The organism is Saccharopolyspora sp. 7B, assembly GCF_020177435.1.
GTDB lineage: Bacteria > Actinomycetota > Actinomycetes > Mycobacteriales > Pseudonocardiaceae > Saccharopolyspora_C > Saccharopolyspora_C gregorii.
Genome location: NZ_JAIUKC010000002.1, coordinates 125,639 through 182,197 on the forward strand (window position 1 = coordinate 125,639; position 56,559 = coordinate 182,197).

Genomic DNA, 56,559 nt, shown 5'->3' on the forward strand with positions numbered 1-56,559 from the left:
CCCGCCCCCCCGCCCGCCCCCGCCCCCCCCGGCCCCCCCCCCGCGGGGGGGGGGCGCCGCCCCCCCCCCCCCCCCCCCCCGCGGCGCCGCGGCCCCGCCCCCCCCCCCCCCCCCCCCCCCCCCGGCCGGCGCACGTCCGCGCGCGACCCGCTCGGCGGTGTCGAGCACGTCGCGCGCTCGGCGGCGGGCTCCTTCGTCGTCCCGCGGGGTGACCTCGTCCGGCAGCACCGCGAGCAGCCGCACCGGAAGCCCCCGCAGCTCGGCTTCCCGGGCGGCCCACTCCACCGCGCCGAAGGCGGGGGCGGATCCGTCCACACCGACCACGATTCCTGCCTTCCGCTGTCCGGTCACGATCGCGCACCTCCCGGCATCGGCCCCGCAGCGAAGGTACGACCGAGCCGCGCGGGACGCGATGCGGCGGCGGTCGTTCAGCCCGCGGAGCGGTTCCGCCGATCCGCCGTGGCGGTGCCCGGTCCCGTCCTGTCGTGGCGGACCCGCACCCGAGCGGCCTCCCCCCGCTCCCAGCGGAACGTCGCGACGTCACCGGGGGCCAGCTCCACCTCGCAGTCCCCGCAGGCGCACCTGATCGAGCCGCCGGTGGGGCCGCCTCGGCCGACCCGCACCACCGCGGTGCGGCCGGTGACCGACAGGGACACCGGGTGCTCCCGGTAGCGCAGGTCGAGCTCCAGCTCGCCCAGCTCCGGTGGCCAGCACGGGTCGAGCCGCAGCGCCTCCTGTCTGGCCTCGACCCCGGCGAAGCAGCGCTGGAGCAGGTCGATGGTCCCGGCCATCGCGGCGAGGTGGACACCTTCGCGGGTGCTGCCGCCGCGGGTGTCGTGCACGTCGGCCTCCAGCACCCGGTGGAAGTGCTCCCACGCCCGCTGCCGGTCGGACCTGGCCAGCACCCAGGCGTGCACCACGGAGCTGAGGGTCGAGCCGTGACTGGTGCGCCGCAGGTAGTGCTCGATCGTCTCCGGGATCCGGTGGGCCGGGAACGGATAGCCCAGTCCCGCGAGGACGTCGCGCAGCTCTTCCGCGGACAGCAGGTAGAACAGCATGAGCACATCGGCCTGCTTGGAGGCCTGGTAGCGGTTCGGGTCGTCGCCCTCGGCCTCCAGGATGCGGTCCAGGCGCCGGATGTCGCCGTAGCGCCGCCGGTAGCCGTGCCAGTCGAGCTCGGCCAGCTCGTGGTAGCCCTCGAACTGGCTCGGGATGCCGTCGTGGAAGGGCACGAACAGCTTGCGGGACAACCGCTTCCAACGAGCGATCTCGGCTTCGCGCAGTCCCAGCTCGGCCATGAGCTCCCGTCGGCGCTCCGGCGCGAGAACGGTGAGCACCCGGGCGGCCGTCCGGCACAGCCACGCGAGCATGACGTTGGTGTAGGCGTTGTTGTCGATCCCGGCGGTGGCGGCGCCCGGGTAGGCGGTGTGGTATTCGTCCGGGCCGACCACTCCTTCGACGACGTAGTGGTCCCGGCTCGGGTCGTAGCGGGCGAGGCCGGCGGCGAACCGGGTGATGTCCAGGATCAGCTCCGCGCCGAAGTCGCGGAGGAACGCCGTGTCCGCGGTCGACTGGTAGTAGTGCCACGTGTTGTACGCGATCGCGATGCCGATGTGCCGCTGCAAGTGGGTGTCGTCGGTCAGCCACCGCCGCGATCGCGGGTTGAGGTGCAGGCGTTGGCTCTCCTCCCGGCCATTGCTGCCGCTCTGCCACGGGAACATCGCGCCGACCCGCCCGGTGCGGCGTGCGGCGCTGCGCGCCTGGTGCAGCCGCCGGTACCGGTACAGCAGCAACGCGCGAGCCTCGTCGGCGGCGCGCAACGCCAGAACCGGCAGCACGAACAGCTCGTCCCAGAACACGTGGCCCCGGTACGCCTCGCCGTGCAGACCCCGAGCGGGGACGCCCACGTCCAGGTCGGCGCTGTTCGGCGAGATCGTCTGGAGGAGGTGGAACAGGTGCAGGCGTACCGCGCGGCGGATGTCCCCGGCGCCGCGGATCCCGCAGCGGAAGGCCCGCCACGACTTGAGCCAGGCCGCACGGTGCGTCTCCAGCAGCGATTCGAACCCGCCGGCCTCGGCGACCAGCTCCGCGGACTCCGCCGCCGGCTCCGAGATCGCACGGTCGCGCGAGGTGTGCAGCGCCACGACCTTCTCGATCACGACGCGCTCGCCGGGCCGCGCGGCCACCACGAGCTCGTGCGCGATGCGGTCGGCTTCCACCACGGTCGTTCGCGGAGGGCTCGGCTCCCGGCGGTCGGTCCTGACGCGGGTGCGTGCCGCTTCGGCGACTTCGATGCGCGACCAGGCGGTGCGAGCCCGCAGGCCGAGGGTTTCGGGCGAGTGCTCGTGCACCTCGAATCCGGTGAGGTGAGCACCCTCCAGCGCTTCGTACCGGGCGACTCCGGTGTTGCGCACCCGGCCGTCGAGGCCGCTGCGGAAGGTGATGGTGCTGCTGTGGTCCTCGGGAACGAGCGTGGTCTCCAGCGCCGCCAGGTGCGGGAGACCCATGTGGACGATGCGGCGCTGCGTCAAGGTCGTGGTGCGCCCGGCCCGGTCGCGGAACCGGCACCGCCTGCTCAGCAGCCCCCGTTCGAGGTCCAGTTCGATCTCGTGCTCCAGCAGCGTGCACCGGCTCAGGTCGAACCAGTCGCCGTCGTCGAAGCGGAACGTCAGCGGCAACCAGTTCGGCAGGTTCACCATCGACTCCGTGGTGATCTCCTGCCCGGCGACCTCGGCGGTCCGGCGGTCGTAGCACCCCGCCGCGTACGTGCCCGGGTAGTGCACCCCGTCGTCCTCCGCCTCCGGAGCCGCCCCGCGGGTGGCGAAGTAGCCGTTGCCCAGCACGCACAGCGCCTCCCGCCGCCCCTCGTCGGCGGGGTCGAAGCCGCTGAACGTCCACGCGCGATCATCGGTCATCAGGCCCGGCCTCCGCTCAGCCGCTCCGGCCGGGGCGCGCACCTTCCAGCGGCACCACGGCGACCGGGCAGGCAGCCCGGTGCAGCACGCCGCGCGAGACCGATCCCAGCAGCGCCTCGGAGAACCCACCGGATCCGCGACGCCCCACGACCAGCAGGCGGGCACCGCTCGCGGCCTCGGTCAAGGCGGAGATCGGGTCCATCGAGCTGGTGAGGCGGCGCACGGTGACGTCGGGGTGGTCCGGGGCGAACCCGGCCACCGCTTCAGCGAGTGCGCGCTCCGCGCGCTCGACCAGTTCCTCGCGGTCCGGGTGCTCGAACGGGCCGGGGATGAACGCCGAATCCGGCGCCGCCTGCACCGCGACCACGTCGCAGCGCAGCGCTTCCGCCGTTTCGCAGGCGAATTCCAGGGCGCGGTCCCCGTGGACCGACCCGTCGACACCGGCCACGACGGTTTCCCGCCGCACCTGCTCGGCCGCCCCGCGCACCACCACCGCCGGGCACGTGGAGCGCGTCGCGACTTCCAGGGCCACCGAGCCGAGCACGGCGTCGTGCAGCGCCCGGTGTCCACGCGATCCGAGCACCAGCAGCGATGCGTGGCGCGCCACCTCCAGGAGCCGGGGAACGGCCCGGCCGGTCCGCGCCTCGACGCGCACTCGTCGAGGCGCGCCGTTGCGTTCACGGATCTGCGCGGCGAGGTCGGTCAGCCAGCCGGGACGGGTCCCGCCCGGATGCGGCCCGGTGCCGATGGTGAGCAACAGCAGCTCGTCGCCGCAGAGCGCCGCGTTCGCGCAGGCCCACTCGACCGCGCGCTCGGATTCGGGCGTGCCGTCCACCGCGATCGCGCACCCCGGCATCGCATCCCCCTTTCCTCGTTCCCAGGCTGGCAAAGGCACCTGCCCGGGGCATCTCGGCGTCCGGTCTCCTTCGGCGGTGGCGAGCGGGCGCGGGTGGAACCGCTCGGCGCGCCGCTCCGCGATCGCGGCGGGAGCGGGCGGCGGCCATCGCGGGACCCCGGCACCTGCGGCGGCGCGCAGGCATGGACGAAAGCCCGTTCCGGGCGCCCTTCGGCGGTGCGACCGTGAGGTGGTTCCTCGTGGAGGAGGTGGCATGAGCAGTGCCCGGCCCGGTCCGGTCGTCGCGGGGTTCAGCGGAACGCCCGGATCCCGGCAAGCGCTGCGGTGGGCGTGCCGCGAAGCCGCGGTGCGGCGGCGAGAACTGCACCTCGTGCGCGCGTTCTCCACGCCGCTGGAGGAGCTGACGCGGATCCACTTCCCCGCCGAGCCCGTCGACTTCGGACTGCTGCACGCGGACGTGGAGCACGAGGTGAGCGGGACGGTCGCGGAGTGCGCGCGGGACTGGCCGGAGTTGACCATCACGGGCGAGAGCCGGCTCGGGCACCCCGCGCTGGTGTTGCGGGAAGCCGCGGAGGACGGCGACCTGCTCGTGCTCGGACCCGCACAGCACGGGCGGCTGCACCACTGCCTGCTCGGATCCACGTCCGACGAGCTGCTGCGGGGCTCCGCGGTGCCCGTCGTCTTCGTCCGCGGGACGGAGTGGGTGGAACGCCACCGAGTCGTGGTCGGCGTCGACGGCTCCCGGATCAGCGCCCGGGCCGTGGGATTCGCCTTCGACCACGCGGCGCGGCACGGTGCCGAACTCGTCGCGGCTCTCGCCTGGGACGAGTTGCCGCGGGACGCGATCGCCCCGGCCAGGTGGAGCCTCGATTGGACCGACGTCACCCGCGGCTGCGAACGGCAGCTCGCCGAGTCCCTCGCCGGGTGGCAGGAGCAGTACCCCGACGTCCCGGTGCGGCACGAGGTCACGACGACGGAACTCCCGGCGGAGCTGCTGCTGCGCCACGCACGGGAAGCGGGGCTCGTGGTCGTGGGACGGCACGGCCGGTTCCTGATGCACGCGGCGATGGTGGGCTCCACCGGCCGTGCGGTCGCCCACCGGGCACCGTGCCCCGTCGCCGTCGTGCCCTGACGCACGCGGCCCGGTTCCGGTGCCGGCGGCTCGCCGGTTCGGACTCAGGTGCCCAGGGGCTCGCCGGTTCGGACTCAGGTGCCCAGGGGCTCGCCGGTTCGGACTCAGCCGCCTGGCAGCAGGACGGCGGCCCCGTGCACGCGATCGTCGGCCAGGTCCCGCAGCGCCGCGTCGGCCCGGTCCAGCCGGTACGGCGTGGTCGTCACCCGCAGGCGGTGCTGGTCGGCGAAGCGCAGGAAGTCCACCCCGTCGCCCCGGGTGTTCGCGGTGACGCTGCACAGCGCGCGTTCGTGGAACAGGTGCCGCTGGTAGTCGAGCTCCGGGATCGTCGTCAGGTGGATGCCGGCGATCGCCAGCGTCCCGCCGCGCCGCAAGGCGGCCAGCGCCACGGGAACCAGCTCGCCGACGGGGGCGAACAGCACCGCCGAGTCCAGCGGTTCCGGTGGTTCGTCCGCCAAGCCACCGGCGGTGGCCGCCCCCAAGTCGAGCGCGAGCGCCCGGGCGCGCGCGGACCGGGTGAGCACGTGCACGCGTGCGCCGCCGGCCACGGCGACTTGGGCGGTCAGGTGGGCACTCGCGCCGAACCCGTACAGGCCCAGCACTCCGCCCGCCGGGACCTGAGCTCGGCGCCACGCCCGGTAGCCGATCACCCCGGCGCACAGCAGCGGTGCCACCTCGGCGTCGGTGTACCCGGCAGGCAACCGGTAGGCGTAGGCGGCGGGCACCGTGGTGAACTCGGCATAGCCCCCGTCGGCGTCCCAGCCGGTGAAGCGCGAGCGGGGGCAGAGGTTCTCCCTTCCCCGCAAGCAGAACCCGCATCGCCCGCACGTGCCCCGCAACCACGGGATGCCGACCCGTTCGCCCAAGTCGAAACCGGTGGCGGCCGGGTCGCAGGCCACTACTTCTCCGACGACTTCGTGGCCCGGCACGACGGGCCGGCGGTGGGCGGGCAGGTCGCCCTCGGCGAGGTGCAGGTCGGTGCGGCACACCCCGCAGGCCAGCACCCGCACCAGCAGCTCGCCGGAGTCCCGGGACGGGACGGGGCGCAGCACCCAGCGCAACGGCTGCTCCGCGAGCGGGCCGGGCTCGCGCACGATCCACGCGTTCATGGTGTCGGCGATGGATGCCATCCCGTCCTCCCGGGGCGGCCCGCCGTCCCCGTCCGGGCCGCCGGCCTCGACCGATGTCCTGCGGGTACCAACCTGGCACGCGCCGAACCGCTGGTACCAGAGAACATCGGCCCGCTCCCCGCGGCGGATTCCGATCGGCGGGAGCGTCGTTTCCCGGAACGCGGGCGGCGGGCATCCCGGAGCGGCAGTCGATGCGGCGGCCGGGTGCCGGCGGCGATCGACCCGACGCGACGGGGGAGCGGTGGTAGTGGTCCGCATCGATCCGCACGAGCACGGCGCGGCGTTGTTCGACCTCGACGGGGTGCTGACCGACACGGCCTCGGTGCACCGCGCGGCGTGGAAGCGGCTGTTCGACCAGTACCTGGCGGGTCGAGCGGAGCGTCCCGGCCCGTTCACCGAGGAGGACTACCTGCGCCACGTCGACGGCAGACCTCGGGACGACGGTGTGCGCGCATTCCTGGGATCCAGGGGGATCGACCTCCCGGCCGGTTCCCCATCCGACCCTCCGGGGCACGAAACGCTGGTAGGGCTGGGAAAGCTCAAGGACCGGTACTTCCGCGACGCGGTCGGCGCCCACGGCGCGCGTGTGCTGGACGGTGCGGTGGAGCTGGTCACGTCGTTGCGCGCGCGGCGCGTGCGGACGGCGGTCGTGTCTGCCAGCCGCAACTGCGCGCTGGTGCTGGACGGTGCGGGCATCGCCGGGTTGTTCGACGTCTCGGTCGACGGCGTCGTGGCGGCGGAGCTGGGTCTGCGCGGCAAACCGGATCCGGCGACGTACCTGGAAGCCGCCCGCAGGCTCGGGTGCGCTCCCCGGCGATCAGCGGTCCTCGAGGACGCGGCGGTGGGTGTCCGAGCCGGTCGTGCCGGTGGGTTCGGCCTCGTCATCGGCGTGGCCACCGCCGCGGACCCCGGATCCCTGCGAGATTCCGGCGCGGACGTGGTGGTGCGTTCGCTGCGCGAGGTAGCGGTGGACGGCGCATCGCCTTGCGAGCGCTGAGGATGCCGCCGTCCTCACCGGACCAGGGCGCCCGGGCACGCGCGTGGTGCAGCACTCCGGTGCCACCGAGCCCACCAGGGGCCGCTGAAGCCGGCGTTGCCGCGATGGCCCCGTCGCCCGCCTCCCCGTCACCCGCGCCTGGGGTGAGGAGGCCCTGACCGCCCACCGGGCGTTCCACCGCGCCCTCTACGCCGCCTCGCACAACGACGTGCTGATCAAGATGCTCGACGACGTCTGGGACAAGTCCGACCGCTACCGGCGGATCGGGCTGGAACTCCCGCCCGGCGACGAACCCCGCACCCGCGACCACCGCGAACACCACGAGCTGTGCGACCTCATCGCCGCCGCCGATGCGCCTGGAGCGCGCGAGCTCGTGCGCGCGCACATCGAACGCAGCCTCACCGGCTCCGCCATCGACGCCCGCGAACACCGGGAACGCCGCGGCTTCCCGGAAGCGGGCTCCGAAGCCAGCTGACGCCGGCGCCGAATCCCGGTATCACGCACCTTTGTCGTTGCAGGTCAACGATCTCGGTGGCCTGATCGCGGCCGGATACGTGCGCATGTGGCCTTCGGGCCTGCTGGAATCAGGCTGGTGCCCGGCTGTCCGCTCACCGCGTGCTCCGGCCGAATTGCGTTGCCAGGAAGGCGGTCTGGTCGCGCACCGCGCGCTCGAACAGGTCGCCCACGTAGATGTCGAAGTGGTCGCCCTCGTAGCGGCCGACCTGCACGTGGTCCTGCCCGGCGGCGAGCCGGGTTTTGGTGTCGGCGGGTGCGGCCCGGTCGTCCTCGCACACGCACAGCAGGGTGGGCGCGGTGATCTTCGGCAGGTCCTTTCCCGGCCGGTACGGCGGTAGCCGCAGCGCTAACCGGGCCGCGACCCCGTTGGCGCTGTCGGCCCCGCCGCCGGGTCCTTTGAGGACGCCCCAGAGGGTGTCGCGGCCGACCCCGGCGTCAACAGGCCGGACGGGATCGCCACCGGTCTCGACGTTCTTCGACAGTCCCCTCCCCAGCGACGACATCTTGGTCACGGCCGCGGAGGTCCGGGGGGAGAGCCGGGTTCCCGGGGGCAGCAGCCGCGACGCTTCGGCGATCGCGCTCGGCGACACGAGGTAGGCGGGCATCCACCACACACCCACCACCGGAGCGAGCACCGGCTTCGCGCCGAACAAGGACCCCACGGTGTCGAGCACCCCGGCGGCGATGAGCCACAGCATGCTCAACGGTGAGCTGCGGAAACGTGAGAACAGCGAAGGCCGTCGGTGAACGGCACTGGGCCACCACAGCGGCCAGCTGGTGGTCCTCACTCGCGATCCGCAGCGCATGGCCTCCGCCGAACGAGGTTCCCCACACCGCGATCCGATCGGTGTCGACTCCTGGCAGCGACCGGCCGTAGGCCAGTGCGGCTCGCCGATCGTCGAGCTGATCGTTGATGTCGAGCAGCTGTCGAGGCGAGCCCTCGCTGGCCCCCAGGTACCGGTAGTCGAACACCAGCACCATCCAGTCCTGCTCGGCGAACCGCTCCGCGAACGTGTTCAGCCGCCACTCCCGCATGGCGCCGAGTCCGTGCGCCATGACCACCAGGGCGACAAGGACGAGTTGCTCGTGGCCGTCGCCGACCGCTATTTCCAAGCGCTGCTGCACGAGCACGCCTCGCTGGCGGACCGTCCGCTCGCCGAGCAGTTCCGCTGGTTGATCGAGAGGCTGCGGCCGGTCGAGCACCTGGTCGCCACGGTGCACAACCGGGTCGCCGTCTCGGAGTCGGTCCGCGAGTGGCACACCGGCTTCCACCGGCGCTTCGAGAACCTCTTCGAGCAGACAACTCGCCGACTCCCTGACCGCCGAACACCGCACCGCGGAATTCGCTGCCGCGACCTTCGTCCTCGAAAGCGCGATCACCCACAGCATCGACGAGGCCACCACGGAACAACTCTGCAAGATCACCGCCGATCGCCTGCACCGGGTGGCCGAGGCGGAGCGATCTAGGGAGTGACGCGGTAGAGGTCTGCTGCCTGCTGCTGGGAGTGGGAGCGGCATCGCGCGCGGTGGGCCGCGCTGGGCATTCGCTGCCATGCGGGTCGGAATGTCGGCTCCCTGCCGGCTGTTCAGGTGACGATGTCGGCGAGCCGGGTGATCTCGTCGGGATCGTCCGTGGCGGGAACGAAAATGATCTCGTCGACACCGAGGCCGGTGTAGACCGTGATGGTCTGCTCGATCGTCTCCCTGGTGGTGCAGAGCACCGCGTTGGTGGCGATCTCCTTCGGGGCCAGCCGGTAGAAGTCCTGGATGTTCGCCCGTCCGGCCTCGGTGTCGCCCAGTGCGAAGTAGGCGAGCACGACGAGTTTCGGGGCGCCCTGGCGGCCTGCCTCCTGCCAGGCCCGCTTCGCCGCCTCGAAGCGCGGCGCCGTCATGGCCGGCGGCAGCGAACCGCCGATGTAGCCCTCGCCCCAGCGCACCATGCGGTCCAGCGCGCGAGCGGTGTACCCGCCGAACAGCATGGGGACTTGCCGGGTTCCCGATGGCACGGCTGGGTTCGGTCCGTTGCCGACCGGGGCGCCGGCCCAGACCTCGCGGTAGGTCGCCAGGTCGGATTCCAACCGCGCGCCGCGACCGTGCAGCTCGTGCCCGGGCACGGTGAATTCGTCTTCGCGCGAGCCGACGCCGACGCCGAGCGTGAGACGGCCGCCGGAAACACCGTCGATGCCCGCGATCTCCTTGGCCAGCAAGGCCCCAGGCCACGTCGGGGCCAGCAGGACCGCGCTGAGCAGTCCGATCGTGGTGGTCGCCCCCGCCGCGGCCGCGAGCGCGACGGTGTCACTCACACCCGGGTACGCGTAGCGCCCGGTCGTGGCGAGGGTGGAGAACTCCGCTTCCTCAGCCCGCGCGGCCCAGCGCGGAATGGTCGATGCGGTGACATCACGCACCTGATTCGGAAGTCCGATGCCGATCTGCACAGCGATTCCTCTCTGCGGTTGGGGCGATCCGCCGGTCAGGGCGTGCCAGGAAGGGAGCGGAAGAATTCCCGGATGTCGGCGATGAGCACCTCCGGTGCTTGCAGGGCGGGGAAGTGCCCGCCCTGGTCGTGCTCCCGCCAGCGTGTGACCACATTGGACAGTCACGCCAGGTCCTGGATGGCGTTGTCCCCGGGGAAGTTCGCCACCGCCGTCGCAGCGCCCGATGGCGACGGCCTCCCCGCCAGCAGCTCGGCTCCGGCCTCGAAGTATAGGCGTGCCGCCGAGCCCGCGGTCCTGGTCAGCCAGAAGATGGTGACGTTGGTCAGGATCGCGTCCCGGTCGACGGGGGTCTGCTCGGTCTGCGCGGGGTCGTAGTCGACGAACCACTCCAGGTTCCAGGCCAGCTGCCCGACCGGCGAGTCGTTGAGCGCGTAGGCGATCGTCTGCGGGCGGGTGCTCATCTCGTGCATGTAGCCGGAGCGCCCGTACCACCACCGCTCGTGGTCGAGCGCCCGTTCGCGATCGGTTTCGCTGAGCAGTTCACGTTCGTCGGGGGACATGGGCCAGGCGGCGAAGGCCAACGCGTTGACGTGGACCCCGATCACCCGTTCACCGGCCACCCGACCCAGCTCGGGTGCGATGAGACTGCCGAAATCCCCGCCCTGGACCGCGTAGCGCTCATACCCCAGCTTGCTCATCAGCTCAGCCCAAGCGCGGGCGGTGTGGTGGACACCCCAGCCGCGCTCGTGGGTCGGGCCGGAGAAGGCGTACCCGGGCAGCGAGGGCGCGACTACGTGAAAGGCGTCGGCAGGGTCGCCGCCGTGTGCGCGGGGATCGGTCAGCGGTCCGAGGATCGCGTGGAAGTCGGCGACCGTGCTGGGCCACCCGTGGGTGATGATCAGGGGCGTCGCGTCCGGCTCGGGCGAGCGGACGTGCAGGAAGTGGATGTTCTGCCCGTCGAGCTCGACGGTGAACTGCCGGTGCGCGTTCAGCGCGGCCTCGTGCGCTCGCCAGTCGTAGCCCTCGCGCCAGTGATCGGCCAGATCCCTCAGCCACGCTTTGTTGACGCCGTAGGACCAACCGACGCCGGGCAGCTCATCGGGCCAGCGGGTGCGGTCCAGCCGCTCTGCCAGGTCCACGAGGTCTTCTTCAGGGATGTTGATCCGGAATGGGCGAGGTTCGGATGCCATTCGACTCTCCTGGGTTGTGAAGTCCGCACTGCGGCGGCAAGCCGCGGACGGTGGTGTTAGGCGCGCGGCGAAGGTGCGACCCTGCGCGTGGAGAATTCAGCGACATGCGAACAGCGGGGAGAACATGTCGAAGTGGTGAGATGCCGCGGCAATTCGAGTGCCGGGGTGGTCGTGCGGCGATGTGGCCGGCCGTCGGCCGCAGGTCTCGCTGCTGGTGCGTGAGTCGGGTGGGGTCGGCCCGGCTGGTGGGGTTCAGGCGCCGTTCTCGACCAGTGCCTTGAGTCGCGGCAGGGTCTTCTCGATGCCCTCGGCGTTCCAGCGGGGCCACGGTGTGCGCACGAGTAGTCCGCGGACCGGCGAGGTGGTGAGGTCGCAGGTCTCGGTCACCCGCGTGTCGCCGTCGACCTCGTCGAGTTCGTAGCGCCAGCGGTGCTTGCCGGGGTGGCACCACGCGATGCGCCGATCCGCCTCGAACTCTACGACCGTGTTGACGATCCGGTAGTGCACGCCGAACAGCTTCATGGCTGTCTTGAACGTGTCGCCCAGGTTCAGCCGGACCGGGCCCGAGACCGTGTTCTTCACGGTGCCCGAACCGTCGAAATCGGCGTGGCGGTGCGGATTGGCGAGTGCGGAGAACACCGCCGAGGGTGGTGCGGCGATGATGATGTCGCGGGAGATCAGAAGTGGGCGGGGTGCGGAGGGCATTCGGTTCTCCTGGTTCACCTGTTGCGGGCCGAGGCGCTCACATGACAACATATTGTCATGTCCGACAAGCTAGCGAGACGACAACATGTTGTCAAGAGTGGTGATCAAGCATGCGATGCCTACGCCGCACTGGTCGACCAGGTCGGCAGGCTCGCCGACGTCGTCGAGGCGGTCGGCAACGGCATCGCCCGGCCCACCGGTCAGAGCTTGGCGCGTTGGCAGGTCCTGGCTGAGGTCGAGCACGAAGCCGCCCCGGTGGGGGCCATCGCCTGCCGGCTCGGCCACACGCGCCAGGGCGTGCAGCGCGTCGCGGACCTGCTCGTCGAGGACGGCCTCGCTTGCTATCGGCCCAACCCCGCGCACCAGCGGGCCAAGCTGCTCGAAGTCACCCCGACCGGCCGCGCCGCCCTGCACAGGATGCAGGCGGCCTACACCCATCTGGCCCTGCGCACCACCGAAGGCCTCGATCCGGAACGGCTCGACCTCGCACGCGAGACCCTCGGCGAACTACAGCGCCGCCTCGAATCCGAGCTGCCCTGACCTGTCAGCGCCGCGGGCGCGCATGCCGGAGACCGGCGGTTGCGCCGCGTGTACTTCTCAGCCGCCGAATACCACCCCGATGTCCGCCGCCGCGTAGTTGGCGGCGTAGGAGCTCTGCGGGCGGGGCCGGGTGTGGTGCTCCTGGAGCTCGTCGAACATGTCCTCCACCCGAACGGTCAGATAGCGGCCCGTGCTCTCGACGCTGGCCTCCCGCAGGACGGCCTGGACGTCGGGAAGGGCATCTCCGGGGCGTCGGCCATCCGGGTCGACGCCGTGTGCCGCACGTCGTGCAGAGGTTCGTGCCCAGATTTTCGTTGGCCCGCTGGAGAATTCGCCGCATCGCCCGATACGACACCGGCCGCGCCTCGTCCGCCACAACGGCTCGTCAGGGCCGGGTATCCCATCCGCCGTCCAGGTAGCGCGGCAGGTACCGGATCGCCTCCGGTGATACGGGGACTCTTGAGGCAGCGGGTGCCCGTGGGTGCCACGTACACCCGAGCCCCGGCCCAGTCCACGTCGCCGATGGTCACGCCCAGCAGCTCACTGGCCCTGACTCCACTGGACGCACAGCACGACAACAGCGCCCGGTCCCGGTCGCAGGTCATCGCCGGATCGCAGTGCGCGGTCCCAGTCGCGCAGGTATCCGGACCACGTCGGGGACAGTTCCCCGGTGAGCCGATCAAGATCGAGAATGGGCATCGGAAACCTCCGAAGTCAAGTGGTCCAGCAGTTGTGCCACTGATGAAAGTCGGCTGGGGTGTGCTCGGCTTTCGGGGTGTGTACCTGTGGCCGGTCACCGGCCGGGATCGAAGAAGAGCAGCGCGGGCGAGGCTAAAGCCAATCATCCTGATCGGCCGACCAATGATCAATCCGCCCGTGCTGTGAGCCGGTGCTGAGGCCCGGGGTGCCGCCGGGCCGAACCTGCTCATCGTCGGTGGCTTCCCTCCGACGCAATGAGGACCGCTCGGAGAACCGGTGACGGCCCGGCCACGACGGCATCGTGTTCCTCACCGACGGGCCGCAATGAGGACCGGCTCGAAGAGCCGGTGACGGGCTGGGCGGGCGCAGGGTGGTCATCTACAACGCCGCGTTCGCCGCAATGAGGACCGGCTCGGGGAGCCGGTGACGGGGTCCGATCCGAACATGCGCTGGAGCCCGATCACGGGCCGCAATGAGGACCGGCTCGGAGAGCCGGTGACGGACCGAAGACGGCCGCGCCATGCGCGCGAACTACCGCGCGCCGCAATGAGGACCGGCTCGGAGAGCCGGTGACGGCGAGATGCTGAACGACGCGACCGACCGGCTCGCGGAGCCGCAATGAGGACCGGCTCGGAGAGCCGGTGACGGCCGGCACCGGCGCCGAGCAGCCCCGGCGACATCGCCGCGGCCGCAATGAGGACCGGCTCGGAGAGCCGGTGACGGCAGCACCGGTTCCGGTTCCGAGGATCCCTCGGTACCGGCCGCAATGAGGACCGGCTCGGAGAGCCGGTGACGGCGCCGCCGGATCATCAAGCAGGCCATCGGCGCTCGCCGCGCCGCAATGAGGACCGGCTCGGAGAGCCGGTGACGGCTGGTCACCCATACGACTACTCAGCATCCCAACCTCCTGGCCGCAATGAGGACCGGCTCGGAGAGCCGGTGACGGCTGTGCTTCCGCGCTCGCGTCGTAGAGCAACCGGTCGGTGCCGCAATGAGGACCGGCTCGGAGAGCCGGTGACGGGTACCCGGATTTTCGGGCGCGGTGACCTGGGTTTTCAAAGATCGTTGCGAGCGGTGCCGCGTGGAGATCGTCGGGAAAGCGTGTGCTGCATCGTATCGGATCAGTGAGTGCTCCTGACCTGCGGGAACGGGATGCGAGCGGCTACGCCTGGGGAGGGATGAGCCAAGCCGCTCGCGTGGTGTGGAGCGGGATTTCCCTGGTGCAGGTGAGGAGCACGGGGTGGATGCTTCGCGGTGAGCTTGAGCGTTCACCCGCCGTGCGTCACCGGTGGAGTGGGCTGGGCCCGTGAGCCGTGCGGCTGTCGGTGGTGGCGGTGTCGCCGATGAACACAGCGGTGGTGCGGCGTTGGGGGACGAGTTGGAGCATGTCGGTGCGGCCGCGGACGCCGGGGGTTCCGCGGTATTGGCGGACTTCTCGGTCGTGTTCTCCCCAGTTCCGGAATTCGGTGATGTCGGGCCGGGTGTGGAGCGGCGATGAATTCGGCCACAGTGGACTGTCGACGTCATCGTGTTCGGTGAGTTGTGCGGCCCACCATCGTCCGTGGTCGATGCGCACCCGGATCCACCGCCGCTTCGCCCATGCCCACAGGTGGGTGGTGGCGGGTGGTTCGGTGGGGAAGCGTTCTTGGTGGAAGCCGTGGTGGTCGGACCATGAGGTGGTCCAGGTCCCGGCTTGGGCGTGCAGCTGGTGCCAGTCTTCGCGTGCGCGCGGTCCGGAGCCGTGCAGGAACCAGGTGTCGGTCATGGGCTGCTCCTTCACAGCGCGGTGGCGAGGTCGGTCAGCGGTAGGTCGGTGCGGAGTCCGGTGCGTGCGGCGACGGTGCCGTAGCCGGCGGTGGTGCGGGCGCCGATTCCGGTGTAGCCGTCGTGCAGGTCGGCCAGTACCGCGTGCAGGAGGCGTTCGTCGGCTTCGTCGATGGCGTCGAGCGCGCGCACGTGCAGGGTGAAGGTGCCGCTGGCGACGACTTCGTGGGTGTAGAGGGCGGTGTCGCGGGCGCCGCCGGTGAACCGGTCGATGGCGACGTGGTTGCGATGGGCGATCACGGGCTCCCGGATCACCGCGTCGTCGACGGCGATTCGGCCGCGGCGCCCGCCTGCCGCGTTCGCGTGGCCGAACAGCGTGCAGGGACGGCACTCTCCGCAGCTCTGGTCGGTGCAGGCTCCGGCGCCGACGACGCGGCAGATGTATTCGGCGCGGGAGCGCAGGACGCCTTTCAGCGTGGAGCCGGGAATCGCGTAGTCGCCGTCGGTGCGGAGCCGGAAGGTGGGTAGCAGGTTGTCCTGCGCGTCTCCCGTCCCGCAGTGCACGGCGTCCACGATGGACAGTTCGGCGCGCAGGGCGATCTCCGGTTCCGGGGTGTCGACCGGCTTGGTCGGTTCGGGGTAGGACTGGATGTCGGTGTCGCGGATCCAGCTGAGCAGCCCGGGGCCGGTGCTGAGGTCGTATTCCGCCTCTCCCCACCCGATCAGCGAGCAGCGTCCGGCGCCTCGGGTGACGCCGCGGCCGAGCATCGGGTGCCAGCCGGTCAACGCGGCGAGGAATCGGTCGCGCAGTGGTGCGTCCGGGTCGTCCCAGCGCAGGAAGACGTCGAACTCGGTGCCTGCTGGTAGCAGTTCGACTTCGTAGTAGTGGTGCGTTCGAGCGGCGCCGCGTTCCCGGTCGATCGCACTGCGGCGGTGCGTCACGCTCTCGCCCGCGGGCCGCAGTGCCGTGCCGAGCACCTGGATCGCCGAGGGGATGGCGTCCGCGCGACGGTCGCTGGAACGCGTCGGCGGCTTGTTGCCGAACAGTGCGTCCAGTGCACCGTCGTGGCGGGCGCAGTGGGCTCGGAGGCTTCCGGCGACGGTCGTGCCGGGCAGGTGGATCTTCCCGTCGGGGGCCCGGCGCAGGGGAGAGGCGTACCCGTCGCCGGTGCGGGTTTCGGTCGCGGTGACGCCGCCTGCGGTGTCGAACCGCATCCGGGCGGTGATGAGCGTGACCTTCATCGGTGCGCCTCCTGCTGGGCGCAGTTCTCCAGCACGTCGTGGAAGAGCTGCGGTGAGACGATGTCGAGCAGCGTCCGCAACGCGTTCCCGAAGGGATCGCCGACGTTGATCCGGTCGCGGAATGCGGAGTCGTCGACCGGTTCCTGCTGCATCCGCTGCGCGCGGTGTCGCAGTGCCGTCAGGTGTTCGCGCAGTTCTGGGTCGCGCAACGCCGCGGTCTTCTCGCGCAGGCCGTGCAGGGTGGTGCGGTGGGGGTCGAAGGTGTAGAGCGCGCCGAAACCTTCGCGCCGCCGCAGCCCGATGCCGCGGGCCAGCAGTGTGCGGCGTGCCTGTTCGCTGGCCGGTTCCGCGCAGGTGACGTGGTACGTCGAGCCTGCTTGCACGGCGCGCTCCACCGGTTTCGGCAGTCCGCTGGCGATGTGCCAGCCTTCGACCTGGCACCAGCGGGTTCGGCTCGTGATGCCCTGCACCTCGACGCCGAGCGCTTCGGACAGTTCCCGGCGATCCGGCTTGGCGCTGGGGAAACCGAAGTCGTCCACGAACACCCCTGGCCCGAGCAGCCGCAGGACGACCTCGTTTCCGTGCTGCTCCACGGGTTCGGGAACGCAGGAGTGGTCGACCTCGAGCAGTGCGCTGCCCTGGGTTTTCGTGCGGCCGCCGAGCAAGAGCGTGTCGACGGGTTCGTCTCCGATGTGCAGCGCGCGCAATGCGGGCCCGTGCATCCAGCCGGCGAACCGGGCGCCGCTGGCTACGCTGTTCTGGGTGAAGAGGTGGCCTTCGCGGGCGACGCCTTGCGGGGTGAGGGCGGCACGGGTGCGGATGCTGCGGCCGACCGAACCCGCGGCCGTGCCCTTGCTGCGCTCCAACGGCTTGTCGCAGTCCTCGCACTCGTCGGGGACCTTCTCGGTCGCCTCGTCCCACATTTCCTTGGTGCACCGGCCGGGCTCGGGCCGGTACTTGTGCAGGTGCACGCTCAGCGGGACGGGCACGCTCAGCTCGGAGTGCAACGGGCCGAACGCGCCGTCGCCTTCGAAGACGTCGAGGAATTCCGGTGTGGTCGTCACCGGCACGCCGTGCTCGGCGACCCAGCGGGCGGCGAGCGCACCGCGCAGCACCGTGCCGGGAATGTGGTCGTAGGTGTCCTGCACGAAGTCGGTGCGGAGCCGCTTGCCCGCGGCGACCGGTTCGGTGAGGGTGACGGTGATCCGGGCGGTGTCGGTCATGTCCTCAGCTCCAGGAACGTGCGCACGAGCGCCTCGTCCGGTTCGTGCGTGCAGCGGATGCCGACCCAGCCCAGTCCGCGGCGCCGCCACGCCCCGAGCGACCGGGTCGCTTGCGCGGCGATGGTGAGCACCGCCAGGTGCAGGTCGCGGCGTTCGGGCGCGACGTGGCGGAAGCGGCGGATGTGGAACTCGGCCTGTTCGGCGCCGGTCTGTTCGGCGAACACGAGCATGTCCTGCTGCGCCGACCCGGTCTCGGCGTCGATGCGGACGCGCGCGGCGGGTGTCGAGTCCTGCCAGCCGTGGAGGGGACGTGCCGGGCTCCACCGCCACGGGCACGGGATCGCGTCCGAGCCGAACACCTCGTCGAGCACCGGGTTCTGCTCGCCGAGCAGGGTGGTGGCGGTGGCCCGCATGACCCCGGCGAGGCTGGTCGCGGGCAGCCGGTCGGTGTCGTCGATGGTGTCGTGCGCGCCGCGGCCGCCTTCGCCGCGGGCGACGCGGAACGGCGAGTGGAACGTGATCGTGAAATCAAGCCGGTTCATGCCACCACCAGCGGACGGTGCCGAGCGCGTCGGCGAGGCGGATCGGGCCGTGGAACGGTGCGAGTACTTCGGTGCAGCCGACGCGGGCAGCGTGCGCCGTCAGTTCCGCGGATCCCTCGCCGTGGGCCCGGAGCAGGTCGAACAGTCGATGCCGAGCCGATTTGGGCAGTGCGGCCAGCTCCCGCAACGGCTCCAGGTGCGCGTTGAACTCCGCGCGCGTCAGCGCGGAACGGGTGCTGGTCCCGACACCGTCTCGGGTGGTGTCCTGCCAAGCCAGCGAGGCGGCTTCCCCGCGGGTGTGCACTTTCGCCCGGCGCAGCAGGGTTCCCGCGAGTTCGTTGAGCTGGAACAGCGGAAGCTGGTAGTGGTGGAAGACGACCCCGGCCGACAGGGTGGGCAACCAGTCGGCACCTTCGCTGCCGGTTGCCGTGCCGATGCGCCGGGTGAACTCGTCGAGCAACGTGTCCACGAACCGCCACGCCCGGCTCGCCGGGATGCTCACCAGCACGTCGTCACCGCCGACCAGATGCGGCACGATCGGCAGCAGCGCGTCGCCGTCGCGGCGGATCTCGTGGACGGCGGTGACCAGCGCGTTCCAGGTGGCGTCGTCGATGACCCGCGCGAAGTCGAGGGTCATGCCGTTCTGCTGGACGCTCTTGATGAACTGGCCGATGGCGTTGCCGTCCGCGTACACCAGCGCCAGGTGCGTCTCGCCGGAGCCGTCCAGCTCGGCGAGGACGTCGAAGGTGTCGGGCACGCCGACCGTTCCGGGGCCGGTGGGCTTTCCGCCTTCCCCGTCTTGCAGCCGTTCGAGCAGCCGAGCTTCCGGGAACGGCATCAGCTCGCGCCGCTCGGCTCGTCCGGCAGCCTCGTCGCGGGCGGCGCATTCCACGCAGAGCGGTTTGCGCCGTTCTCCGTCGTTCTTGTCGGCATCGGAGGTCTCGACGGTGTCCGGCGAGGCGGGCCAGGTGTCGCACCACCCGCAGGGACGCCCGGCCGGCCAGTCCGCTGCTGCCGCAGGCCATTCTTCGGGGTCGCCGGTGCCATTCGTCCGGGCCAGGGAGTACGTCTCGCCGTGGAACCAGTTCACTGCGAGCGATGCCCCCGGCATGTGCTTGCGGAGGTGGCCGATGACGCGCCGTTCGACGTCGGCCTGCCGGGAGCCGTCGTGCAACCGCAGCGCCACCACTCCGTCGATCCGCCCGGCTTCCTCGTTGATCTCGACTGCCGGCGCGAGATCAGCCAGCAGGGACCGGATGACGTCGGGGTCGGTGGCCTGGCTGATCAACGTGGAGCCACCGCGGCGACCGCGCAGTCTGGGGGTGCGGGCCAGCCAAGACTGGATCTGCACGACCCCGATGTCGAGGTAGTCGTTCACTGGGACCCCTCGGGCTTGGACCTGATCGGCATCGACTGCTCGTCGTCCTCCACTGAGGGAAACGGCCTGAACGGATAGCTTTCGCTCGAGGTCGCGGCGCCGGAGGTCCATTTCCAGAACTCGAAGCCTTCGTCGAACTTGTCGGTCCCCTTCACAGTCCAGCGTTCTCCAGGCGGATACCAGACGCGGTGGTTCTGCACCGAGTCGGGGTGGAGCACCTTCGCCACGGCCTTGCAGTGCCGGTCGCTCAGAGTTTCGCGAAAGTCCTTGAGCAGCACGGGCATCTCGGTGACGAGGTCCCGGTCGGGGAGGGGAAGCCCGTACCTGGCACCGGAGTGGTGGAACTCTGATCGCTGCAGGTCGACCGCGAACCGGCAGCTGCCGAGACCGAGCGGTTTGCCACCACCAAGGTGCGTGCGGAGTTCCGGTTCGCTCAACATGTCCGCGGGACTCAGCGCGGCCAGCAGGGAGCCGAGCTGCTGTTCGTCGATGTCGGTGAAGGTGAGCGTGGCGCGCAGCTTCGTGTTCTTCGGGAACAGCTCGGCGGGGGTGGTGAGATCTGTCTGGTTCGGTTGATCCTTGCGCTGGTGCTTGCGGGCTTCTTCCCGCTTGTTGAGCTCCGGGGTGTGCCAGTAGTGCTTGCGGCCGCGCAACTCTCGTGGCGTCGGCTTGTCCGCGCGTGATCCCCATTCTCGAAGGGCCGGCTCCGCCGAGGTCCCGACGAGTTCGGGGCTGGTGTTGGTCAGGTAGGCCTGTCCCGCGCCGGGATGAGGTGCTCCCATCGGTGGCAGCACGATGCCCTTCGGGTCGACCCGGCGGAGCGCCACCGCATCACCGAAGCGCACGTGTCCGCGGTAAGCACGCTGCGCGGCCCGCTCGGTCGGGGCAGCCTCGTCCGGGTCGATGCTTCCGAACAATCGGCAGCTCGGGCACAGCTCCTCCCAATCGGTGCAGGGCGTGAAGCCGCGGACCCGTTCACCGGAGGTGGACTCGCCCGAGTGCCGCCACAGCATCGCCAGGCTGAGCCTGGTGACGGTCCCGAAGGCGTCCACGTCGACCCACACGGCTTGGCCCTGGCGAAGGTCGGGCGTGGCGAGGTCGCGTTCGCCGACCAGCACCTGCCTGGCGTCCTGGCGGTGGGGTGTGAACTCGAAGTGAACCTGTTCGGTCGTGTGCCCCTCGGTCTGCTCGCGGCGCGAGGTGCGGCGATCGTCGGTGTCCTCGACCACGCGCAGGAACTCGCTCCACACGTCGTCCGGGACCTCCACAGGGGCTTCGCTCCCCAGCTTGCGCACGTGCGCGCGGTACGGATCGGTCTGCTTCCGTGCGTCGGCGGCACTGATGAAGACCACCCAGTGGCCCTCAGGGTTAACGTCGACCTGGTCGGGGCGGCCGCCTTTGCCCTTCCATCCGGCGATGTTCAACCGGTCTCCGGATCGGAGTCCGTGCTGGGCGAGATCGGAGAGGATGTGCTGGTCCAGCCGGTGTCTCCGCATGTCACCCGGTTCGCACAGCCGGACCGTCGGCGGTCTTCCCTCGCTCGGTGGGCGTTCGACCACCGCCATCCGCAGCGTGTCCGACACCTGAGCCGGGTCCCGATAGCTGGGCAAGTAGTCCGCGTCGAAGATCCGCAGACAGCTGCCGGTCAACGTTTCGTGCATCGACCGGACGGCGCCTTTCAGCGACGAGCCGGGTACGAACGCGGTCCCGTCGGGGCGTCGCGGAATCCGGTTCTCCTCGCCGAATCCCCTGATCAGCAACGGGGTGAGAACCTCGATGTCGAGGGAAAGCGTGCCGCTGAGCAGTCGCGGATCGCCGGAATGCCCGTGCGGGCGGCGCCGGTCGGGGGCGGAATCGGGAAGCGGTATGAATGTGTAGGGGTTGACGAACGACTCGGTCAAGCATTCCTCCCAGATGACCCTGGCTCGTTCGATGAAGCGTGCCGGAGCGTGCGGTACAGTACACCGTCCGTCCGACCGGATCACCGGAGAGTCATGCGGAAGTTGTTCTCCTCGCTGGTCAAAGCATCGACACGCGTGGCGTTGGCGGACTATTTCACCGCCGCCACCTCGGGTGCGCTGACCGCGGCATTCGCATTGCTGATCGAGGACCTGTTCCCGAAACCAGGCGATCAGCTGGACTTGTCCCCGGTGCGGTTCGTGGTGTTCGGCATTCTCGTCCTCGTCGTGCTCGCCGCAATGCTGTTGCGGCGGCGGTTCCGCACGACCGCCGGAACCTTGTTGAGCGTGCAAGTGCTCGATGAGGGGATGGGGGACTTGACGACGAATGAGGAGTCCCGCGAACTGGCGCAGGACCGCGCCATGTCGATCCGCACGGTGCACCGGTGGGCTGACCTGCCCGGAAGCACGCGCGGCGGAGTGATCGACGTGGTCGACACGTGCGCGGAGGCGGGTGCCGCGGCGGACCTCCTGGTGAACACGGTGCCGGAGGACGGGCGGATCGTGGTGGCCCCGAACCTGCTGTGGCCGATCGCGCTCTCGGTCGGTGGCGCGTTGCCGTTGGCCGAACGCGATGTCTGGCTCGTGGAACTGTCCACTCACGACAAACATCCGAACGAAGAATTCGAACTGGACAAGTCCGATCTGCACGCGGCTGTTCCGGTCGATCTCGATCCGATCGAGTTGAAGGAACCGAGCGGGGATCGGGTCGGGGTGTCGATCAACCTGACTCAAGCACAGGTCACGTCCCAGCCGGACGAATTGCTGCGTTCTTTCGAAGTGCGAACCGTGCACCACGTGCATCGTCCGGGCGGGGTCGGGGAAGTGGTCGAAGTGGACGGCCGGCTTCAGGTGCATTTCTCCGGTGCGGAACTTGCCCGGGTCGCGCGTTCGGTGGCGGTTCAGCTGGTGCGCATCAAGGAGAGTTGCGGCGAGCGGGAGCTCGTCGTGACGGCGCGCATGCCGAAAACGGTCGCGGTCGCGGTCGGCTGGTATCTCGCCCAGTTCAAGTGCCGCTTCTACCGCGGCACCCACCTGTTGCACTATTCGGGCCCGGGGAAGCCGACATTGCCGATGCGGGTGCGCCGAGCGCAGTCGAGCAGGTTCGGGGCCGAACCGGTATGACGCGAACCGGAACTCGCACCGACCGGCTGCTGACCTTCGCGTTTCCGGACGGCATCAGCATCGCGCCACGCCGTGCGGGCAAGATCGGAGCCCTGTTGCGGCAGGCCGTCATGAGCCGGATGCCGGACCCGCTGCCTCCCGAGGTCTCGGGTCACGACGCCGACCACCTCCAGCACGTCGCCTACCTGCCGCTGCTCGATGCGGGCCGTCCCGCCGCGACCGGGCAGATCACCGGAGTCGGCGTCTCGGTCCCGGCAGGCAGCCCGGATCTGGCGACGCTCCTGCGCGATGTCCTGCGGGCGCGGAACTTCCACCTCCGGCTGTCCCGAACCAGCCTGCCGTTGCAGGAGCCCGCACGGAACGATCCGGTCCTGGAACCATCGCGGTGGACGGCGTCCTCGCTGAGGTGGTCCACGGTGACGCCGATCGTGTTCGACCGCTTTCCCGGCCGGGGCGGCGAAAACGCGGAACTCGCCCGCGCCTGCGTCCACATGGGACTACCCGAACCGTCCCGCATCGCCACCGCCCGCGACCCCTTCCTGCCCGGAGCCGCCGACCTCGCCCGCCGAGACCTCGCCCGCCAGGAACCCCGGCCGCGCCCCTACACCCACGCCACCATCGAGTTCCCCATAGCGGTCACGGGCCCCCTGCTCCTCGGCGCCCAGCGGTACCTCGGCATGGGCCTCCTCAAGCCCACGAGCGCCTGACAGTCCGGAAAAGCTCACCGCGCTGAGAACGCGGACCAGCCGACTACTCGGCCGCGCATTCCTGGGGTCTGCCTCATTCGGCCGTTTTCGCCGCGGCGAGGGCGGCGAACTCCGCGCCCGGCAGCCACAGCGACAGCTCGGTGCCCGGGTTGAAGTACACCCTCGCGCCAGGCGTGCTGTTCGCGACGGACAGCGCCACGTGCCCAGGGATCGGGTGGTGGTGCGGCCAAGTGCAGAACTTCGCCGAAGTGCACAACCCCAGGACCGTCCCACCCGGACGCTCGGGGTCACCGATCATGGAGATGGTCGTATCCCCCTCGTACTGGGCGTAGACGAGCACGTTCTGGGCCGCGGCCAGTGCATCGGCAAGGTGACCGAGCGCGTTGAAGCCGTGCATCACCCGCCACAGGGTCAGTTCCAGCCCGTTGGCGAAGTTCCATCCGCCGGTACGGGCAGAGCTGGGCTCGTAATCGGGGTTGATGAGCGTCTTGACGATGGCACCGGTGCTGTCGGACTTGTATCCGCCCTGGATCGCGAACCGCGGCGGCGACACACCCGGACGGATGGCAGGGTCGGCATAGGTGATCCACTCGCCCGGCTTGGTCGCCGCTTCTGCGCGGAGCGCGTCGTCGATCGGCGGAAGCGGCCACGGTCCGACCATCGTGCTCCGCTGCAATTCGGTCATCGTCATTCTCCTGTGTCGCCGAAGCCGATGTTTCTGTACCAGGGATTGTTGAACCAACGTGGTACGCCGTCGACCTTCGTCCAGCCACCTCGGATGTGTTCACGCGGAACACCGTTGATGTAGATTTTCTCGCCCTCTCCGTGGCTGACGAATCGGTCCCCGTCGAGCACCTTGAACGTCGCGTCGACATCGACAGCTGGCGTCGGCGATCGGATGTCGAGCACGACGCCATCGCCGATGCCGCCATCACGGGCCAGTGCGTGGCCGAGCTCAGTAGTGGTGGAGACGTAGGGGCTCGGCATCCCACCCTCACCCACGTGCGCCCCCAGGGAATGGATGTTCACCGCCGCGTCGGGTTGCCGAGCATGGATGCCGTCACTGAACACCCGTTCCAGGCTTACGCCTTCAATCTTGCGGTAGACCGGCTCGGCACTGGTCCTGTAGATGAACTCTTTCGGCAGCTCCTTGTAGGAGTTGACCGGCTCACCGGTGCTCAGGTTGACCGGGTCGCGGGTGAGCCCGTCGGGCAGCGGGTTGTCGGGGGAGAGATCGTGCCACCCGTGCTGGCCGAACCCGATGGGGTCCTTAGTGTTCGCCTCGGGGTCGCTGTGCACGCTGCGGTAGGCCTCGTCGAACTTCTCGCCCGCCTCGAAACCGGGCAGCTCCCGGTGGTCCGGCAGCGGCTCCCGCGCGGTGTTCGGGACCGCTTCGGGTGTTGTGGGACCGTGCTCGGACGAGGTCGTCGCGTGGCCGTGGTGCGGCGCCTGCGGCGGTGCCGAATCGGGGGTGGCCGCGGCCGGTGGGTGCGTTCCGGACGGTTCCGGAAACCGGCCCCACTGCGGCGCACCGGGCGGCGGCGTCGATGGCGGTGCGGCAGGGCGTGGCGGGCTGGCGGGGCCCGGTGTCGGTCCGTCCAGGTGCGGGTGCAGGCCCGCCGGTTTCATGCCGGGCTTGAGGCCCTTGGCCAGGCGGGAGGCGATGCCGCCACCACCGGCGAGGGAGGCCAGGGCGTTGGGGATCGCCGCCCCGAGCGTGCGCGCGGGGTCGTTGCGCCACCCGTCGATGTCGACGCTGGCTTTGACCGCGGCGTAGGGGTTGGCGACCGCGCCGATCACGCCTTGGGCCAACATCGAGGTGTTCTGCGCGGCCTGACCTGGGTGGGTGAGGTTGTAGGGATCGATGAACGACAACGACCGGCCGAACTTCACCAGCTCGCCGGCACCCTCGGCGGCACCGGCCAGGATCGAGGCGTTCGTGCGCACCAAGGCCTCGGCCATGTCGCTGGCCGTGCGGGCCAGCTGGGTCAGCATCCCCGGCGAGGCAGGGGCCTGCGACGCGGCATGGCGCACCGCGGACGCGGAGGCACGTCCCGCCGCGGCGACATCCTCGCGGGCAGCGTCGAGGGCCGCCTGGGCGGCCGCGCGATCAGCAGCAGCCGGATCGCGGAACGCCCCGGGCGGTGCCGGTGGCGCGGGGCCGCCCGCGTTCGCCGCCGCCACGGCGTCGTTGTAGTGATCGACCTGGGCGTTGTGGGCGTCGGCCGCTGCTTTCGACGCCTCCTCCGCCCGCTCCAGATCATCGCGGGCGCGTTCGGCGGCGGCTTTGCAGCGGGCCAGCACCGCCGCGAATTCCGCTGTCGCCGCACCGGCTTCCGCGAACGCCTCGGAGGCGGTCTGCCACTGCGGGGGCGCGGTGGTCAGGTGCTCGCGGGCGGCATCAGCGGCCCTGCCCTGCCAGGTGCCCGTGTCGATGCGACGGAACCCGTCGGCCGCACGGCCGAACGCCTCGCCCAAGCGGGTCAGGTGCTCGGCGAGGGTGCGGACCTGCTCGGGATCGCCGGGCATGACGTCGCCGTCGACGAGCCCGATCGCCTGGCCGATCGCTTTGCCCGCTGAACCGGCGTGCTCGGTGACGGTGTTCCAGATCGAGGAGGCGTCGTCGCCGAGGGAGCTGTTGTTGGTGACCATCACTGCCCCTGCTGGTCGGGGCGGATGCCCAGGGTCGGCAGCTCGTCCTGCACGATCGAGGACCAGGACTGCTGATCCCAGGCGTCCGAGTCCTGCATCGGGTCGCCGATCGCGGTGTGCAGCACGCGCTTGATCGCCTTGGTGGCTTCTTCATCGGCGCGCTCGTAGACGCTGCGGCTCTCGGAGAGGGCGTCGGCGGCGGCCTGGCCGTCGTCGACGAGGATGCGCATACCCCACTCCCACGCGGTGGCGAACTCGGTGAGCGCGGCGCGCAGCTCGTCGTGACCGGTGTAGGCGGCGCTGGAGATGACCTCCTCGGCCATGCCGCCACCCTCGGCGGCCCAGGCGCCGAAGCCCCACCCGGCCATCTCGGTCAGCTCGGCGACCGCGTCCCGGATACCGCCTTCGGCGGTGTGCAGCGCGTCCAGATCGACGCCGAACGCCTCATGCCCCATCGTCGGCTCCTTCGTCGGTGGCGGGCATGTGCGGGGGCAGTGCCAGCACGTGCTCGGCGCCCGGGTCGAGCACCAGCCCGGTGCCTGGCGGCAATGCGGACAGCACCGCGTCCAGGACCTCCGCGCCGGAGAGCGTGCCGTAGGTGCAGGGCTGGTTGCCGCGACCCGAGGCCACCGCGAACGCCGCCAAGTGATCGAGGGAGGTGAACACCGGCAGCCACGCCAGATCCTGCTGGTGAACCGCGGTGACCTCGTGCCCGCTGCGGGGTGCGGGTCACCTCCACCCACAACATCGCCGCGCGGAACCGCGCCGCCAGCTCCGAGCCGACGTCGGCACCGGTCTTGGCCCGGCGGACCACCTCCACCAGCGGATCCTCGGTGACCGCGGCGGGCGGGTCGAGGGTGTCGACCATTCGCAGGACGCGCGGGGTGCTCACGCCTGGTCCTCCTCGCGCCCGGCCGATACCGGACCGGCGGGGGTGTAGCGCGCGAGCTCCTCATCGAGACCGCCGGAGTCGTCGGCCAGCAGCGCGGGCGGGCGGGGCGCGATCCACGCCGGGGCCGTCAGCACCAGCGCGATCCAGGCAGCCGCGACCGCAGGCGCGGGCACCAGCAGCTGCCCGTGGGCGACGGTGGTCGACCCGCCGGGGTGCACCATCGTCACCGACCAGCCGTCGTGTTCGTCCCAGCGGGCGGTGGCGGCTTGCAGATCCTCGAACTCGGTCTCCGCGGGCAGTTCCAAGCCCAGGCTGGCGTGGCGCTGTGCGGTGTCGTCGATGACGACCTCGCACAGCACCAGCCCCTCGGCGCGGATCGCCTCCACGCAGGCGGTGATGTAGGCGGTGTGGTTCACGGCGATTTCTTTCGTCAGCGGGGCGGTTCCGCGCGCGCATCGGGGCGAGTGGGCATGGCAGGTCGAGCCGTCGCGGCCGGGGCTAGGCCAAGTGCTGGGCCGCTGAGCGGCGCAGCCGGCACGGCCCGCAGCTGAACGGCGCTCGCCGAGGCCGGAACCGGTCTGGTGATCCACACAGGATGCAGCCTGTCCGATGACCACCGCCCGGCGCAGGAGAACGACCACGACGTGATCATCGGCACGGTGGTCGCTCGGCGATGTCGCGGAAGCGTTCCTCATGACGGCCGAGGACTCCACCGACAGCGATGGCCCCGCATGTGGAAGTGGCGCGCAACCCCAGCGGCAGTCGGCCTGCGCGATCTCGCACTACGTCATTTCGAGCCGCAATGAGGACCGGCTCGAAGAGCCGGTGACAGGCCGAGGCAGATGCTTTCCTCGCTCCCGTGCTCAGCGGTGGGTGGCTGCAATGGGGACCGGCTCAAGAGCCGGTGACAGGTGAGCGGATCTTCCCGCTGGTGTACGCGATGTCGATCGGGCCGCAATGAGGGCCGCTCGAAGAGCCGGTGACAGCACCACGCGGACGGGACGCCGGTGCAGGACCACCTCCGCGCCGCCGCAATAAGGACCGGCTCGAAGAGCCGGTGACAGCTCAAAGCGTGTTGGCGGCGATACGCATGCTTCTGCCACGCCGCAATGAGGACCGGCTCGAAGAGCCGGTGACAGGTTGAACGCGGTGCTGGCCGACGCCGAGCCCTGGCAGGCCGCAATGAGGACCGGCTCGAAGAGCCGGTGACAGTGTGTGTCCTGCAGGCACAGCAGCAGCCGTCCCGGGGTGCCGCAATGAGGACCGGCTCGAAGAGCCGGTGACAGGCCCGTACCCCATCACGCACTGGGCGAAAAACCACGTCGCCGCAATGAGGACCGGCTCGAAGAGCCGGTGACAGCTGTACTCCGTGCTCGGTGTGCCCTGGGGCGCCTCGGCCGGCCGCAATGAGGACCGGCTCGAAGAGCCGGTGACAGAGAGGAGCGGGTGCGCGCCGACGCTGTGGGCGTCTTGTCCAGCCGCAATGAGGACCGGCTCGAAGAGCCGGTGACAGCGTGTTCAGCAGCGGCCCAGCGCCGGTGCCCGGCGATCAGCCGCAATGAGGACCGGCTCGGAGAGCCGGTGACAGGGACCCTGCTTGAGCGGTTTTCTGACCTGGGTTTTCAAAGATCGTCGCGAGCGGTGCCGGGTGGAGATCGCGAGTAAACGCTGGCTGGATCTTAGCGGTCCCGGGAACCGCCCCTGAACTGCGGGAACGGGAAGCGAGCGGCTACGCCTGGCGTGCGCGGAAACCGAGCCGCTCGCATCGGGGCTTGTGGGCCGTGTCGTGGTCAGCGGACGGTGAGCGTCTCTGCGTAGTCGCGCGGCGGCAGGTATTCGTACAGCGTGGTCGTGGGGAGGAGGTTCCACTGGTGGCCGAGCATGAGCGCCACGCCGGCCGGTGCGGCCAAGAACAGGTGAATCCGGTCGGTGTACGGGTCGTGTTCTTTCGACACAGCCCGCAGATGGTCGCGGGCGGCTCGTGCCCACCCGGCGGCCCAGCTTCCGTCGGGAACCGCTGTCTGCCCGGGCATGCCGGGAGGCCCGAGGACGATTAATCGTCCGATGGCGGAGTTCGTGTTGCGCGCCCAATTGGTGATGTCGGCGGTCGGATCGTGGGTGAGCGCCACCCCCACGGCGAGGTCTGTTCCGCAGCCGAGGGTGATGTCGCAGAGTTCGCGGGGTGTCACGGATGCAGGAGATGCGGTGGACCATTCCGCGGTGGCATGCTCGAGGCTGAGCACCCATCGGCGGGTTTCCGGCATGGCGAAGCCGATGGCGAACCACAGGGGGAGTCGCATGTGTCCGGTCACGTGGACTCTCCGCGTGCGGTACGCCTCCAGTTCGCGCACCTTCGCGGCCAATGATGGCTGGACTTTCTCCTGCCAGTCCGAATGGTGGTGAAGCACTCGGCGCTCGCGCGGCGTGTCACCGGCGTAGAGGTCGACGATGTCGAGCGTCGCGTTCGGGGTGACAAAGGATGAATCCCGGTCCATGCCGTGGACTTGGAACGTCAGGGTACCGGTTCTGGCCAGTAGTTCTTTCGCAGCCACCTGCTGCTTCAGCGAATCCCTGTCCTGTCGAGTCGCCCCCGTCTTCACCCAAGTTCGGACGAGATCTTTGCCGATGGCCAGTGCTTCGTCGTCGTCGCGCAGTCCTGCCAGTTTCATCTGTGATCGTGTCTTGTCCACCCAGTCGCGTTCACTTCCTGAGTGCCGCAACGTCAGCTCGCGGAGGAAGTCGATGAGCTCGGTGAGGTCGATCCCGAGGTGTGTGCTCCACCGCTTGCACGCCCTGCCCAGCGCGCCACGTGGTTTCAATGGAATTCGGCCGACGTCGATCTGCTCTTCGTAGAGGTCGAGGAGGCTGCCGAGGAGTGGGTGGTTCGGGTCGAACCCACGGTTGGTCACCAGGACGTACTCGTTGTCGTCGCTGGTGGAGCGCAGTGCACGCCAGGTTGAATGGAAGCGCTGCAACGGGCTTCGGCCGTTGGGAGTGCTGGCGAACAGGTAGTTCTCGTCGATGATCCTCTTGGCGTAGTTGGACGTCTTCACCTGGAAGTAGGAGGTTCGTCCGGAACCGCGCCGCACCACCACATCGTCGAAGGCGCCGCCCGCAGGATCTTCGACGCCGATGGATCCGATCTCCGGATCGTTCAACATGCAGCACGCCCAATACCAGCCGACGACGTGCTGGTAGTCATCACCGCGAATCGCCGCAGCACGCGCCGAAAGCGCCACCTCGACACCTACCCTTCGTGAACGGCCCGCTTCCGAAACCGCTTGGCGCGCAGAGTACCAACATGATCACCCGAAGTGAGTGGCTGTCTGCTGCGGAGTGGTGGCGAGCCCCGGTTCGGCGAACCACTTACCGACAACGTCGCCGGTTCCGATCGGGCGAGTGGTACTCGGGGCCGTAGTAACGACCGACCCGAAGAGCCGGCGGCGCGAATATCGGCTACGCCGTCAAGTTTCAGCGGGTTAGCAGCCGCAATGAGGACCGGCTCGGAGAGCCGGTGACAGGTGTTTGCTGATCGGCATTGATTCCCTTTCGGATGGAGTGGCCGCAATGAGGACCGGCTCGGAGAGCCGGTGACAGCGGTGGAGACGGCGAAGCCACCCTTGCGCCTCTTGTATGAGTGCCGCAATGAGGACCGGCTCGGAGAGCCGGTGACAGACGCCCTGGCGGCCCGGTACGGCTGTGATGCCCTCGCCGCAATGAGGACCGGCTCGGAGAGCCGGTGACAGGGACCCTGCTTTAGGGGCGTTCTGACCTGGATTTTCAAAGATCGTTGCGAGCGGTGTCGTTCGGAGATCGCGAGGAAACGGTTGCTCGATCTTACCCCACGTCGATCTCGCCCGTGAGCTGCACGAACGCGACGCGAGCGGCTACGCCTGGCTTCGGCTGGTACCGCGCCGCTCGTCGGAGACGCCCTGGCCCGGCGCCGGTTTCCGGCGACCCGGTGCCTCCGTCTGCGGACCGCGAACAACCCGAACGAGGGACGCGTTGCGGTGCGGGGTCTGCGCGATCCTGGAGAGGTCACAGGAAGCCCGCTCATCCAGGGGCACCGTCATGGAACCTGAACTCTTCATCCCGGCGCGTGCGCTCAGCAAGTTCGTCTACTGTCCCCGGCTGTTCCACCTGGAGCAGGCGCAGGGGTATTGGCGGGACTCGGAGGAGACGCGCCTCGGCAGCCATGTCCATCGTGTCGTCGATCGGCCTGGGAGCGGTTTGCCGCCGCTGCAGGCCATCCGGGCCGAGGGATGGCGCACCCGCTCGGTCCGGTTGTCGTCGGCGGAGTTGGGGGTGGTCGCGGTCTGCGATGTCGTCGAGGGCGTCGGTGACCGGACTTGTCCGGTGGAGTACCGCCGAGGTGGTCCGGCTCCGGGTGGCGGGCCGTGGCCGTCCGAGCGGGCGCAGGTGCTGCTGCAGATCCTGCTGCTGGTGCGGCACGGATATCGCTGTGACCACGGCTGCATCTGGTACGACCGCGTTCGGCGGCGGGTCGAGGTTCCGTGGACGTGGGAAGCGGAACGGGAAGTTCTCGAAGCGCTCTCCGAAGCGCGTGCCGTCGCAGAGCGGGCTGAGCCACCGCCACCGCTGAAGCACAGCAACCGGTGCCCGGGCTGCGCTTTGCTGGGTGTCTGCATGCCGGACGAGATCAATGAACTGGCCGGGCGCGATCCGGAACCACCGCGTCGCCTGCTGGCTCGGGACCCGGATCGATTCCCCTGCTATGTCACGGAACCCGGCAGCACGGTGGGTGTGCGCAACGGGCGGATCGTGGTGGCCAGGGGGCGAGAACGGCAGTTGTCGATGCGGTTGCGCGACGTCCTGCACCTGGTGTTGGCGGGGCCGGTTCAGCTCAGCAGCCAGGCCGTGCACGCCCTCGCCGAACAGGGCAGCCCCGTGGTGTGGACCTCCACCGGCGGCTGGTTGAAGGCCGTCGCGGTGCCGGTGGCGGGCAAGCACGTCGAGTTGCGACGCAGGCAGTACACCACGTCGCCGGCGCAGGGCGTGGACTTCGCTCGCGCCATCGTGCTGGGCAAGATCCGCAACTGCCGAACCTTGTTGCGCCGCAACGGAAGCCTGGCCGCATCGGATCGTGCTCGACTCGACGACGCGATCAAGCGAGCGAGCAGGGCGGAGGCGGTGAGCACCTTGCTCGGCGTCGAAGGTTCGGCTGCGGCTGCGTACTTCCAAGCGCTGCCCGGTGCCTTCCGGTCCGACAACAGGCTTCCCGCTCCGCTGTTCGAGCAGACGGGCCGGACCCGTCGACCGCCGCTGGATCCGGTGAGCTGCCTGTTGTCGTACCTGTACGCGTTGCTGGTCAAGGACCTCACGGTCGCCTGTTACGCGCTCGGTCTCGACCCGTACTTCGGGCTCTACCACCGGCCGCGGTACGGGCGTCCGGCGCTCGTGCTCGACTTGGCTGAGGAGTTCCGGCCGCTCATCGCGGACTCCACCGCCCTGACGCTGATCAACAATCGGCAGGCCGACGGCGGCATGTTCGAGGTGCACCCGACGGCGGTGGCGCTGACCCGCGGCGGGCGGCGCACCGTCATCACGGCCTACGAACGCCGACTCGCCACGGAGGCCGTGCACCCGGTGTTCGGTTACAAGCTCACCTACCGGCGGACTCTCGAGGTCCAGGCCCGGATGTTCGCCGCCTACCTGCTGGACGAGATCCCGCGGTACACGCCTTGCACCACGAGGTGATGCACGATGCCCCGGCATCGCTACCTGGTCGCCTACGACATCCGGGACCCGACCCGGCTGCGCCGAGTCGCGGCCACGCTGGAGCGCTTCGGCGAGCGCGTGCAGTACTCGGTGTTCCTGTGCGATCTGTCCGGCGCCGACCTCGCGGACTTGAGGTTCGAGCTGGGCCGCGTGCTGGATGCGGCACAGGACTCGGTACTGCTCGTAGATCTGGGGCCGTGCGACCACGCCAGGGCGATGGAGGTTCTGGGAACTGGGCGGGCGTGGCCGGTGGTCGGGCCCCGGATCGTGTAGGTCGGATGAGCAGGAATCGCCCACGTAGCTTCTGATCAAGCCCGAACCGGGGGACACCACGTCTCTCGAGCGGGGTGGGCGGAGGACGCCGCCCGCCGGTGACATCCGGGTGCCCCTGATTCGACGCCATCACGTGCCGTGGATGCGAGGCAGCGAGAGTGCGAGGCCGGGCGCAATCCCATTCGGGGATTTGTGCCCTGCCGGTGCCCCGGCGTGCCGCCGTACGGTCGTAGCGTCCGTTGAAGGGAATGATCGGATGGTGCAAGACGAGAAGACGTTCGTCCCGCCTTACCTGGCCTTCCGCGTCCTCATGAACACGGCGGACCGGATGGCGGGAGTCTCATCTCTGCCGGCGGCGATCGACCGGAGCTATCTGAACTGGATGTCCGGCACGGTACAGACCGCTTTTCTGAGTACCGTGCGCCAGTTCGAGTTCGTGGGAGACCAGGACGTTCCTACGGAACGGCTGCGCAGGTTCGTCTACGAGAAGGAGTCGAGACCCGAGATCATCGGCGATCTCATCCGCGAACACTACGCGCCGATCATCGAGATCGGCCAGAAACATGCCACGAAACAACAACTTCACAGTCTATGGAAGGACAACTACGGACAGGACGGGGACACCCGAACACGTGCGATCAAGTTTTTCCTGGACGCGGCGAATTTCGCCGACATCGAACTGAGTCCGGAGTGGGCGAAAACGGGTGGATCCTCCGGTGGACCGGCGGTTCCACGTCCACGGCGGCGTCGTAGCCGCACCGCCCCGAAGCGGACGTCGACAGCCGCCTCGACCGGGGACCAGGGGCATGTCGAAAAGGTTCCGTTGGCATCCGGTGCCGGTGTGCTGACCGTCGGTGTCGACGCCGATCTGTTCCAGATCTCTGAAGAGGACCGCACGTTCGTGTTCGCCTTGGTGGACATGATCCACCAATACCGGCAGAAACACCCGAACCCCGCGGAACCGGAGGACCCCGCGGACAACGACGAAGAACCTGAGTGACCGGCCTGCCTTCCACGGACACCTCCGTGGGTGGCCGACCGGCCAGGTGCAGGAAGAAGTACGGCCATGAAGAACTACGGCCATGATTCCAGACGACGGCTGTCGCCACGCGAGCGGCAGCTGCTGTACGAACGCGCCGGCGGCCGTTGCCAGCGCTGCGGCGTCGAGTTGGGCCCGGCCTACCAGAACGCCCATCTCGCGGCGTCGCGCAACGGCGGTGCGACCGAGGTCGAGAACATGCAGGCGTGGTGCGCGCGCTGCAACCTGGGTCTCGGGGGAGTAGACGCGGACTCGGTTCCGGACCTGACCCTGCGGGACTGGCAGTGCGAGGCGCTGCACACGATCTCGGAAACCCTGTTCCAGCACGGGTTCGCGACCTTGCACGCGGCTCCCGGCGCGGGGAAGACTCGTTTCGCCGGGATCGTGTTCAGGACCCTCCGCGACGCCGGATACGTGGAGCGCATGGTGGTGGTCGTGCCGAACAAGGCGTTGGTCCGCCAATGGCGCAAGGAACTCGCTTTGCTCCGCATCCACCTGGACTCCGAGCCGCGGAACGGAGCGATCGAACATCCCGGCAAGGTCGGGGCGATCGTCAGTTACCAGTCACTGCCCGGGGCTGCCCCGCTGCACGAGCTGCAGCAGGGCCGAAGCAGGACGCTCGTCGTCCTCGACGAGGTGCACCACGTGGCGACCGACGCCTCGTGGGGGCTCGCGGTGCGGAGCATGATCGGTGATGTCACCGGGAACGACCTTCGGGCCGAGGCGGTGTTGAACATGACCGGGACCTTGTTCCGCTCCAGCCCGAAGCGCCGCATCTCCACCGTGCGCTACGAGCGGGTCGAGACCGGGGGCGTGCCGAAGCTGCAGGCCGTCGCGGACTACTCCGTGTCGGCGCGTGAGCTCATCCCCGAGCACCTGCGGCCGCCGGACCTCTACGCGTACGGCGGCCGGGCCCGGTTCGTCGACGTGGTCGCACAACGCGAGGTGCACGCCGACATCGCCGACCTCGAGGAGGCGCCGCGCAACTCGGTGCTGCTGCAAGCCTGCAGCTCGGAGGAGTGGCTGCGCGGGTTCGCGGCGGAGGCGGTGCGGCTGCTGGAGAACCAGCTGTGGGCCATCGACTACGCGGAGCCGTTGAAGCTCCTGTTCGTCGCCCCCACTCAAGAGGCCGCCCGATCGGCGGCGCTGGTGTTGAACCGGGTCACCGGGCGGAATTTCGCGCGGCTGGTCACCTCCGACGAACCCGGCGCGCTGCGCACCCTGCAGCTCGCCGCTCAGGAGAACCGGTCCTGCGGGATCGTCGCCGTCCGGATGATCACCGAAGGGTTCGACTGCCCGCAGGTCTCCACCATCGCCTACGCCACCAACGTCACCGCACCGCTGTTCATCTCGCAGATGATGGCCCGCGCCATGCGCCTCACCACGACCGAACGCGAACGCAAGGCTCCGTTGCCTGCGAACATCCTCGTCCCGGACCACCCGGTGCTGCGCGAGGCCTTCGTGGCAGCACTGGCGAACACGATCCCGCCGACCGACGACCAGGAGAGCACCGAATTCGTGCCGAAGGACCTCGCGACACCGAGCAGCCCGCGCTACGAACTGCTCGGCCTCGATGCGCCCTGGTTCAGCTCGGCGACGGCGCTCGAACAACCCGGCAGGCCGGTGAGCCCGCGGGAAGTCGAAGTCGCCACGTCTATCTGCGAAATTCGGTACATCCCGGTCGTGTGGGCGCCCAGAATGGCCCTCGGGTTCCGGGATTGGAACGGATGACGCCATCCGGCACGTAGCGGACCGAGCGCGACCCGGCCGGGACGTCGGGGCGCCCTCGGCTGGGGCGAGCGGTCCGGTTCGGTCTCGGCCAGGCGTAGCCGCTCGCGTCGAGTTCGCGCAGCTCATGAGCGAGATCGGCATGCGGTAAGATCGAACAACCGTTTCCTCGCGATCTCCGAACGGAACCGCTCGCGACGATCTTTGAAAACCCAGGTCAGAACACCCTTACTGCCGGGTCCCTGTCACCGGCTCTCCGAGCCGGTCCTCATTGCGGCGGGTGCCCCGTCGCGTCGAACCCGGCAGGCAGCACCGCCGGCTGTCACCGGCTCTCCGAGCCGGTCCTCATTGCGGCTCTCCGAGCCGGTCCTCATTGCGGCGCGCGCACGGGCGTGCAGGCGTAGAGCATCCCCACCTGTCACCGGCTCTCCGAGCCGGTCCTCATTGCGGCAGGCGTCGGCCCGAGGTAAGCCGCAGCCGCAGCCGCATCCGCTGTCACCGGCTCTTCGAGCCGGTCCTCATTGCGGCCTGCCAGGTGAAATTGAGTAGGGCGCGGATCGCCGCGGTCTGTCACCGGCTCCCCGAGCCCGTCCCCATCGCGGCATGCACTCGTACCGCAGGAGGACGTACGCCTCCTGCGCCGCCTGTCGCCGGCTTCTTCGAGCCGGTCCTCATTTCGCGGCTCCAACAAGGCGACAGTTGAGCCACTGGGAAGCACCTGCATCTGAGCGCGACCCAGCTAGTGTCGAGCGCCGAAGCTCGGCGGTGGCTTCGGGATGGAGGCGGGCGGCCGCGATTTCGGTGGAGAGGTTCCACGGGCGGAATTCCGGGTCTGGGGTGCCGAACGCGAGAAGTCCCTGGCGGGCCAGGTCGACGGCGATCTCCGCTGCGCGCGCAGCCCTTCTGGAGCGGCGACGGTAGCGAGGACCAGGAGCTGACCGATGGCGGTGATGTCGATGTAGTCGAGATCGCCGTCCGTGACGACGTCGGCGATCAGCTCGTCGCTGATCAACGTTTTCTTCTCGTTCCTACCCTTCGTAGTTGTGCGTTCTGAACCAGCGGACGTCTCCCGGAAAGAACCGGCCCGTTTCCTGGAGCACGTGATGCGCTCCTTCCCGGATCCTGTGTGCAGCTGCGTCCTTGTCGACAGCCCAAGGGATGAACTCGTGGTCGACCATGTCACCAGGAATGATCACGCCGTCCTTCGCCGGCTGAACGGTCACGTCGATGGTCCGCTCAGCGAGCCCTCCGGGGATGCTCCCTGCTGCTGCGGGTGACGCTCTCCGATGTGCGTGTCGGCCCCGCGCACGTGGGGATGCTTCCCGCGACGGCGCGCCCGGCATGGTCCTCAACGCCGCCGTGCTGTGGATTACCCGCTACCTGGACGCCGCCGCCGAGGGGCGCGTGCATTGCCCGCTCGGGGGCGCGAGCGCGTGAGGGCCTCGCCCGCCTCTTCCCGCTGTGCCACGCGAACCGCAACGTGCTCGGCCGCTACGGCTTCTGCGCTTCCACCTCGGCCGACGGCGGCCTGCGCCCGCTGCGTGCCCGGACGCGTCCGAACCGGACGAGGACGACGACACTCGCGTGGGCTGGCGTCCCCGTCCCGCGTCCAGAAGCGGTCCTTCCTGCCCGGCCTGGCACTCTCGCGACTAGGCGCTGCGGGGTGCTTCTCGCAGTACGGTCCACTCTCACACAGCGGCGCGGGCCGGCTGATCAGCGTTCCATCATGCGCAGGCCGGCTTCGGTGTGGGTGTCGCCGGCGGCCGGCGGGAGGCTGGAGAGCGTGGCCAGGACATCGGCGGGCAGCTGGAGGCTGTCGGCGGCGGTGTTCTCCTCGACGCGGGCCACGCGCTTGGTGCCGGGGATGGGGGCGATGTCGTCGCCCTGGGCGAGCAGCCAGGCGATCGCGACCTGCGCGGGCGTGGTTCCTGCCTCTGAGGCGATGGTCTGGACTTCATCGGCGAGGGCCAGGTTGCGCCGGAAGTTCTCACCGGTGAAGCGGGGGTTGCCGCGGCGGAAGTCGCCTTCGTCGAAGTCGTTCTCGTTGCGGACGGTTCCGGTGAGGAAGCCGTGTCCCAGCCGGGAGAACGGCACCAGGCCGATGCCCAGCTCCCGCAGGACCGGCAGGACGCGGTCCTCGATGCCGCGGGTCCACAGCGAGTACTCGGATTGCACGGCGGTGACGGGGTGGACGGCGTGGGCGCGTCGGATGGTGTCCGGGCCGGCCTCGGACAGGCCGATGTGGCGGATCTTGCCCTCGGCGACGAGTTCCGCCAGGGTGCCGACGGTTTCCTCGATCGGGGTGTTCGGGTCGACGCGGTGCTGGTAGTACAGGTCGATGTGGTCGGTGCCCAACCGCTTCAGCGACCCTTCGACGGCGGTCCGGATGTTGGCCGGGCTGGAGTCCACCGTCCACGCACCGGCTCCGGAGTGAGAGACGAGACCGAACTTGGTGGCCAGGACGACCTGCTCCCGGTGGCCTTTGAGGGCCTGGCCGAGGAGGTCCTCGTTGATGTAGGGACCGTAGATCTCGGCGGTGTCGATGAGGGTGACGCCGAGGTCGATGGCCCGGTGCACGGTGCGGATGGACTCCGCATCATCGGTCCCGGCGCCGGTCAGGCCGTGGGACATGCCCATCGCACCCAGACCGATCCGTGCGACGTCGAGGTCTCCCAGCTTGATGTGCTTCATGATGTCGTGCTTCTCCTGACGAATAGGGTTCGGTCGGTTCGGCGCGACCGGCCCGGCGGTGTTGGCGAGCCCGGACGCCGTCCTACATCACGGTGCCTTCGCGCAGCCGTTGGCGCAGTTCAGGGGCTGCGTGCGCTCAGTTGTAGAGCGGGGCGAGGTCGGCGTAGACCTGGGAGACGCTCACCAGGTCGCCGTCGAAGACCAGGACGTTGCAGACGGGCAGGGTGACCGCCTTGCCGTCCTTGCGGTGGTACTCGATGTCGAACTGCACGGTGACGGTGTCGCCGCTCTCGTGCATCGCGAGGATGTGGTGGCTGACGCCCTCGATCGTGTCCCAGAAAGCCATCGTCGCCTTCTTCACGTTCTCCCGTCCGATGACGGGCTCGGTGTTCGCGAAGACGGATTTCACGTCGGGCGTGAGGTGCGCGACGAAGGCGTCGGCGTCGTGGCGGTCCGCGGCGGCGACGAGCGAAGCGATGTCGCGGGTCATGGCGTACTCCATCCTTACGTTCTCAGGTGGCCCGGCAGGGCCGGATGTGTTCTGGGGTGCTCGTTCAGGCTTCCGTCCGGCGCGCGCGATAGGCAGGCCGGGATCTGCCGGGGAGCGGTTAGCGGGGGGTACGACAGGGCCCCCTTCAACGGGTGTGTCACGGTGACGGCGGCGCAACACTGGACGCATGGCATCCGAGCAGCACAGCAGCGGTGACGAGCTGGGGCGCTTCCTGCGCGCCCGCCGCACCCAGACCAGCCCGCAGAGCGCGGGTCTGTCCCCTGGCCCCGGCGTGCGCCGCACTCCCGGGCTGCGCCGCGAGGAGCTGGCCACCCTGGCCGGGGTGAGCATCGACTACTACACACGTCTGGAGCGCGGCAAGGAGACGCGTCCCAGCCCCGCTGTCATCGATTCCCTGGCTCGGGCCCTGCACTTGGACGAGGCCGAGCATCAGCGCCTGCGTGCCCTGGCGGTACGTGCCGCCCGCTACGTGCCCGAGCCGGCGCCCGCTCCCAGTCGTAGCGTGCGTCCGCACGTGAAACTGATGCTGGAGGCGCTGCGTCCGAACCCGGCCTACGTCCTCAGCCGCAGCATGGACGTCCTGGCTCACAACCCTGGTGGGCTCGCCCTCTACCCGGGTCTGGCCGAGTGGCCCGCCAAGCAGCGCAACCTGGCCCGCTACCTGTTCCTGCATCCGTCCGGACGGGAGATCTTCCCCGACTGGGACGACCAGATCCGCGGGTGCGTCGCCCGCCTGCGGGCCCTTGCCGGCACCGACCCCGACGCCCCGGACCTGGCCCAGCTCGTGGGCGAGCTCCTGCTCAAGAGCGAGGACTTCGCCAGGCTGTGGGAGCGCTACGAAGTCACTGGCCGCAAGAACCCGTCCAAGACCTTCCGGCATCCCCAGGTCGGCACCGTCACCCTCTCCTTCCAAGGCATGGCCCTCGAGGGCAGTCCCGGACACCGCATGGCCGTCTACACCGCCTAGCCCGGCACCCCCGACCACGACGCCGTGCTCCTGCTCGACATGACCGCACACGGCTCGCCCGACTCCTCGCGCGAAGGCACTACGCGTCAGCAGAGCTGACCGGCCTCCTTCCGCCCCTCGCCACCGGCTGCGCACCGGGCTCGTCACCCACGTGCGGACTCCTTGGACGGCGCTCGCCTGCCGCGAGCCGTGACGCGGCCCTGCCGCCGCACCGGAACGGCACGCCCGCCTGCCCTCACCAGTGGTGCCACAGCACCACCTGCCCAGAAAGGACCTCTCGTGACAGGGTCGACCACGCCCTCCACGCCCCACCGCCGGATGACCCCGGCCCGCACGCTCATCTTCGCGATCGTCGCCGGCATGGCCGTCGGCAACCTCTACTGGGCCCAGCCCCTGATCGAGGTCATCGCCTCGTCCCTCGGCGTCTCGTCATCGAGCGCCGCCACGCTGGTCACCGTCACCCAGGTCGGATACGCGCTCGGCATCTTCCTCATCGTGCCGCTCGGCGACGTCCTCAACCGGCGCCGCCTCATACCGCTCATCCTCGCCGTGTCCGCCGCGACACTCCTCAGCGCTGCGCTGGCGCCCTCGTTCGGGGCGCTTCTCACGGCCCTCGGCGGGGTCGGACTGACCACCGTCGGCGCGCAGCTGCTGACCCCGCTGGCCAGTGAGCTGGCCGAGCCCGAGCGACGCGGCCGGGTGGTCGGTGCGGTCGCTTCCGGCTCCTTGATCGGCATCCTGCTCTCCCGCACGATCAGCGGCTTCGTCGCTGACCTGTTCGGCTGGCGGGCGATCTACGGGATGGCCGCTGCGGTGACCCTCGTTCTCGCCGCCGTGCTCCGCACCGTCATCCCGTCCCTCGAACCCCGCGAACCCGTTCCTTATCCGCGTCTTCTGGGCTCGGTGTTCACCGCGATGTCCCAGCATCGCGCGGTCGGTCCGACCCTGGCGATCTGCGCCGCGAGCTTCGCCGTGTTCTCCATGTTCTGGACGTCTCTGACCTACCTGCTGACCGCACCGCCGTTCTCGTTCTCCGTCAGCCGGATCGGCCTGCTCGGCCTGGCCGGCTTGGCCGGAGCCCTCGCCGCACGTCGCGCCGGCGCCCTGCACGACCGCGGCTGGTCCGTACCGGCCACCGGAATCGCCCTGACTCTGCTGGGCCTGTCCCTGACAGCCGCCTGGGCGGGCAGCGGTTCCATCGTGGCCCTGATCGTGGTCGTCATCGCGCTCGACATCGCCGCCCAGTCCATCGTCGTCCTCGGGCAGACCCGGCTGTTCGCGCTGCCCGGATCAGCGCGCAGCAGGCTCAATACGGCCTTCGTCGTCAGCAACTTCCTCGGCGGAGCGCTCGGATCGGCGGTCGCCGGTCCGCTGTGGACCGCGGGCGGCTGGGCCGCGGTCATGACCGCTTCCCTGGTCATCATGGTGGCCGGACTCACCGTGTGGGCCGTGGGACGCCGCCGACTCGCGGAGACCGACCCCGAGCCGGACAGTCCAGTCGGGGCATCGACCGCGGCCGGTTGACGTCCGCGCCCGCTGACGAGGAGGAGCACCATGAGCACGAAGATCGTCCAACGCGCCTTCGGCGGACCAGAGTCCCTCGAGCTCGTCGACGTGCCGGCGCCGACCGCGGCCGACCTGGGACCGGGCGACGTGCTCGTCGCCGTCGCCGCGGCCGGGGTCAACCCCATCGATGTCATGACCCGTGAGGGCGGCGGCATGGCCGCGGCCGGGATCATCGAGCTGCCGTTCACGCCCGGCTGGGACGTCGCTGGCACCGTCGCGGCGGTCGGCGCCGACGTGACGGGCCTCGAGCTCGGCCAGCGCGTCCTCGGGCTGGCGCGGTTCCCGCGCGAAGGCGGCGCGTACGCCGAGCACGCGGTCGTCCCCGCCGACGACCTCGTGCCGGCGCCGGAGAACCTCGCCGACGAGCAGGCCGGGGCGCTGCCGATGGCGGCGATGACCGCCTGGCAGGCCTTCGCCGACACGACCTCGGTCGGGCCGGGCCAGCGCGTGCACATCACCGGTGCCGGAGGAGGCGTCGGCCACCTCGCCGTCCAGATCGCCCACCGACTCGGCGGGCACGTCGTCGCCGTCGCCAGCGAGGGCAAGCACGACTGGCTGAAGAGCCTCGGCGCGGACGAGACGGTCGACTACCGCGACCCCGAGGCCATGGCAGTCCTGGTGGGCACCGCCGACGTCGCGCTCAGCCTCGCCGCCGGCTCCCGCGCGACGGCGCTGCGGGCGGTGCGCCCCGGTGGGACGCTCGTCGCCCTCGGCGGCGGGGCCGGCGACCTCGAGGCGGAGGCCGGGCAGGCCGGCGTCCGGTTCGCCGCGACCCACGTCCGCACCCAGCGGGGGTGGCTCGAGAGCGTCGTCGACCTGGCCGCGAAGGGCGAGTTGGTGCCGACCGTTTCAGCAGCCTTCGCCCTCGCCGAAGCAGCCGACGCGCACCGCGCGGTCGAGTCGGGCCACAGCACCGGCAAGGTCGTCCTGCTCACCACGCCCCAGCACTGACCACGCACGAGTCGTCGTTGCCTCGCTGAGGTGTCGCGGTGACCGGCCTGACACGCGTCAGCGAGGTGGCCCTCGCCGCGCTCTGCTCTGCAAGCTGCGTGCGGACTCTTCCGGCGAGTACTCCAGCACGCGGACCGGCGTTCAGCACGCTGCGCGAACGACCTGATGGCCATCGGCGCCTGCGGTCGGTGGTCGTGAAGATCGTGGTGGGGGACGAACTCGCCGCAGCGGACGAGCGTCACCGCGACCGGGAAGTGGCGCGTCAAATGAGCGTTGCAGCGCAGGAACCGTCGCGCCCGGTTCAAGCACCGTGCAGCAAGACTGGGAACTCCCGCAAGTCGTTCTGGGTGAGCACGGGCTGGTTCCGCACCTGCTCCGCGGGCACAGCCGCGCGCATCAAGGGGAATCGTGCGAACAGCGCGGGAAGCGCGATACCGGCCTCCATTCGGGACAGTCCTGCTCCTCCGGGGCAGATGTGCGGCCCGTGGCCGAAGGTCATGTGCCTGGCCGTTCCGGTGCGGTCGATGCGGAACTCGTCCGCGTCCGGTCCGTGATGTCCGTCGTCCCGGCCGATCGCCCGGTAGGACATCACGACACCATCGCCTTCGCGGATCACCTCGCCGCCCACTTCGATGTCCGCGGTGGCGAATCGCATCAGCAGGTGCGAGATCGGCGTGTCCCAGCGCAGGGTCTCCTCGATGGCCGCATCCCAGCCGACTTCGCCCGCCAGCACCAGGCGCAACTGATCGGGGTGGGCGAGCAGTGCCCGCACCGCGTTGAGGATCAAGCTGATCGTGGTCTCGTGCCCCGCGGCCACCATCGCTTTGAGGTTGCCGAGAACTTCCTGTTCGGTGAGCGGTTCGCCGCCCTCCTCCGTCACGATCAGCGCGCTGGTGAGGTCACCGGACGGCTCGGCGGCGCGCGCCCGGACCAGCTCGAGGAAGATGTCGTCGAGTTCGGCGATGACCGCCAGCCGTTCCTCCTGCGGCGTCAGCATCGAGAAGAACGCCTTGTAGAGCGCGTGCAGCCGGGGGCGTAGCTCTGCGGGTACCCCGACAGCGCGCTGATCACCGCCATCGGTAGTGGCTGCGCGAACAGCTCTTTGATGTCGACCGGTTCGTGCGAGTCTCGGGCGGAGAGCTCGTCGAGCAGTTCGCCGACGACGTTAGTGATCAACGGCCGGATGTTCTCCAGACGCCGCGGTGTGACCGCCTGCGCGGTTTTCGCGCGGAGTCGCCGGTGTTCGTCCCCGTCCACTGTGAACATCGAGTGACCGGCGTCGATCATGCCGATCAGCGGCCAGGCGCGGGTGACCGCACCGGTGCGCCACAGCCTCCACCGCCCGATGTCCTTGACCAGCCGCGAGTCGGTGAGCAGCCGCTTGGCTTCGGCATGCCGGACGACCGACCACGCGGGCACACCGAGCAGCTCGACTCGCACGAGCGGGCCTGCCGCGCGCAACCTACGCGTCTCGGCGTCGAGATCGCGTACCAACGGATCGATCACGATCGGATCGGTACTGCTCGTCGGTTCATCGAACGGGTCTGACGCGGAAGATCTCATGGCGCCCCCTCGGGCACCGGACCCGCGCGGAAGCCGAATGCGTGGCCATACGACCGCGTTCACCGTAGCGCCGGACGCATCTGCGCGAGTGCGTTTCGCGGTATTCGGCAGCAGTTCGGACGCCTCCGGGGCGAGGTGGGATCAAAGGATGGTCGCACAACGCTACTGGGGGGGAGCGGTCGATCTCTTCCTCGTCGAGCATGAGCCACTTGAAGAACTGGTGCAGGCATTTCTGCTTGTTCACCGCGGTCGAGGCCGGGCGGGTTTCGATGATCCCGGCTTGGAAGGCTTCGATGTCGGCCGTGGTGTTCTCGGCGGCGTCGTCGGCGTCGGGGGAGTGCTCGGCGACGTAGCGGGCGAGCTGGGTGGCGGCCGGCAGGTAGTTGTGGCGGGTGGTCTCCGGGTGGTTGCCGGAGCGCGGTGCGCGGTCCCAGTCGCCGCGCTCACGCTCCGCGGTAGGGCTCGTGCGGGTGCGAGCCCGGGTGCGGGTGGAAGCGGGCGATCTCCGGCGGGTGCACGACGAACGGGCGCATCATGCCTTCGTCCTCGTGGTCGAGGATGTGGCAGTGGTACATGAACTGGCCGGTGGACGCACCGAACCGCGCCAGCACGCTGACCCACTCCCCACCGCCGACGACGGTGGTGTCCTTGCGCCCGCGCTCGAAGTCCTCCAGCGGAACGTCGGTGAACCCGTCGGCCGGGGACCGGGTTCCGCCGAGCGCCACGTCGAAGTCGGCGGTGAAGCGGCGACGCGCCTGGATCCGGAACTGCACCAGGTGGACGTGCATCGGGTGCGGCGGCCCGCCGAAGCTGATGAAGTTCCACTCGACGACGGCATCATGCGCGATGAAGACGCTGACCGTGTCGTCGAACAGCGACGCGACCTGCCGGAAGGTGCGGGTTCGCCCGGTCCGCGGATCGGTCACCTGCACCACTCCCGCGGCGGGCAGCGGTGGCACCTCGTGCGCGGCGAGCTCGCGCAGTTCCCACAGCTGCGGGTGCGCCTCGCCGCCGGTGCCGGGCGGCACGAGCCCGACCCACACCTGGTCGTGCTCCCCGGGCAGGTGTGCGATGCGCTCCGGTCCCGCGGAGAACACGTCGGGCAGCCGCGAGGTGTCCTGCGCCCGCCCGCCGCGCACCCGGAACTGCATGACGCCCGGTTCGAGCGGGGCGTCGGCGGCGGTGTTGGTCAGCCGCAACCGCCCCCGCACCCGCCCGAAGTCCACGACGAGGTCGGCGCGTTCGGCGGGAGCCAGCACGAGCCCGTCCGCGGGCAGCGGGACCGGCCGGGGCAGCAGCCCGCCGTCGGTGCCGATCTGGCGCACCACGGCGTTCTCCGACGCGCCGTCGGCGTCGATCAGGTTCAGCCGGTAGAACCGGGCGTTCGAGGTGTTGACCACGCGGAACCGGTAGGCGGCCGCGTCGACCTCCAGGTGCGGCCAGATCATCCCGTTCACCAGGGTGAACGGGCCGGTGAACGGGATCATCGCGGTACCGATCGCAGGCACCTTGAACAACAGCCGCCCGGTGAGCTCGCCCGCGGCGTCGGTGTCCAGGTTCCGGTCGCAGATCAGCAGCGGGACCTCCCGCTCCCCGTCCGGCAGCCCCAGCGCCCGCTCCCGGTCGTCGCGGAGGAGGTACGCGCCGAACAGTCCGGCGTGACGTTCCAGCGCGTGACGGCCATCGCGTGGTCGTGGTACCAGAGCGCCGCGGCGGCCTGCCGGTTCGGGTGTTCGGTGAGCTGGGAGTGCCCGCGCAGCACGGCGTTGTGCGCCCACCCGTCGCTGCCCGCGTTCGCGTCGGCGCCGTGCAGGTGCGTCACCAGCCAGGCGGGCAGTTCGGCGACGCCGTCGACGAACGCGGCGCCGTCCGCGGGACTGCCGTCCGGATTCCGCGGGTAGCCGGGCCGGTTCGCGGGCAGTTCCTCCGGCGGGGTGCCCGCTGGTGGCTGCGGCACCCGCACGGCGGTGAGCGGCATCGTCCCGGTGATCTCGTTGGTCCACGCCACGCGCAGCATCCGGTCCCGCCGCACCTCGATCGTCGGGCCGGGGAAGTGCCCGTCGTAGGTCCACAGCACCGTTTCCGGCAGTTCGCCGTGCAACCGGGCGCGGGCGGTGATCGCCCGGATCGTCAGGTCCGCGTCGCAGCCGTGCGCGGTCGGCCGCAGCACCGGGGGAACCGGCAGCGGGTCCAGGAACTTCGTCAGCCCGAACGTCGGGCCGCGGAATTCGGCCACCGACGGCCGCGTCGAGATCTCCACCATGGTTCCCCCTGGTCCAGTGCGGGAACCGCGGCGCCTCCCCGAGATCCCCGTTCCCGCGCGGCTGATCGCGAATTCCGCGCTCCCCTGGAACGGCGATCCCACGCCGCGGCCCGCGGGCGGCCCCGGAAACCGCCCGCAGGTGCTCAGTGGACCGGAGGATTCCGTTGGCGCACAAGGCATCGGGACCGATGATCACCCGCTAGCGGCAAGGTGATCACTCGAACGGGAGCCGCCAGCCCGAATCCTCCGCCGCGCCACGGGTTCCGGCCGGGACGATCTCCGGGATCTCGGTCCCGTCACGGCATCAGCCGGGACAACCGCCGGTACGAGTCGAGCAGCGCCTCCTCGTCGTAGCCGCTGGTCGTGATCAGCAGCTCGTCCGCCCCCACGTCGTCCAGCGCGGACTGCAACTGGTCGGCGACCTCCGCCTCGGTGCCGTGCACGTGACCGCGCATCGCCCGTTCGAACTGCTCGGCCTCCCGCCGGTCCAAGTCCCGGGCCAGCACGTCCTCCGCGGGCTCCAGCGGCGGGAAGACGCCGTGCACGCGGGAGCTCGCCGTCGCCCACGCCTCCGGCACCAGCAACCGCCGCGCCCGCTCGGTCGTGGCGGCGACCGCGACGGAACGGGACAGCACCACGTGCGGGCGCCGCGACCACGGTGACGGCCGGAAGCGCTCGCGGTAGCCGCGGACCGCGCGCCGCAGCGCCTCGTCGCCGCGCACCGCCGCGATCACCAGCGGCAACCCGGCGGCGGCCGCGTGCTCGGCGCCCGCGCCGGTGGCCAGCACGAACACCGGCAGGCGCAGCCCGGTCGCGGGCATCGCGCGCACCGCCGCCTCCGGGCCGCCGGTGAAGTGGCCGAGCAGTTCGTCGAGCTGCTCGGCGAACCGGTCCGCGGACTCGCGGCCGTGGCCGAGGGCTTCGCGGACCGCGGCGGTGAACCCGACCGAGCGCCCCACGCCGAGGTCGATGCGCCCCGGGTGCAGCGACTCGAGCACGCCGAACTGCTCGGCGACGACCAGCGGCCGGTGGTTCGGCAACATCACCCCACCGGTGCCCACCCGGATGTGCGAGGTCGCCGCGGCCACTGCCGCGGCGAGCACCGCGGGCGCGGAACCGGCCACGCCGGGCACCCCGTGGTGCTCGGCCACCCAGAACCGGTGGTAGCCCAGCCGCTCGGCCTCGGTCGCGAACCGGACGGTGCGGCGCAGGGATTCCGCCGGGCTCCGTCCGCGGAGCACGAGCGAGCGGTCCAGCACGGAGAAGCGCAGCGGGGTCGTCACACCACTCCCAACACCGCCGCGCACGAGCTCGATTCCGCACCGGACCGGTCCCGTGGCCGATCCCACGTCCACCGAATGGGACTCGCTTCCCGCTAGTTGGGCAGCGAGGGTTACCCTGCGTGTGCTCACTTCTGGTCTGAACGTGTGAACAGGGAGGTTCCGGACCATGGCGGTCGGCCACGTTCCCGGTGACGTCGCGGATGGCACCGCGCCGCGCAATTCCACTCGCCAAGTCGTGGTGGCCAGCCTCGTCGGGACCTCGATCGAGTTCTACGACTTCTACGTCTACGCCACCGCCGCCGTGCTGGTGTTCCCCAAGCTGTTCTTCCCCGCGGGCGACCCCACCGCGGCGACGCTGCAGTCGCTGGCCACCTTCGCCATCGCCTTCATCGCCCGCCCGGTCGGCTCCGCGCTGTTCGGGCACTTCGGCGACCGCATCGGCCGCAAGTCCACGCTCGTCGCCTCGCTGCTGACGATGGGCGTCTCGACCGTCGTCATCGGGCTGCTGCCCGGCTACGCCTCCATCGGCGTCGCCGCCCCGCTGCTGCTGGCGCTGTGCCGGTTCGGCCAGGGCCTCGGCCTCGGCGGCGAGTGGGGTGGCGCGGCGCTGCTGGCCACCGAGAACGCTCCCGCGCGCAAGCGGGCCTTCTTCGGGACCTTCCCACAGCTGGGCGCCCCCATCGGCTTCTTCGTCGCGAACGGCCTGTTCCTGCTGCTGTCCGAGACGATGGACGACGCCACGTTCCTCGCCTGGGGCTGGCGGGTGCCGTTCCTGGCCTCCGCGATCCTCGTCGTCGTCGGGCTGTGGGTGCGGCTGAGCCTGCACGAGACGCCCGCGTTCGCGAAGGTCGTCGAATCCGGTGCGCGCGCCAAGGTGCCGTTCGTGCAGGTGTTCCGCACCGGGCTGAAGGGCCTGGTGCTGGGCACGTTCATCATGCTGGCGACCTACGTGCTGTTCTACCTGATGACCGTGTTCACCCTGTCCTACGGGACTTCGGAGGCCGGGCTCGGCTACAGCCGTTCCGAGTTCCTGGTGTTCCTGCTGATCGGCGTCGTGTTCTTCGGACTGACGGTGCCGGTGGCCGGTCTGCTGGCCGACAAGTTCGGCCGCCGCCCCACGCTGCTGATCATCACCGCCGCGATCATCGCGTTCGGACTGCTGATGGGCCCGTGGTTCGGCGCGGGTTCGCTGCCCGCGGTGCTGAGCTTCCTCGTCGTCGGGCTCGGGTTGATGGGCCTGACGTTCGGCCCGATGGGCGCGGTGCTGCCCGAGCTGTTCCCGACCGCGGTGCGGTACACGGGGGCGTCGGTGTCCTACAACCTGGCGAGCCTGCTCGGCGCGTCCGTGGCGCCGTACATCGCGACGTGGCTGGCCGGCTCCTACGGCGTCGGCTGGGTCGGGGTGTACCTGGCGGCGATGGGTGCGCTGACGTTCATCGCGCTGCTGCTGAGCCGGGAGACGCGGGACGCCGCGCTGGACTGACCGAGCTCGTCGTGGGGGCCCCTCCGCACCGGAGGGGCCGTCGGTCGTTCAGCCGATTTCCGCCGCACCGATCCGGCTTTCCGGCCGAGGCGTCCCGGCCCCAAGTCCGATCCAGCACCCACCACCACCGCCCTAGCCTCGAACCCGGCCGGCCGATCTCCGGCGGCACGAGGATTCGAGGTGAGCGCAGTGACCCACGTGGACGTTCCCGCCCAGGACGGCGGCATCCGCCTGTCGGACGCCGACCGGGCGGAGGGCATGCGGCTGCTCAACGAGCAGGTCGCGGCGGGATGCCTCACGTCCGAGGAGTTCGCCGATTGCGCCATCCAGCTGGAACAGGCCCGCACCCGCGCCGAACTGCTCGCGCCGTTCCGCGACCTCCCGCAGCCGCACCCCCGCTTCGACGACACCGTCCCGGCGGAGCGCCCCACGGCGGTCCCCGCGGCCGAGCCGGCCCGCCCGGCCCCGCACCTGCGCTACCTGATCACCGCCGTCGTGGCCCCCTGCGCGATCGTCGGCACGCTCACGGGACTGGAGTCGGCCGCGTCCGAACCGTCGCGGCTGCTGCAGGCCTCGCTCGTCGTGGCCGGGCTGTACCTCGTGCAGCTCGTCGCCGGGTACCTCTCGGCGCGCTGACCCGATCAGTCCAGGCCGAGCGCGCGCAGCAGCCGGGGCACGAACTCGGCCTGCGCCGCCACCAACTTCCGCTGCGCCGCGTCCGGGTCGAACCACTCCGCCCGGTCGACCTCCGGGAAGGTCGTGGTCCGACCGGAACGCGGCGGCCACGGCAGCTCGACCTCGTTGCTGCGCAGCTCCGCCACGTCGAAGTCACCGGCCGCGGCCCACGCGGTCACGACCTTGCCGCCCTTCTGCCGGACCTCCCCGAGCTCCACCAGCGCGCTGGTGTCCGGCCGGAACCCGGTCTCCTCCTCGAACTCCCGCAGCGCGGCCGCCAGCGGTTCCTCGCCGGAGTCGTACTCGCCCTTGGGCAGCGACCAGGCGCCTGAGTCCTTGTTCCGCCAGAACGGGCCGCCCGGGTGCACCAGCAGCACCTCCGGGGAACCCGCCCGCATCCGGTGCAGCAGGATGCCCGCGCTGCGCTTCGCCATCCGGCGACCGTACCGCCGAGCGCGCACGCTGGGGACGTGGAGCGGGTGGTGCTGCACGTGGACCTCGACCAGTTCATCGTCGCCGTGGAACTGCTGCGGCGCCCCGAACTGCGCGGCCGGCCCGTCCTCGTCGGCGGTACCGGAGACCCCACCCGCCGCGGCGTCGTCGCCGGATCCTCCTACGAAGCACGGGAATCGGGCGTCCGATCCGGCACCCCGCTGCGCACCGCCGCGAAGCGCTGCCCCGGCGCGGTGTTCCTGCCGCTGGCCGCCGACGCCTGCCCCGCGGCGCCCGAGACCTACTACGCGGCGCTGCGCGAACGCTCCGACACCGTGGAGGAAGCGGGCTGGGACGAGGCGTACCTGCTGCTCGACACCGACGACGCGACCCGCACCGCCGCCGAACTGCGCGCCCACGTGCACGCGCGCACCGGTCTGAGCTGCTCGGTGGGCATCGGCGACAACAAGCTCCGCGCCAAGACCGCTTCCGGCTTCGCCAAACCCGCGACCGGAACCGGCGTGTTCCGCCTCGACCGGTCCAACTGGGCGCACGTCATGGACGGTCTGCCCGTCGACGCGCTGCGCGGCATCGGCCGCCGCACCGCCGCGAAGCTCGGCACCCACGGCCTGCGCACCGTCGGCGAGCTCGCCGCCGCCGACCCGTCCGCGCTCGCCGAGACCTTCGGCCCCCGCAACGGACCCTGGCTCGTCGCCGTCGCCCGCGGCTACGACCCCACCCCGGTCGACCCGGCGCCGTACCGTCCCCGCTCCTACGGTCGCGAGATCACCTTCCAGGAGGACGTCACCGACCCGGAACGGCTGCGCGCCGAACTCACCCGCCTCGCCGCTCTGGTCGCCGCCGACCTCGCCGAGCACGACCTGCTCGCCGGACGCGTCGTCGTCAAGGTCCGCGACTCCCGCTTCCGCACCCGCAGCCACGCGCACCGCCTCGCCGGCCCCACCCGTTCCGCGGAAGCCCTCGCCGCTGCCTCCCGCGAAGCACTCACCGCGCTTCCCCGCGATCGCCCCACCCGCCTCATCGGCACCCGAGCAGAGCTCCTGACCAGCGCAGATCCGGTAAAGGAGGGGGGATGAAGATCCTCTGCGTACGGTGCGCTAAGCTTTCCATACACCGCAAGACAGCGGGTGTGGCCGGGACGTGGCGCAGCTTGGTAGCGCACTTGACTGGGGGTCAAGGGGTCGTGGGTTCGAATCCCGCCGTCCCGACGGTCTAGAGGGCCTTCGCAGATCAGACACTGCGAAGGCCCTCTTTTCATGCTCTTGGTCGGTTCTTCGAAGTCGAGCACGCCGTTGCTGGACCCCTGACTTCGGAGGTTTCCGATGCCCATTCTCGATCTTGATCGGCGCACCGGGGCACTGTCCCCGACGCGGACCGGATTCCTGGCCGCGGTAGGGGTTCAGGCAGCGCTGCGGGTGGTGGCGGGCCGGCGGCGTCGCGCGGGGTCGGTGATCGCCGGCGGGGTGTAGGCCATGTCCAGGGCGCCGACGTCGGCGCCCGGCGGGACGATCGCGTCGATCCGGTCCAGGACGTCGTCGGACAGGGTGGTGTCCAGCCCGTCGAGGAGATCGCGCAGGTGCTCCGTGGTCCGCGGACCGATGATCGCTGAGGTGACGCCGGGGTGCGCGATGGTGAACGCGACGGCCAGGTGGGACAGCGGCATGCCCGCGTCGGCGGCGAGCGGGATCAGCTGTTCCACGACGTCGAGGCGGTGTTCGTCGGACAGGTGCGCGAAGCCGAAGTTCGCCCGGCGCGAATCGGGCGCCGTGCCCTTCCGGTACCGCCCGGTCAACATGCCTTGCGCCAACGGGCTCCACACCAGGGCGCCCACGCCGTACTGCTCGCACACGGGGAGCACGTCGCGTTCGATGCCGCGGTTGAGCAGCGAGTACGGCGGTTGCTCGGTCCGCATCCGGTGCAGCCCGCGCCGCTCGGCGACCCACTGGGCCTGCACGATCTCGTGCGCGGGCGTGGTGGAGGAGCCGAACGCCCGGATCTTGCCCGCGCGCACCAGGTCGGTGAGCGCGGACAGGGTCTCCTCGACGTCGGTCGCCGGATCGGGCCGGTGCATCTGGTAGAGGTCGATGTGGTCGGTGCCCAGCCTGCGCAGCGAGCCTTCGACGGCCCGGGTGATCCAGCGGCGCGAATTGCCCCGCGCGTTCGGGTCGTCGCTCATGGCCCCGTGCGCCTTGGTGGCCAGCACGACGTCGTCCCGGCGGTGGGCGAGGGCCTTGCCGACGATCTCCTCGGATTCGCCGCGGGCGTAGACGTCGGCGGTGTCGATGAAGTTGATGCCCGCGTCCAGCGCCGTGTGGATGATGCGGGTGCAGTCGTCGTGATCGGGGTTTCCGAGCGCTCCGAACATCATCGCGCCCAGCGCGTAGGGGCTGACCTTGATGCCGGTGCCGCCCAGCGTGCGGTACTCCACGGGGGTCCTCTCGGTGGGTGCGGCACTCCCGCCGCACAATCGGAACCTTGTTCCGGAACAACGATACGGAACCACGTTCCGGATCGCAACGCAGGTGGTGTCGGTTGGGTGCGCGACGCCCCGATCGGGCCGGTGCGGCGAATGCGGCCCGTCGGCGTTCCGGGAAAATGCCGCATTCGTGGTCGCATGTCCGAGATCGGTGGTGTTCCGGATAACGGATCGGTGGACATCGGGCCGGTTCGGGCCGGTCCCGGGGATAGGTTCAGACCTCGTCGCACCCTCGAGAACGGATTGGCCGCAGCATGAAGCCGACGAGCGCGGAGCACGAACCCCACGTACCGGCGAGCTCGACTCCGCGCGAGATCACCGCCAAGGCCGTCGTCCTCGGCATCGTCCTCGCGGCGATCCTCGCCGGGGCCAACGCCTACCTGGGGCTGAAGGTCGGGCTGACCGTGTCGGCCTCGATCCCGGCGGCCGTGATCTCGATGGCGGTGCTGCGGCTGCTGCGCGGATCGACGGTGGTGGAGAACAACATCGTCCAGACCGCGGCCTCGGCCGGTGAGTCGCTCGCCGCGGGCGTGATCTTCACGCTGCCCGCGCTGGTGCTGCTGGGCTATTGGGACGGGTTCCCATTCCTGCCGGTCGCGACGATCGCGCTGTGCGGCGGGGTGCTGGGCGTGCTGTTCACCGTGCCGCTGCGGCGCGCGCTCATCGTGGAGAAACCGCTGCGGTTCCCGGAGGGCGTCGCCACGGCCGAAGTGCTCAAGGCCGGTGAGCGCGGCGGGCGCAGCGCGGTGCACATCACCGTCGCGGGGCTCGCCGGGGCGCTGCTGAAGTTCCTGCAGAGCGGGCTGGGCCTGGTGTCGTCCACGGTGACCGGGTCGGTGAAGGCCGGTGGGGTCGTGGTCGGGCTCGGCAGCGAGCTGGGCGTGGCGCTGCTGGGCGTCGGCTACATCGTCGGGCTGAACATCGCGTTCCTGGTGTTCCTCGGCGGCGGACTCGCCTGGTTCGCGGGGATCCCGCTGTACATGGTGTTCGCGGACCCGGCGCAGCTGCACTCGATCGTCGGGGACGCGACCGGCTACGACGCGGCGGAAGCGGTGTGGGACGAGAAGATCCGCTACCTCGGCGTCGGCGCGATGGCCGTCGGCGGGGTGTGGGCGCTGCTGTCGGTGGTGCGGCCGATGATCGCCAGCATCCGGTCCTCGGTGGCCGCGGTGCGCGCCCAGCGCGGTGGGGGAGCGGCGGACGTGCCGCGCACCGAGCGGGACATCCCGGCGAACTGGCTGCTGTACGGGACGCTGGCGATGGCGGTGCCGGTGCTGCTGGTGTTCCTGTTCGTGGTGGACCGCTCGCGGCTGGAGGTCGGCGGCGGCCTGTTCGCCGCGACGATCGCGTTCGGGGTGCTGTTCGCGCTGGTGGCCGGGTTCTTGTTCTCCTCGGTGTCCGGGTACATGACCGGGCTGGTGGGCTCGTCGAACAACCCGGTGTCCGGGGTGACGGTGCTGACGTTGCTGGCGAGTTCGTTGCTGCTGCTGGTGATCCTCGGCGTGCAGATCGACTTCGCGGGGGACGAGGCGAAGGCGACGATCGCCGCGTCGACCGCGGTGCTGATCTCCGGGGTGGTCAGCTGCGCGGCGGCGATCGCCGGGGACAACCTGCACGACCTCAAGACGGGGCACCTGCTCGGGGCGACGCCGTTCAAGCAGCAGGTGATGCTGGTGGTGGGCGTGGTCGTCTCGGCGCTGTGCATCGCGCCGATCCTGTCGGTGCTGTACGCGGCCTACGGGATGGGGAACTCGTTCCCGCGGCCGGGCATGGATCCCTCGGAGTCGTTGCAGGCCCCGCAAGCGGCGTTGATGAGTTCCATCGCGCAGGGCGTCTTCGGCGGCGGCCTGCCGTGGGGGATGATCTGCGGCGGTGGTGTGCTGGCGGTCGCGCTGATCGTCGCGGACCGGCTGCTGGAGCGGCGTGGCGCGGCGTTCCGGACGCCGGTGCTGGCGGTCGCGGTGGGCCTGTACCTGCCGCTGGAGCTGTCGGTGCCGATCTTCGTGGGTGGCGTGATCGCCTACCTGGTGTCCCGCCGCAAGCGCGGTTCGGAGTCCGGCGGCGGGCCGGGGCTGCTGTTCGCCTCGGGGCTGATCACCGGTGAGGCGCTGGTGGGGATCGTGCTGGCCATCCCGTTCGCCATCGCGCAGAGCGCCGACGTGTTCGCGATCAGCCCGGCGGCGCTGGGGATGTCGGAGGCGTCGTTCTCGGTGCTCACCGACGTGCTCGGGGTGGCGGCGTTCGTGTTCTTCGTGCTGTGGCTGTACCGGACGGCGCGCAAGGCGGAGTGATCCCGCCGGCCGGGCGCGGCCGTTCGGGTGACTGTGCTGGTGACCACGGGGCCTTGTGGGTTAGGCAAGCCTGTCTTTAATGTTCGGCTGTGTCCCCGAACTCATCGCAGCAACCGGCCGGCGTGCGCGCCCGCGAAGTGGACGTCGCCTACGGCCGCGACGTCGTCGTGCACGGCGCGTCGATCTCCCTGGTCGCGGGGGAGGTGACCGTGCTGATCGGGCCGAACGGCAGCGGGAAGTCGACGCTGCTGCGCGCCCTCGCGCGGCTGCACCCGCCGGTCGCCGGTGCCGTGTCGTTCGCCGACGGCGCCGAGCTGCGCGCGCTGTCCGGCAAGGACCTGGCCCGCCGGATCACCCTGCTCTCGCAGCAGCGCACCGCGCCGGGCGGGTTGAGCGTGCGGGAGCTGGTGGAGTTCGGCAGGCATCCGCACCGCTCGCGCTGGGGCGGCCGCGACCCGGAGGGGCCGGCCGCGGTGGAGCGCGCGATGGCGCTGACCGGTCTCGCGGGCATCGCCGACCGGCCGGTGCAGGCGCTCTCCGGCGGGCAGGCGCAGCGGGTGTGGCTGGCGAGCTGCTTGGCCCAGGACACCGAACTGGTGCTGCTGGACGAGCCGACGACCTTCCTCGACCTGCGCTACCAGGTGGAGATCCTCGACGTGATCCGCGAACTCGCCGACGAGCACGGCGTCGGCGTGGGTGTCGTGCTGCACGACCTCGACCAGGCGGCGGCGGTCGCCGACCGGGTGCTGCTGCTGGAGGACGGGCGGGTCGCCGCGGAGGGCGCGCCGGACGAGGTGCTGACCTCGGCGAACCTCACCCGCGCCTACGGCATCCAGGTGGACGTCGAGGTCGATCCCGCGGACGGGTGCATCCGCACGCGCGCCGTCGGCCGCTTCAACACTTCCGGCGTTCGCGCCCCCTCGGCCTGACCGGCGCCGCCGGTCACCCTCCAGGTAGGAGAATCATGCGCAGGACCAGAGCGATCATCGGGCTGTGCGCGGCCGCCGCGTTCTTCGCGGCGGGTTGCGGCACCACCGAGCAGGCAGGTGGCCGGGAGAAGTCGGCGAGCGGCGGTGATCCGGTGACGGTCGTCGACTCCCGCGGCGAGGAGGTCACCCTCGACGGGCCCGCGAAGCGGGTCGCGGCCACCGAGTGGAACGGCACCGAGAGCCTGGTGTCCCTCGGCGTCATGCCCGTCGGAGTGTCCGATGTGGACGGTTACGGCAAGTGGGTGGGTGCGGCGCCGCTGGACGGCACCGCCAAGGACCTCGGCACCCGCGGGGAGCCGAGCCTCGACGCGCTCGGCGCACTGGACCTGGACCTGGTGGTCGTCACCGACAGCCTCAGCGAAGGGGCGCTGGCGCAGGTCGAGCAGATCGCGCCGGTGGTCGTGATCAAGGGCGGCGGTGCACCGGACCCGATCGGCACCATGTTCGAGAACCTGGACCTGATCGCGAAGGCGACCGGCACCGAGGACGCCGCCGCCCGGTTGCGCACCGAGTTCGACGCGAAGATCGCCGAAGGCCGCACCGCGGTCGAGCGGGCCGGTGCGCTGGACGACCCGGTCGCGTTCTCCGACGCCTACGTGACCTCCGGTGAGGTGAGCATCCGCCCGTTCGCGAAGGGCTCGCTGGTCTCCGAGGTGTTCGACCGCATCGGTCTGCGCAATCCGTGGCCGATGGCGGGCGACCCGGACTACGGGCTCGCCTCCGCCGACGTGGAAGGGCTCACCCAGCTGCCCGACGTGCGGTTCTGGTACGAGGCCAACGGTTCGGAGACCGACGCTTACGGCGAGGAGCTGCGGGACAACGCGATCTGGAAGAACCTGCCGTTCGTGCGCAGCGGCAAGGTGCAGCGGCTGCCCGATTCGCTGTGGATGTTCGGCGGGCCGAAGTCCATGGAGCAGTACGTCGACGCCGCGATCGCGGCGCTGAAGGCGTAGTCCGTGACGACGCTCGTCCGTCCACCCGCCCCGCCGGTCGCGGTCATCCGGCGGGGCGGGCCGCTGG

General features: G+C 70.4%; 47 protein-coding genes, 1 tRNA gene, 4 pseudogenes and 3 CRISPR repeat arrays (1 of these 55 running past the window's edge). Of the genes and pseudogenes, 21 read left to right on the plus strand and 31 right to left on the minus strand.

Annotated elements, in window-relative coordinates:
- Nucleotides 1–159 precede the first annotated feature (159 nt).
- From LCD33_RS29250 to LCD33_RS00530, 3 genes and pseudogenes are all read right to left on the minus strand, one after another.
- Nucleotides 160–351, minus strand: a pseudogene (locus LCD33_RS29250) (universal stress protein); the annotation flags it as partial.
- Nucleotides 352–428: 77 nt separating this feature from the next.
- Entirely contained in the window at nt 429–2,915 is a 2,487-nt protein-coding gene (locus LCD33_RS00525) for a glycoside hydrolase family 65 protein (protein WP_224977381.1), read from the minus strand.
- Between the two features lie 16 nt (nt 2,916–2,931).
- Nucleotides 2,932–3,771, minus strand: a complete 840-nt coding sequence (locus LCD33_RS00530) for a universal stress protein (protein WP_224957366.1) — start codon at nt 3,769–3,771, stop codon at nt 2,932–2,934.
- A 253-nt stretch (nt 3,772–4,024) separates the two neighbouring features.
- Here LCD33_RS00530 and LCD33_RS00535 point away from each other — a divergent pair, with 253 nt between their 5' ends.
- Nucleotides 4,025–4,903 (plus strand): universal stress protein, encoded by an 879-nt coding sequence (locus tag LCD33_RS00535; RefSeq protein ID WP_224957368.1) that lies wholly within the window; start codon nt 4,025–4,027, stop codon nt 4,901–4,903.
- 104 nt (nt 4,904–5,007) lie between these two features.
- Here LCD33_RS00535 and LCD33_RS00540 read toward each other — a convergent pair whose 3' ends face one another.
- Entirely contained in the window at nt 5,008–6,012 is a 1,005-nt protein-coding gene (locus LCD33_RS00540; protein WP_224957376.1) for a zinc-dependent alcohol dehydrogenase family protein, read from the minus strand.
- 268 nt (nt 6,013–6,280) lie between these two features.
- Between LCD33_RS00540 and LCD33_RS00545 the strand changes: the two genes are divergently transcribed.
- Both LCD33_RS00545 and LCD33_RS00550 read left to right on the plus strand, forming a co-directional pair.
- Nucleotides 6,281–7,030 (plus strand): HAD family phosphatase, encoded by a 750-nt coding sequence (locus LCD33_RS00545; protein ID WP_224957370.1) that lies wholly within the window; start codon nt 6,281–6,283, stop codon nt 7,028–7,030.
- A gap of 154 nt (nt 7,031–7,184) precedes the next feature.
- Nucleotides 7,185–7,505 (plus strand): FCD domain-containing protein, encoded by a 321-nt coding sequence (locus tag LCD33_RS00550; protein WP_224968518.1) that lies wholly within the window; start codon nt 7,185–7,187, stop codon nt 7,503–7,505.
- 133 nt (nt 7,506–7,638) lie between these two features.
- Here the strand turns inward: LCD33_RS00550 and LCD33_RS00555 are convergent, their stop codons facing one another.
- From LCD33_RS00555 to LCD33_RS00575, 5 genes and pseudogenes are all read right to left on the minus strand, one after another.
- Entirely contained in the window at nt 7,639–8,244 is a 606-nt protein-coding gene (locus tag LCD33_RS00555; protein WP_224968520.1) for a hypothetical protein, read from the minus strand.
- Nucleotides 8,245–8,353: 109 nt separating this feature from the next.
- A pseudogene (locus tag LCD33_RS29255) lies at nt 8,354–9,100 on the minus strand (alpha/beta hydrolase); the annotation flags it as partial.
- Between the two features lie 32 nt (nt 9,101–9,132).
- The gene (locus tag LCD33_RS00565) at nt 9,133–9,981 is read right to left on the minus strand and encodes an LLM class flavin-dependent oxidoreductase (RefSeq protein WP_224957374.1); all 849 of its coding nucleotides are present in this window, start codon (nt 9,979–9,981) and stop codon (nt 9,133–9,135) included.
- A 35-nt stretch (nt 9,982–10,016) separates the two neighbouring features.
- A pseudogene (locus LCD33_RS00570) lies at nt 10,017–11,171 on the minus strand (epoxide hydrolase family protein).
- A 252-nt stretch (nt 11,172–11,423) separates the two neighbouring features.
- Nucleotides 11,424–11,894, minus strand: a complete 471-nt coding sequence (locus LCD33_RS00575) for an SRPBCC family protein (protein ID WP_224968514.1) — start codon at nt 11,892–11,894, stop codon at nt 11,424–11,426.
- Nucleotides 11,895–11,933: 39 nt separating this feature from the next.
- On the opposite strand from LCD33_RS00575, the gene LCD33_RS00580 reads away from it, so the two are divergent.
- Nucleotides 11,934–12,416, plus strand: coding sequence for a MarR family winged helix-turn-helix transcriptional regulator (locus tag LCD33_RS00580; protein ID WP_224959892.1), 483 nt, complete (start codon nt 11,934–11,936; stop codon nt 12,414–12,416).
- 947 nt (nt 12,417–13,363) lie between these two features.
- Nucleotides 13,364–14,137: direct repeats of the CRISPR family, unit length 36 nt; unit sequence GCCGCAATGAGGACCGGCTCGGAGAGCCGGTGACGG.
- Between the two features lie 260 nt (nt 14,138–14,397).
- Here the strand turns inward: LCD33_RS00580 and LCD33_RS00585 are convergent.
- The 6 genes from LCD33_RS00585 to LCD33_RS00610 are packed head-to-tail and all read right to left on the minus strand — an operon-like array spanning nt 14,398 to nt 21,165.
- Nucleotides 14,398–14,880, minus strand: a complete 483-nt coding sequence (locus LCD33_RS00585; RefSeq protein WP_224977382.1) for a hypothetical protein — start codon at nt 14,878–14,880, stop codon at nt 14,398–14,400.
- 11 nt (nt 14,881–14,891) lie between these two features.
- Nucleotides 14,892–16,121 carry an RAMP superfamily CRISPR-associated protein gene (locus LCD33_RS00590; RefSeq protein WP_224977383.1) on the minus strand — a complete coding sequence of 410 codons (1,230 nt, stop codon included), beginning with the start codon at nt 16,119–16,121 and terminating at the stop codon, nt 14,892–14,894.
- Nucleotides 16,118–17,344 carry a type III-B CRISPR module-associated Cmr3 family protein gene (locus LCD33_RS00595; RefSeq protein ID WP_224977384.1) on the minus strand — a complete coding sequence of 409 codons (1,227 nt, stop codon included), beginning with the start codon at nt 17,342–17,344 and terminating at the stop codon, nt 16,118–16,120. Before LCD33_RS00595 ends, LCD33_RS00590 begins: the two co-directional genes overlap by 4 nt.
- Nucleotides 17,341–17,886 (minus strand): RAMP superfamily CRISPR-associated protein, encoded by a 546-nt coding sequence (locus LCD33_RS00600; RefSeq protein WP_224977385.1) that lies wholly within the window; start codon nt 17,884–17,886, stop codon nt 17,341–17,343. The genes LCD33_RS00595 and LCD33_RS00600 overlap by 4 nt, the downstream gene beginning before the upstream one ends.
- On the minus strand, nt 17,873–19,264 hold the full coding sequence (locus LCD33_RS00605; protein WP_224977386.1) for a hypothetical protein: 1,392 nt from the start codon (nt 19,262–19,264) through the stop codon (nt 17,873–17,875). Before LCD33_RS00605 ends, LCD33_RS00600 begins: the two co-directional genes overlap by 14 nt.
- Nucleotides 19,261–21,165: a TIGR03986 family CRISPR-associated RAMP protein gene (locus LCD33_RS00610; RefSeq protein ID WP_224977387.1), complete on the minus strand. Its 1,905-nt coding sequence runs from the start codon at nt 21,163–21,165 to the stop codon at nt 19,261–19,263. The genes LCD33_RS00605 and LCD33_RS00610 overlap by 4 nt, the downstream gene beginning before the upstream one ends.
- 93 nt (nt 21,166–21,258) lie before the next feature.
- Between LCD33_RS00610 and LCD33_RS00615 the strand changes: the two genes are divergently transcribed.
- Both LCD33_RS00615 and csb2 read left to right on the plus strand, forming a co-directional pair.
- The gene (locus LCD33_RS00615; RefSeq protein WP_224977388.1) at nt 21,259–22,347 is read left to right on the plus strand and encodes a hypothetical protein; all 1,089 of its coding nucleotides are present in this window, start codon (nt 21,259–21,261) and stop codon (nt 22,345–22,347) included.
- Nucleotides 22,344–23,054, plus strand: coding sequence for a type I-U CRISPR-associated protein Csb2 (gene csb2, locus LCD33_RS00620; RefSeq protein ID WP_224977389.1), 711 nt, complete (start codon nt 22,344–22,346; stop codon nt 23,052–23,054). The genes LCD33_RS00615 and csb2 overlap by 4 nt, the downstream gene beginning before the upstream one ends.
- Before the next feature lie 73 nt (nt 23,055–23,127).
- On the opposite strand, the gene LCD33_RS00625 is transcribed toward csb2, so the two are convergent.
- From LCD33_RS00625 to LCD33_RS29265, 6 genes and pseudogenes are all read right to left on the minus strand, one after another.
- On the minus strand, nt 23,128–23,739 hold the full coding sequence (locus LCD33_RS00625; protein WP_224977390.1) for a hypothetical protein: 612 nt from the start codon (nt 23,737–23,739) through the stop codon (nt 23,128–23,130).
- A gap of 2 nt (nt 23,740–23,741) precedes the next feature.
- The gene (locus LCD33_RS00630) at nt 23,742–25,706 is read right to left on the minus strand and encodes a putative T7SS-secreted protein (protein ID WP_224977391.1); all 1,965 of its coding nucleotides are present in this window, start codon (nt 25,704–25,706) and stop codon (nt 23,742–23,744) included.
- Complete coding sequence (locus tag LCD33_RS00635; protein WP_224977392.1) at nt 25,706–26,161, minus strand: hypothetical protein; 456 nt, start codon at nt 26,159–26,161, stop codon at nt 25,706–25,708. Before LCD33_RS00635 ends, LCD33_RS00630 begins: the two co-directional genes overlap by 1 nt.
- A pseudogene (locus LCD33_RS00640) lies at nt 26,151–26,390 on the minus strand (SseB family protein); the annotation flags it as partial. The pseudogene LCD33_RS00640 and the gene LCD33_RS00635, both read right to left, overlap by 11 nt.
- A gap of 204 nt (nt 26,391–26,594) precedes the next feature.
- Complete coding sequence (locus LCD33_RS29260; RefSeq protein ID WP_224977393.1) at nt 26,595–27,014, minus strand: DUF6292 family protein; 420 nt, start codon at nt 27,012–27,014, stop codon at nt 26,595–26,597.
- Between the two features lie 380 nt (nt 27,015–27,394).
- A CRISPR array of direct repeats spans nt 27,395–28,186; the repeat unit is 36 nt; unit sequence GCCGCAATGAGGACCGGCTCGAAGAGCCGGTGACAG.
- A gap of 202 nt (nt 28,187–28,388) precedes the next feature.
- Nucleotides 28,389–29,837: an SAVED domain-containing protein gene (locus LCD33_RS29265; protein WP_224977394.1), complete on the minus strand. Its 1,449-nt coding sequence runs from the start codon at nt 29,835–29,837 to the stop codon at nt 28,389–28,391.
- Nucleotides 29,838–30,083: 246 nt separating this feature from the next.
- A CRISPR array of direct repeats spans nt 30,084–30,344; the repeat unit is 36 nt; unit sequence GCCGCAATGAGGACCGGCTCGGAGAGCCGGTGACAG.
- A gap of 325 nt (nt 30,345–30,669) precedes the next feature.
- Between LCD33_RS29265 and cas1 the strand changes: the two genes are divergently transcribed.
- The 4 genes from cas1 to LCD33_RS00670 all read left to right on the plus strand — a co-directional run bounded on the left by cas1 (nt 30,670) and on the right by LCD33_RS00670 (nt 35,380).
- Nucleotides 30,670–32,316 carry a CRISPR-associated endonuclease Cas1 gene (gene cas1, locus LCD33_RS00655; RefSeq protein WP_224977395.1) on the plus strand — a complete coding sequence of 549 codons (1,647 nt, stop codon included), beginning with the start codon at nt 30,670–30,672 and terminating at the stop codon, nt 32,314–32,316.
- A gap of 6 nt (nt 32,317–32,322) precedes the next feature.
- Nucleotides 32,323–32,610 carry a CRISPR-associated endonuclease Cas2 gene (gene cas2, locus LCD33_RS00660; protein ID WP_224977396.1) on the plus strand — a complete coding sequence of 96 codons (288 nt, stop codon included), beginning with the start codon at nt 32,323–32,325 and terminating at the stop codon, nt 32,608–32,610.
- 256 nt (nt 32,611–32,866) lie between these two features.
- On the plus strand, nt 32,867–33,610 hold the full coding sequence (locus LCD33_RS00665) for a DUF5343 domain-containing protein (protein WP_224977397.1): 744 nt from the start codon (nt 32,867–32,869) through the stop codon (nt 33,608–33,610).
- 66 nt (nt 33,611–33,676) lie between these two features.
- On the plus strand, nt 33,677–35,380 hold the full coding sequence (locus LCD33_RS00670; protein ID WP_224977398.1) for a DEAD/DEAH box helicase family protein: 1,704 nt from the start codon (nt 33,677–33,679) through the stop codon (nt 35,378–35,380).
- Nucleotides 35,381–36,116: 736 nt separating this feature from the next.
- On the opposite strand, the gene LCD33_RS00675 is transcribed toward LCD33_RS00670, so the two are convergent.
- From LCD33_RS00675 to LCD33_RS00685, 3 genes are all read right to left on the minus strand, one after another.
- Nucleotides 36,117–36,389, minus strand: coding sequence for a hypothetical protein (locus LCD33_RS00675; protein WP_224977399.1), 273 nt, complete (start codon nt 36,387–36,389; stop codon nt 36,117–36,119).
- Between the two features lie 701 nt (nt 36,390–37,090).
- The gene (locus LCD33_RS00680) at nt 37,091–38,068 is read right to left on the minus strand and encodes an aldo/keto reductase (RefSeq protein WP_224977400.1); all 978 of its coding nucleotides are present in this window, start codon (nt 38,066–38,068) and stop codon (nt 37,091–37,093) included.
- 136 nt (nt 38,069–38,204) lie between these two features.
- A complete protein-coding gene (locus LCD33_RS00685) occupies nt 38,205–38,558 on the minus strand; it encodes a nuclear transport factor 2 family protein (protein ID WP_224959888.1) in 354 nt (117 codons plus the stop codon).
- A gap of 187 nt (nt 38,559–38,745) precedes the next feature.
- On the opposite strand from LCD33_RS00685, the gene LCD33_RS00690 reads away from it, so the two are divergent.
- The 3 genes from LCD33_RS00690 (at nt 38,746) to LCD33_RS00700 (ending at nt 42,063) form a co-directional block, all read left to right on the plus strand.
- Entirely contained in the window at nt 38,746–39,546 is an 801-nt protein-coding gene (locus LCD33_RS00690) for a helix-turn-helix transcriptional regulator (protein WP_224967370.1), read from the plus strand.
- A 318-nt stretch (nt 39,547–39,864) separates the two neighbouring features.
- The gene (locus LCD33_RS00695) at nt 39,865–41,070 is read left to right on the plus strand and encodes an MFS transporter (protein ID WP_224959886.1); all 1,206 of its coding nucleotides are present in this window, start codon (nt 39,865–39,867) and stop codon (nt 41,068–41,070) included.
- 30 nt (nt 41,071–41,100) lie between these two features.
- On the plus strand, nt 41,101–42,063 hold the full coding sequence (locus LCD33_RS00700; RefSeq protein ID WP_224959884.1) for an NADP-dependent oxidoreductase: 963 nt from the start codon (nt 41,101–41,103) through the stop codon (nt 42,061–42,063).
- Between the two features lie 301 nt (nt 42,064–42,364).
- On the opposite strand, the gene LCD33_RS00705 is transcribed toward LCD33_RS00700, so the two are convergent.
- The 5 genes from LCD33_RS00705 to LCD33_RS00730 form a co-directional block, all read right to left on the minus strand.
- Nucleotides 42,365–43,060, minus strand: a complete 696-nt coding sequence (locus LCD33_RS00705) for a cytochrome P450 (RefSeq protein WP_224959882.1) — start codon at nt 43,058–43,060, stop codon at nt 42,365–42,367.
- A complete protein-coding gene (locus LCD33_RS00710; RefSeq protein ID WP_224959880.1) occupies nt 43,054–43,569 on the minus strand; it encodes a cytochrome P450 in 516 nt (171 codons plus the stop codon). The genes LCD33_RS00705 and LCD33_RS00710 overlap by 7 nt, the downstream gene beginning before the upstream one ends.
- A 500-nt stretch (nt 43,570–44,069) precedes the next feature.
- Nucleotides 44,070–45,134 (minus strand): multicopper oxidase family protein, encoded by a 1,065-nt coding sequence (locus LCD33_RS00720; RefSeq protein WP_224959898.1) that lies wholly within the window; start codon nt 45,132–45,134, stop codon nt 44,070–44,072.
- A gap of 62 nt (nt 45,135–45,196) precedes the next feature.
- Nucleotides 45,197–45,889, minus strand: coding sequence for a multicopper oxidase domain-containing protein (locus LCD33_RS00725; protein ID WP_224959878.1), 693 nt, complete (start codon nt 45,887–45,889; stop codon nt 45,197–45,199).
- A gap of 296 nt (nt 45,890–46,185) precedes the next feature.
- Nucleotides 46,186–47,172: an MsnO8 family LLM class oxidoreductase gene (locus LCD33_RS00730; protein ID WP_224959876.1), complete on the minus strand. Its 987-nt coding sequence runs from the start codon at nt 47,170–47,172 to the stop codon at nt 46,186–46,188.
- 166 nt (nt 47,173–47,338) lie between these two features.
- Between LCD33_RS00730 and LCD33_RS00735 the strand changes: the two genes are divergently transcribed.
- The gene (locus LCD33_RS00735) at nt 47,339–48,655 is read left to right on the plus strand and encodes an MFS transporter (protein ID WP_224959874.1); all 1,317 of its coding nucleotides are present in this window, start codon (nt 47,339–47,341) and stop codon (nt 48,653–48,655) included.
- A 180-nt stretch (nt 48,656–48,835) separates the two neighbouring features.
- Nucleotides 48,836–49,291 carry a DUF1707 domain-containing protein gene (locus LCD33_RS00740; protein ID WP_224959872.1) on the plus strand — a complete coding sequence of 152 codons (456 nt, stop codon included), beginning with the start codon at nt 48,836–48,838 and terminating at the stop codon, nt 49,289–49,291.
- Nucleotides 49,292–49,296: 5 nt separating this feature from the next.
- On the opposite strand, the gene LCD33_RS00745 is transcribed toward LCD33_RS00740, so the two are convergent.
- Nucleotides 49,297–49,764 carry an NUDIX domain-containing protein gene (locus tag LCD33_RS00745; protein ID WP_224959871.1) on the minus strand — a complete coding sequence of 156 codons (468 nt, stop codon included), beginning with the start codon at nt 49,762–49,764 and terminating at the stop codon, nt 49,297–49,299.
- A gap of 36 nt (nt 49,765–49,800) precedes the next feature.
- Between LCD33_RS00745 and LCD33_RS00750 the strand changes: the two genes are divergently transcribed.
- Together LCD33_RS00750 and LCD33_RS00755 are read left to right on the plus strand one after the other, a co-directional pair.
- Nucleotides 49,801–50,859 carry a DNA polymerase IV gene (locus LCD33_RS00750; RefSeq protein ID WP_224977401.1) on the plus strand — a complete coding sequence of 353 codons (1,059 nt, stop codon included), beginning with the start codon at nt 49,801–49,803 and terminating at the stop codon, nt 50,857–50,859.
- 58 nt (nt 50,860–50,917) lie between these two features.
- Nucleotides 50,918–50,991 (plus strand) — tRNA-Pro (locus LCD33_RS00755).
- Between the two features lie 191 nt (nt 50,992–51,182).
- Here LCD33_RS00755 and LCD33_RS00760 read toward each other — a convergent pair.
- Nucleotides 51,183–52,211 (minus strand): aldo/keto reductase, encoded by a 1,029-nt coding sequence (locus LCD33_RS00760; protein WP_224959869.1) that lies wholly within the window; start codon nt 52,209–52,211, stop codon nt 51,183–51,185.
- A gap of 302 nt (nt 52,212–52,513) precedes the next feature.
- On the opposite strand from LCD33_RS00760, the gene LCD33_RS00765 reads away from it, so the two are divergent.
- The 4 genes from LCD33_RS00765 to LCD33_RS00780 form a co-directional block, all read left to right on the plus strand.
- On the plus strand, nt 52,514–54,550 hold the full coding sequence (locus LCD33_RS00765; protein WP_224959868.1) for an OPT family oligopeptide transporter: 2,037 nt from the start codon (nt 52,514–52,516) through the stop codon (nt 54,548–54,550).
- 89 nt (nt 54,551–54,639) lie between these two features.
- Entirely contained in the window at nt 54,640–55,479 is an 840-nt protein-coding gene (locus LCD33_RS00770; RefSeq protein WP_308011202.1) for an ABC transporter ATP-binding protein, read from the plus strand.
- 35 nt (nt 55,480–55,514) lie between these two features.
- Nucleotides 55,515–56,492 (plus strand): iron-siderophore ABC transporter substrate-binding protein, encoded by a 978-nt coding sequence (locus LCD33_RS00775; protein WP_224959867.1) that lies wholly within the window; start codon nt 55,515–55,517, stop codon nt 56,490–56,492.
- 3 nt (nt 56,493–56,495) lie between these two features.
- Nucleotides 56,496–56,559 carry the 5' portion of an iron ABC transporter permease gene (locus tag LCD33_RS00780; protein ID WP_224959866.1) on the plus strand. It continues 2,018 nt past the right edge of the window, so only the first 64 of its 2,082 coding nucleotides appear in the window; it begins with the start codon at nt 56,496–56,498; its stop codon lies off the right edge, out of view.

Excerpts from the sequence above, each read along its gene's own strand:
- csb2 (WP_224977389.1), top strand. The coding sequence starts at position 22,344 with ATGACGCGAACCGGAACTCGCACCGACCGGCTGCTGACCTTCGCGTTT.
- LCD33_RS00590 (WP_224977383.1), bottom strand. The coding sequence starts at position 16,121 with ATGAAGGTCACGCTCATCACCGCCCGGATGCGGTTCGACACCGCAGGC.
- cas1 (WP_224977395.1), top strand. The coding sequence starts at position 30,670 with ATGGAACCTGAACTCTTCATCCCGGCGCGTGCGCTCAGCAAGTTCGTC.
- LCD33_RS00695 (WP_224959886.1), top strand. The coding sequence starts at position 39,865 with ATGACCCCGGCCCGCACGCTCATCTTCGCGATCGTCGCCGGCATGGCC.
- LCD33_RS00625 (WP_224977390.1), bottom strand. The coding sequence starts at position 23,739 with ATGACCGAATTGCAGCGGAGCACGATGGTCGGACCGTGGCCGCTTCCG.
- LCD33_RS00685 (WP_224959888.1), bottom strand. The coding sequence starts at position 38,558 with ATGACCCGCGACATCGCTTCGCTCGTCGCCGCCGCGGACCGCCACGAC.
- LCD33_RS00700 (WP_224959884.1), top strand. The coding sequence starts at position 41,101 with ATGAGCACGAAGATCGTCCAACGCGCCTTCGGCGGACCAGAGTCCCTC.
- LCD33_RS00775 (WP_224959867.1), top strand. The coding sequence starts at position 55,515 with ATGCGCAGGACCAGAGCGATCATCGGGCTGTGCGCGGCCGCCGCGTTC.
- LCD33_RS00665 (WP_224977397.1), top strand. The coding sequence starts at position 32,867 with ATGGTGCAAGACGAGAAGACGTTCGTCCCGCCTTACCTGGCCTTCCGC.
- LCD33_RS00600 (WP_224977385.1), bottom strand. The coding sequence starts at position 17,886 with ATGAACCGGCTTGATTTCACGATCACGTTCCACTCGCCGTTCCGCGTC.
- LCD33_RS00765 (WP_224959868.1), top strand. The coding sequence starts at position 52,514 with ATGAAGCCGACGAGCGCGGAGCACGAACCCCACGTACCGGCGAGCTCG.
- LCD33_RS00595 (WP_224977384.1), bottom strand. The coding sequence starts at position 17,344 with ATGACCGACACCGCCCGGATCACCGTCACCCTCACCGAACCGGTCGCC.
- LCD33_RS00555 (WP_224968520.1), bottom strand. The coding sequence starts at position 8,244 with ATGCTGTGGCTCATCGCCGCCGGGGTGCTCGACACCGTGGGGTCCTTG.
- LCD33_RS00615 (WP_224977388.1), top strand. The coding sequence starts at position 21,259 with ATGCGGAAGTTGTTCTCCTCGCTGGTCAAAGCATCGACACGCGTGGCG.
- LCD33_RS00635 (WP_224977392.1), bottom strand. The coding sequence starts at position 26,161 with ATGGGGCATGAGGCGTTCGGCGTCGATCTGGACGCGCTGCACACCGCC.
- LCD33_RS00670 (WP_224977398.1), top strand. The coding sequence starts at position 33,677 with ATGAAGAACTACGGCCATGATTCCAGACGACGGCTGTCGCCACGCGAG.
- LCD33_RS00580 (WP_224959892.1), top strand. The coding sequence starts at position 11,934 with ATGTCCGACAAGCTAGCGAGACGACAACATGTTGTCAAGAGTGGTGAT.
- LCD33_RS00630 (WP_224977391.1), bottom strand. The coding sequence starts at position 25,706 with ATGGTCACCAACAACAGCTCCCTCGGCGACGACGCCTCCTCGATCTGG.
- LCD33_RS00525 (WP_224977381.1), bottom strand. The coding sequence starts at position 2,915 with ATGACCGATGATCGCGCGTGGACGTTCAGCGGCTTCGACCCCGCCGAC.
- LCD33_RS00690 (WP_224967370.1), top strand. The coding sequence starts at position 38,746 with ATGGCATCCGAGCAGCACAGCAGCGGTGACGAGCTGGGGCGCTTCCTG.
- LCD33_RS00705 (WP_224959882.1), bottom strand. The coding sequence starts at position 43,060 with ATGCTGACGCCGCAGGAGGAACGGCTGGCGGTCATCGCCGAACTCGAC.
- LCD33_RS00540 (WP_224957376.1), bottom strand. The coding sequence starts at position 6,012 with ATGAACGCGTGGATCGTGCGCGAGCCCGGCCCGCTCGCGGAGCAGCCG.
- LCD33_RS00725 (WP_224959878.1), bottom strand. The coding sequence starts at position 45,889 with ATGGTGGAGATCTCGACGCGGCCGTCGGTGGCCGAATTCCGCGGCCCG.
- LCD33_RS00530 (WP_224957366.1), bottom strand. The coding sequence starts at position 3,771 with ATGCCGGGGTGCGCGATCGCGGTGGACGGCACGCCCGAATCCGAGCGC.
- LCD33_RS00535 (WP_224957368.1), top strand. The coding sequence starts at position 4,025 with ATGAGCAGTGCCCGGCCCGGTCCGGTCGTCGCGGGGTTCAGCGGAACG.
- LCD33_RS00680 (WP_224977400.1), bottom strand. The coding sequence starts at position 38,068 with ATGAAGCACATCAAGCTGGGAGACCTCGACGTCGCACGGATCGGTCTG.
- LCD33_RS00745 (WP_224959871.1), bottom strand. The coding sequence starts at position 49,764 with ATGGCGAAGCGCAGCGCGGGCATCCTGCTGCACCGGATGCGGGCGGGT.
- LCD33_RS00735 (WP_224959874.1), top strand. The coding sequence starts at position 47,339 with ATGGCGGTCGGCCACGTTCCCGGTGACGTCGCGGATGGCACCGCGCCG.
- LCD33_RS00585 (WP_224977382.1), bottom strand. The coding sequence starts at position 14,880 with ATGACCGACACCTGGTTCCTGCACGGCTCCGGACCGCGCGCACGCGAA.
- cas2 (WP_224977396.1), top strand. The coding sequence starts at position 32,323 with ATGCCCCGGCATCGCTACCTGGTCGCCTACGACATCCGGGACCCGACC.